The sequence below is a fragment of the Brachybacterium ginsengisoli genome (assembly GCF_002407065.1).
GTDB classification, from domain to species: Bacteria; Actinomycetota; Actinomycetes; order Actinomycetales; family Dermabacteraceae; genus Brachybacterium; species Brachybacterium ginsengisoli.
Genome location: NZ_CP023564.1, coordinates 2,790,803 through 2,846,314 on the forward strand (window position 1 = coordinate 2,790,803; position 55,512 = coordinate 2,846,314).

Below are 55,512 nucleotides of genomic sequence, written 5' to 3' on the forward strand. Positions count from 1 at the left end.
GGTGCCGCCGATGAGGTCGAGCTCGTCGGCGAGACCCTGGTTCCGCAGGAGCCGGATCGCCGTGGACTCCGGCTTGTTCGTCGCCACCGCGACCGTGCGGCCCTCGGCGCGCAGGGCGGCGATGAGCTCGCGCATCCCGGGGTACGGGGCGCTGGAGAGCACGCCGTGCTCGAGATAGTGGTCGTTGTACGCCTGTCGCAGCCGTTCCGCGCGCGCGGCGCTCAGTCCGAGCACTCCGCGGAACGAGTCCGAGAGCGGCGGGCCGATGAACCCCTGGAGGACCTCATCCCCGGGGTGCTGCTCCCCGCAGACCGCGAAGGCATGGTCGAGGGCGGCGAGGATCCCGGGACCGGACTCGACGATCGTGCCGTCGAGGTCCAGCAGCACCACGGGCACCTGGCGAAGGTCCGGTGAGGTGGGCAGCGGCGGGGCGGTGTGCGCGGGGACGGCCATTCCTCGAGCCTATCCGCGCCGGCGCGGGCCCTGCTGCCCAGGATCCGCCGGCGCTGGTCCCGACGTGCACCGCCGGGACGCTCCACGTACCCTGGGGCCATGACCTACACACTCGTGCTGCTCCGCCACGGCGAGAGCGACTGGAACGCCAAGAACCTCTTCACCGGCTGGGTCGACGTGGCCCTGACGGAGAAGGGCCGCACGGAGGCCGCCGAGGGCGGCGATCTGCTCAAGGAGGCCGGCATCCTGCCGGACGTCGTGCACACCTCCCTGCAGCGCCGCGCCATCATGACCGCGAACCTCGCGCTGGACGCGGCGGACCGCCACTGGATCCCCGTCAAGCGCGACTGGCGCCTCAACGAGCGCCACTACGGCGCCCTGCAGGGCATGGACAAGGCGGAGATCCGCGAGAAGTACGGCGAGGAGCAGTTCATGGCCTGGCGCCGCTCCTACGACACCCCGCCGCCCGAGATCGAGTTCGGCTCCGAGTTCTCCCAGGATCAGGACCCGCAGTATGCGGACCTCGGTGACCAGCTGCCGAAGTCCGAGTGCCTCAAGGACGTCGTCGAGCGCTTCCTGCCGTACTGGGAGGAGGGCATCAAGCCCGACCTCGCCGCCGGGAAGACCGTGCTGATCGCCGCGCACGGCAACTCGCTGCGCGCGCTGGTGAAGTACCTCGACGGCATCTCCGACGAGGAGATCTCCGGCCTGAACATCCCCACCGGCCAGCCGCTGGTGTACGAGCTGGGCGAGGACTTCCAGCCCGTGGAGAAGGGCGGCCGCTACCTCGACCCGGTCGCCGCGAAGGCCGCCGCCGAGGCTGTCGCGAACCAGGGCAGGAAGTGAGCTGACGCTCCGCCCGCTGACGGCGCCCCCACCGCTCGGTGGGGGCGCCGTCATGTTTCGGGGCGCACCGCTCCCGCGCGGGAGATCGCCCAGGTCAGAGACTCCACGACCCACCTCGGGCCGCGTCAGGGATGTCAAGGGGGAGGACTCCCCATCCACCTCGGCACCCTCTCGTGCATAGCGTCGTGACGCCGGTCACCCCGGCCACTGCCCCCGACGCCCAGGACGAGGTATCCATGACCACCATCGCTCCCGATCGCAGGACGTTCCTCCGCGCCGTGGGGGTGAGCGCGGCGGCCGGTCTCGGCACCCTCGCGATCACCCCGCGCGCCTCCGCCGCCGGCGAGAAGGTGCTGCCGACGACCTACCGCGAGCAGCCGAACTTCTTCTACTGCGGTCCCACCGCGGTCTCCATCGCGCTGAGCGCGAAGGTGACGCCGCCCGGCCTGGACACCCTGGCCGCCGAGCTCGGCACCACCGACAACGGCACGAACTTCGGTGCCGTCTCCCCCGTGCTCACGAACCGGCTGACCGGGGCGACCTACCGAGATCAGTGGATGGGCGGCACGAGCGCCTCCCCCGCCGATGCGGACCTGCTCTGGCAGCGCGCGGTCGCCAACGTCGACACCGGCTTCGCGACCGTCTGCAACTGGTGGGTGGTGGCCGGCGAGTACCCGAACTGGGGCGGCAACACGAGCGACATCTTCCACTTCGTCACGATCGACGGCTACAACGCCGACGAGCGCTCGCTGCGCATCGCCGATCCGGCCGGCTCCACGCTGAGCAGCACCCTGCCCAGCCATCACTGGCTGAGCGTCCAGCAGGTCGCGACGTACTGCGCGGGGCGCGGCTACTTCTGGTGAGGGGCCTCGAGAGCGGCTGAGCCATCCCAGCCGGTCGCCACGGTCTGGACGCCGTCGGCCCCCGAGGATCGCTCCCCGGGGGCCGACGGTCTGCGTCGCGGATCGCTCAGCGACGGCGACGGGTGCCGAACAGGCTGCGGGTGATCTCGCGGCCCAGCGCCGTGCCCGCCGAGCGGAGGAAGGACTTCACGGCGGGCTTCTCGAAGAAGCCCTCGTCCTCCTTCGCTGAACGCTCGGAGCCGCCCTTCGCGCCGTCCTTCGGCTCGGAGGAGGACGCCTTCTCGCCGCCGGAGGCGGCCTTGGCGTCGGCCGAGCCGATCGCCTCCTGATCCTTCGCGGCGCGGGCGGCGAGGATCTCGTAGGCGGACTCGTTGTCGACGGCGGTGCCGTACTCCTGCTGCAGCGGCGACTTCGCGACCGCGGCGGTGATCGCCTCGGTGCCGGCGGGCTCCATGGAGGACTCCGGCGCGCGCACGGCGGTGATCGCGACCGGTGTCGGGGTGCCGTCCTCGCTCATCACGGTCACGATCGCCTCACCGGTGCCGAGCGCCGGGATGACCTCGACGAGGTCGTGCTCCGAAGTGGGGAAGGTGGAGGCGGTGGCCTTGAGCGCCTTCGCGTCGTCGGGGGTGAAGGCGCGCAGCGCGTGCTGGACGCGGTTGCCGAGCTGGGCGAGGACGTCCCCGGGGATGTCCTTCGGGGTCTGGGTGATGAAGAAGATGCCCACGCCCTTGGAGCGGATCAGGCGGACCGTCTGGACCACCTGGTCCTGGAACGCCTTGGAGGCGTCCTTGAACAGCAGGTGCGCCTCGTCGAGGAAGAACACCAGCTTGGGGACCTCGCGGTCCCCCACCTCGGGCAGCTCCTGGTACAGCTCGGCGAGCATCCACATCATGAAGGTGGAGAACAGGGCCGGGCGGGAGGCGACGCCGGGCAGCTCGAGGCACGAGATCATGCCGGTGCCGTCCTCGGCGGTGCGCAGCAGCTTCGCGGTGTCGAAGGCGGGCTCGCCGAAGAACACGTCCGCCCCGGAGGACTCGAAGGCGGTGAGGCTGCGCAGGATCACGCCCGCGGTGGCGGAGGAGATCCCTCCGATGCCCTTGAGCTCGTCCTTGCCCTCGTCGGAGGTGAGGAACTGGATCAGGGCACGCAGGTCCTTGAGGTCCAGCAGGGCGAGGCCCTGGGCATCGGCGTAGTGGAAGATCAGCCCGAGCGAGGACTCCTGGGTCTCGTTCAGCTCGAGCACCTTGGACAGCAGCACCGGGCCGAAGTCGCTGACGGTGGTGCGGATCGGCACGCCCTCGCCCTGCCCGCCGAGGGCGAGGAACTCGGTCGGCGCGGCGCGGGAGACCCACTCCTGGCCGCGGGCGGCGGCCCGGGCGGTGAGCTTCTCGGAGGCGGTGCCGGGCACCGCGATGCCGGAGAGGTCGCCCTTCATGTCCGCGACGAACACCGAGGCGCCGGCGAAGGCGGCCTGCTCGGCGATGACCTGCAGGGTGCGGGTCTTGCCGGTGCCGGTCGCGCCGGCGATCAGGCCGTGCCGGTTCAGCATCCCCACCGAGAGGTTCACGGGGACCGCGGGGTTGGGCTCCTCCCCCTCGAGCATCGCGCCGAGGTGGATCCGGCTGCCCTCGAAGGCGTAGGCGTCGCGCACGGCGACGGCCGACGGGCTCAGCTCGCCGCCCGCGGGCGCGGCCGGTGCGGCGTCCTCGGCCGGTGCGGCAGGAGCGGCCTCGGCCGGTGCGTTCTCGGCAGGCGCCGCAGGAGCTGCGTCGGCCGGTGCGGCGTCAGCGGGTGCTGCGGACGCGGCGGCGGTCTCGTCGTTGTTCGTGGTCATGCTCTGGCTCCTCCTGCGTCGGCACGGGCCGACAGGTGCGGTGTCTCGACCCTGGAATCGTAGCGGCATGGATCACATCCCCGGACCGATCGGCAGTACGGTTCTCCCATGACCGTTCGCCGCAGCCCCCAGCACGAGGTCCTCGGCAATCCGCCGGTCGCCGTGCGCGCCACCTCCTCCCTCTCCCCCGCCGACGTGCGCGTCATGCTCACGGCGCCGTCGCGGCCCGCGCTGCTGGAGCGTCTCGGGATCATCGGCGAGGACGCCGCGGATCTCGGTCCGCTCGCCGATGCCGCCGCGGCCGACGAGGAGCTGCTCGCGGAGATCACCACGATCGCGAACGCCCTGCGCTCCGGGGCGGGCCTGGAGGAGACCGCGCTGGACCTCTCCGCCCAGAAGGAGCGGCACGACGCCCTCCAGCAGCGCCTCGCCCCGGGCGAGGGGCTGCTGCCGATCCTCGCCTTCCTGGTCTCCACCTCGACGGTGCGTGCCTGGCACGCCACCCGCGGCCTCGACGAGGAGCTCTCCTGGACGGTGCTCGCCGATCTGGGGCAGCAGATGCGCGTGCATCGCCGCGGCACGGACCTGCTCGGCCTCCATCAGCTCAACTGGGTCACCGGCAACTGGGCCGGGCGCCTGGTGCACCTGGGTCGCCTGCAGTTCGATCTCAGCCGCCGCCGCGTGGCCCGGCTGGAGCACGGCACGGAGCGGACGGGCCCCGACGAGCCCGTGCGCTGGGTGATCGGCACCCACATCCCCGCCATCGGCCCGCTGGATCCGGAGGCGGTCGAGGAGTCCTTCACCGCGGCCACCGCGTACTTCACCGAGCAGTACGCCGATCTGGGACAGGACCGTCCGGCCGATGCACCGGCCTTCGGCCACGAGTTCACCTGCGACTCCTGGCTGCTCAGCGGCGAGTTCGAGGAGATCACGGGCCCGGAGTCGAACCTCGCCCGCTTCGCCGCGCTCTGGGAGCGGATCGGCGGCGACCCGCAGGGCGGCGACGGCGCCCTGTTCTTCGTCTTCGGGAAGCGGCCGCCGGTGGATCCGACCACGCTCCCCCGCCGCACCCGGCTCGAGGCGGGAGTCGCCGAGCGGCTCGCCGACGGCCGCGGCTGGACCACGGGCAGCGGGCGGCTGCTGCGCTGATCCTGCGCTCCGTCACGCGCTCGGGCGCGAGGGCTGTCAGGGCTCAGAAGAGCGGATCGTCGGCGTCGTAGCGATCGAGCACCTCGTCGAAGGCGCTCGCGATGTCGATGCCGCGCGACATCGAGACGGAGAAGGCGGTGCGGGTCACCGCGAAGCCGATCTGCACGCCGAGGGTCGCACGCTCCTGCGCGTCGTCCCCGTCGTAGGCCTCGGTGAGCGCCTCGATCATCTCGGTCTGCACCGAGAGCAGGTTGCCGGAGGAGAGCGAGTGGAGCTTCGGCTCCTTGGCCATGACCTGCTTCTTGAGGTCCCGGAGGCCTGCATCGAAGGGCGCGGTGGCGACGGCCTCGCGCATCACCGCGCGGAGGGCCTGCTGGGGACCCACCTCCTCGAGCTGGTGGCGCAGCCGTTCGCCGATCTGCTCCCCGCCCGCGCTGAGCACGCCGATGATCGCGGACTCCTTCGTGGACCAGTGGTTGAAGAAGGTGCGGGTGGAGACCCCGGCACGCTGGGCGATCGCCTCCACCGTGACGCCCGAGAGCCCGTGCTCCAGGACGAGCTCGAGGGCGGCGCGGTGCATGGCGATGCGGGAGTCGCGCTTCTTCCGCTCGCGCAGGCCGAGGCTGGCCTCGGCCTCTCGGCTGTCCTCCCGCGCATCGATCGCGGGCATGTCCTCGGCGGTGGTGGTCTCGTCGCTCACGGGACCATCGTAGGTCCGACACATCACAAAATCTGCACTGAGTGAAATAGTGCATTCACTGCAGGTGTTCGTTAGTCTGTTCCGGTCGAAGCCCACTGCTGTGCTGCGGCCCGGGGAGCGCCACCGCGCACCCCCGTCCCCGTCCCGTCCGCACCCCTCCGTCTTCTGAGGAGCCCCGTGAGCTCAGCACCGCCATCCGCCTCGACCACCTCCGCACCCCCTGCCTTCACCGGCCTCGACCGCCAGGGCAAGCTCGTCTTCGTCGGCCTCATGCTCGGCATGTTCGTCGCCTCGCTCTCGCAGACGATCGTCGGCCCCGCGATGCCGCGCATCGTCGCCGAGCTCGGCGGCGTGGAGCACTACAGCTGGATCGCCACCGCCGCGATGCTGGTCTCCGCCGTCGCCGTGCCGATCGTCGGCAAGCTCTCCGACCTCTACGGACGCCGCTGGTTCTACCTCGGCGGTCTCGCCGTGTTCATGATCGGCTCGATCCTCGCCGGCCTCTCCCAGGGCTTCTGGTTCCTGGTCTTCGCCCGCGCCGTGCAGGGCCTCGGCATGGGCACGCTCATGCCGCTGTCGCAGACGATCATCGGCGACATCATCCCGCCCCGCCAGCGCGGCAAGTACCAGGGCATCATGGGCGCCGTCTTCGGCGTGACCTCCGTGGTGGGCCCGCTCATCGGCGGCACGATCACGGACAACTTCGGCTGGCGCTGGCTGTTCTACCTCACCCTGCCGCTCGGCGTGGTCGCCTTCGGCTTCATCCTGCGCTACCTGCACCTGCCGGTCTCCCGCCAGCACGGCAAGGTCGACTACCTGGGCATCGTCACCCTGACCCCCGGCCTGGTCATCGCGCTGCTCGCCACCACCTGGGGCGGCAACACCTACGACTGGGGCTCCGCGACGATCATCGGCATGTACGCCATCGCCGCGCTGTTCCTCGCCGCCTTCGTGGTCATCGAGACCCGCGTGGCCGAGCCGCTGCTGCCGATGCACCTGCTGGCCCGGCCCATCGTGGCCCTGTCCGTCGGCGCATCCTTCGCGATCGCCGTGGCCATGTTCGGCGCGATCATCTACATCCCGGTCTACGCGCAGGGCGTCATGGGCGTCTCCGCCACGAACTCCGGCGCGATCCTCATCCCGCTCTCCGTCGCCATGATCATCACGTCGATCGTGGTGGGCCTGCTCATCACCCGCACCGGGCGCTACAAGCCCTTCCTCGTGCTGGGCGGCCTCGTGCTCGTGGGCGGCTACCTGCTGCTCGCGAACCTCCAGTACGGCGACTCGCAGTGGCACCTGACCCTCGCGATGGTCGTGATCGGACTGGGCCTGGGCCTGTGCATGCAGGTCTACACGCTCGTGGTGCAGAACGCCGTGGCGCAGCGCGAGCTGGGCATCGCGACCGCCGCGATCCAGTTCTTCCGCAACATCGGCTCGACCATCGGCACCGCGGTGCTCGGCACCGTGATGACCGCGCAGATGTCCACCGCGATCCAGGGCGAGCTCGAGAAGCTGCCCGCGGAGCAGCTGGGCCAGCTGCAGCAGAACGGCGGGCTGGACGCCTCGCAGCTCGAGGGCGCCGTGCTCGACCCGGCGGCCCTGGAGAAGCTCCCCACCTTCCTGGTGGAGCCGATCCGGACCGGCATGGGCCTGGCCATGCACGACGTGTTCCTCACCGCCGTGCCCTTCGTGATCGCCGCGCTGCTGCTCTCGCTGTTCGTCAAGCAGATGCCGCTGCGCGACACCCTCCACGAGGCGGGCGAGGCGCCGACGGCGGCGGAGCAGCACGAGTTCCGCGACACCACCACGGGTGCGCTCGCCGCGGTCGGTGCGAGCGAATCGGTCACCGTGACCGGCGAGTTCCCGCACCTGGACCCGGAGACCGGGCGCTCGCATCGAGCGGACGGCTCCGTCGACCGCTGATCACCGGGACGCTCGGGACGAGCACCGCACAGGCCCGACGGCCCCTGCCGAGCGCAGGGGCCCGTCGGGCCTTCTCGATCTCGGGACGATCTCCTCGCCGGACGCCCGCACGGCGACGTGGAACGATGGGCAGGTGCTGCTCTCGGATCACTTCCCGCCCTCCCTGCCCGCCGCCCTCGCCTCCCGGCTCCCCGGGGAGGAGGACGTCGCGCCGCTCGCCGCGCTCCTCACCGCGGATCAGCGCACCCACACCCCGGGGGCGGAGGTCACCGAGGACGCCCTGCGCTCACGCCTGGTCGGCCTGCGCTCGTGGGCACGGCGACAGGTCGTCGTGGTCCCTGCCGCGACCGACGGCTCCGCGACCGACGCGCCGCCGGTCGCCTGGATCTCGATCGAGGACCGCGCCGCGGGCCGCTCCGACGTGCAGTGGGCGGTCGCCCGGGACCTGCCGGACCGGGACGCGGTCGCCGCCGCGCTGCTGGACTGGGCCGATGAGGCCGGAGGCTCCTTCGCCCGGCACCGCGGCGTTCCCACCACGCAGCTCGATGCGACCGCGAACTCCCTGGACACCGATCGTTCCCGCCTGCTCGCGGCCGCCGGCTACGAGCACGTGCGCACCTGGCTGCACATGCGCCGTCCCGTCCAGGCGGAGGAGGCGAGCTCCCTGCCCGCGCCGCGTGCGGGCACCCGGGTGCGACGCGTCCACCTCCATCCCTCGGGCCTCCCCGTCGCGCAGGACGTCACCACCGTGCACCGCATGCTCGAGGAGTCCTTCGCCGACCACTGGGGCTCCTACCGCGAGTCCTTCGCGGAGTTCGTCCAGCGCCTGGTCGAGGTCCCGCAGGAGGCCGACTGGGACCACTGGTGGATCGCGGAGGTGGAGCGCGAGGGCCGCTGGCTGCCCGCCGGTGGGCTCGTCGCGGCGCGCCAGGGCCCGCGCGACGGTCTGGGCGAGGGCACCTATCTGGAGTACCTCGGGGTGCATCGCAGCGCCCGTGGTCATGGCGTGGCGAAGTCGCTGCTGCGCGCCGCCTTCGCCGATGCCGCCCGCCGCGGTCGCACCCGGGTGGAGCTCGAGGTGGATGCCGACTCCCCCACCGGGGCCGACGGCCTCTACGAGGCGATGGGTTTCACGACCTTCGAGCAGACACAGACCTGGCATGCGCGCGCCGAGGCCCACCCCTCGCGCCTGCTCGAGCCGCCGGCCTGAGGCGCCGCGTCCCTCGGCCCTCCCGCCGCCCCGGCGCAACGTCCCGGATGTGACAGAGGTGGGGGAATCGACCCTCGATCACCCCACCTCTGTCGCTCTCGCCGGGGCCTGAGCATTCAGGCCGGGCGGGAGGTCACTCCCACTCGATGGTGCCCGGGGGCTTGCTGGTGATGTCGAGGGTGACGCGGTTGATCTCGCTGACCTCGTTGGTGATGCGGGTGGAGATCTTCGAGAGGACCTCGTAGGGCACCTTGGCCCAGTCGGCGGTCATGGCGTCGTCGCTCGTGACGGGGCGCAGCACGACCGGGTGGCCGTAGGTGCGGCCGTCGCCCTGCACGCCCACGGAGCGCACGTCGGCCAGCAGCACGACGGGGCACTGCCAGATGGTGCGGTCCAGGCCGGCGGCGGTCAGCTCGGCGCGGGCGATCGCGTCGGCCGCACGCAGGATGTCCAGGCGCTCCTTGGTGACCTCTCCGATGATGCGGATGCCGAGTCCGGGGCCGGGGAAGGGCTGGCGCCAGACGATCTCGTCGGGCAGGCCCAGCTCGGAGCCGACCGCGCGGACCTCGTCCTTGAACAGGGCGCGCAGCGGCTCGACCAGCTCGAAGGAGAGGTCCTCGGGCAGGCCGCCCACGTTGTGGTGGCTCTTGATGTTCGCCGCGCCCTCGCCGCCGCCGGACTCGACGACGTCGGGGTAGAGCGTGCCCTGGACCAGAAAAGCAGTGGCTTCCGCGTGGTCGCCCTCGACGACGCCCTGCTCGCGCAGGATGTCGGCCTGGGCCTGCTCGAAGGAGCGGATGAACTCGCGACCGATGATCTTGCGCTTCTGCTCGGGATCGGTGACCCCGGCGAGCGCGGCGAGGAACTGCTCCTCGGCGTCGACCATGACGAGCTTCGCGCCGCCGGTGGAGGCGCCGAAGGCCTGCTCGATCTGCGCCGACTCGTCCTGGCGCATGAGGCCGTGGTTCACGTACACGCAGGTGAGGCGGTCACCGATGGCGCGCTGCACGAGGGCTGCGGCCACGGCGGAGTCCACGCCGCCGGAGAGGCCGCAGATCGCGGAGCCCTCGCCCACCTGCGCGCGGATCCGCTCGAGCTGCTCCTCGATGACGTTGCCGGTGGTCCAGGTGGGCTCGATGCCCGCGCCGCGGTGCAGGAAGTTCTCGAGCACCTCCTGGCCGCGGTCGGAGTGGCCCACCTCGGGGTGCCACTGCACGCCGTAGAGGCGCTTCTCGGCGTTCTCGAAGGCGGCGACGGGGCTCGCGGCGGAGGTCGCGACGACCTCGAAGCCGGTGGGGGCGCCGGTCACGGAGTCGCCGTGGCTCATCCACACGTTCTGCTCGAGGTCCTGCGCGGCGAGCAGCTGGGAATCGCCGTCGATGCTCTCCAGGCGGGTCGCGCCGTACTCGCGCAGGCCCGTCGGCGCGACGGTGCCGTCGAGCGCCGCCGCCATGGACTGGAAGCCGTAGCAGAGCCCGAGCACGGGCACGCCGGCCTCGAGCATGGCCGGGTCCAGGCGCGGGGCGCCCTCGGCGTAGACGGAGCTGGGACCGCCGGAGAGGATGATCGCGCGAGGCTGCTTGGCGAGGATCTGCTCCACCGGCATCGAATGCGGGACGACCTCGGAGTAGACCCGGGCCTCCCGCACGCGGCGGGCGATGAGCTGTGCGTACTGGGCGCCGAAGTCGACGACGAGGACGGGGCGCTGGTCGGTGTCGTTCACCCGGCCGAGTCTACGTGGGAGGTCGCGCTCCGGGTGCTCCCGTCCGCCCCGTCGGGGGACGATCCTCGTCACCTCCGGGCCGGGCGCCCCTCCCAGGTGGATCTGCTCAGGCCCGGTCCTCGTCCTGCAGGGTGGGTCGACGGGCCAGGTCGGCCTCGACCTTCTGGTGGGTCCAGCGCTCGCCGAAGAAGGAGAGCACGGGGATGACGCCGAAGAACATCAGCAGCAGCATCCGTCCCAGGCCCCAGCGCATCTTCATCCACAGGTCGAAGCCGAGGACCACGTAGACCATGTAGATCAGGCCGTGGATCGGGGACCACACCGAGGAGACCTGCTCCCAGAACGGGGACACCGAGGTGAACGGGACGTCGCCGCCGAAGACCACATAGCGCATCAGCATGATCACGACCAGCACCAGCAGCGCGATGCCCTCCACGATGGAGGCCACGCGGAAGCGGGCGAAGGAGGTCCTGGCGGCGACTTCGTCGAGGGGGCGGGGAGCGGGCACGGGTCACACGTCCTTGTCGGAGGAGGGGGCGGTCGTCGCGGCGACGGCCGAGGAAGGGATGGTGCCGGCGGGGTCGCCGGCGTCGGGCTCGTCGTCGCCGAGCAGGTCCTGCATGGCTCGGCGGCGGTCGGCGACCTCGTCGAGGTGCGTCGCCCGCACGGAGCGCCACCACAGGTAGAGGAAGAAGCCGCCGAACAGGACCCACTGGAAGGAGTAGCCGATGTTCTGCCAGTTCAGCCCACGGGAGAAGTCGGACTCCGCCGCCGGCAGCGGTCGCAGCGGGCCGGAGGGGTCCGAGACGGAGACGTAGCCGGCGAACATGGGTGATCCCCATTCGTTGACCAGGAGCGGGGTCGCGATCTCGCTCGCCACTCCCCCTTCGACGCCGCCGGTGGCGGATTCGCTGGCCTCCAGCCGGCCGGAGATCTCGATCTCGCCCTGCGGGGCGGAGGGGGCGAGGTCCGGGTCGATCTGCCCGTCGGCGCCGGTGACGTCCGCTTCGGGCAGCCAGCCCCGGGCCACGGGCAGCCGGGCCCGGGAGCCGTCCTCCAGGTCGACCATGAGCGAGGAGACCACGAGCACCGCCGGGGTGCCGCCGATGTTCCGGCTGGGCACGAGGACCTGCTCACCCGGCGCATAGCTGCCCGTGGCGGTGACGTCCTGGCCGGAGAGCGCGTTGGTCACGGGATCGCCGACCTCCAGCACGCCGCGGATGTCGCCGAGCTGCTCGGGCCCGGCCGCATGGCTGGTGATCGCCTGATGCGCACGGTCCCACTGCCAGGTGGCGAGCAGGCCGCACACGACGGTCGCCGCCACCATCAGGGCGAGCATCCCCAGGAAGCGGGGACGGAGGGCGACGCGGAGCATGCGCCCATCGTACGAGCCGCCGCCGGGACGGATGCTGGGCGGCGAGGTCTCTCACATCACGCCCACGTCCCCGCAGCCCGGCCGCAGCTCCGAAGGTCCCGAGCCGTCGGCCCGGCACGGACCTATGCTGGGGACCGTGTCCAAGAGTGTCTACATCGCCAGCCCGGAGGGGATGACCGGCAAGTCGATGGTGGCCTTCGGCCTCCTCGAAGCCCTCGCCTCCCGATCCGACCGTGTCGGGGTGTTCCGCCCCGTGGTCCAGTCCGGCCGATCGCGCGACTACGCCGTCGACCTCCTCACCAGCCATCCGGCGGTGGAGCAGTCCTATGAGGACGCGATCGGGGTGGAGCACGAGCTGATGCTCTCCGACCCCGATGCCGCGCACGAGCGGATCCTCGCCCGCCACCGCGAGCTCGCCGAGCGCTATGGCGTGCTGGTGGTCCTCGGCTCGGACTACGACGACCTCGCCAACCCCGCCGAGCTGTCCTTCAACGCGGAGGTCGCGGCCAACATGGGCGCGCCCGTGGTGATCGTGCTCTCCGGCCTGGACCGCAGCCCGGACCAGATCGCCGCCCTCGCGGCGGTGTCGATGAGCGAGTTCGGCGGGCACCACGCCCTGCCGATCGCCGTGGTGGTCAACCGCGCCGACGCGGACTGCCTGGACGCCGTCCGCGACGCGGTCGCGGCGAGGGTCCCCGAGGCGCTCGTCGCCGCGATCCCCGAGAACCCGGTGATCCTCGCCCCCACGGTGCAGGAGCTCAAGGACGCCGTGGGAGGCACCCTCCTGCAGGGCAACCCCGAGTGGCTGGACCGCGTCGCCGTGGGCACCGTCATCGCGGCGATGAGCCTGCCCAACGTGCTCAGCCGGCTCACCGAGAACTGCACGGTGATCGCTCCCGGCGACCGCTACGACCTGCTGCCCGGGCTGGTCATGGCGCAGCAGTCCGGCACCTTCCCCGCCCTCTCCTCGATCCTGCTCACCGGCGGCTACGACGTCCCCGAGGAGGTGGGCCGCCTGATCTCCGGCGTCCGCCAGGACCTGCCGATCCTCACCACCGATCTGTCCACCTTCGACACCGCCGTGAGGGTCTCCACCTCCCGGGGGCGGCTGGACGTCGCGAGCCCGCAGAAGATGGACGCCGCCCGCCGCGCCGTCGCCGAGCACCTGCCGATCCCGGAGCTCCTGACCTCTCTCGAGGTGAGCCGCAGCGAGGTCGTCACGCCGATGATGTTCGAGTTCGAGCTGCTGGCCCGCGCACGCGGCGCGAAGAAGACGATCGTGCTCCCGGAGGGGGACGAGCCGCGGATCATCGCGGCTGCCGAGGCGATCCTCGCCCGCGGCGTCGCCGAGCTGATCCTGCTCGGTGACGAGAACGAGATCCGTGCTCTGGCCGCCCAGCTGGGCCACGACATCTCCGAGGCGCGCATCGTCTCCCCGCACCACGAGGAGCACGTCGAGCGCTACGCCGCCGAGTACGCGCGGCTGCGCGCGAAGAAGGGCGTCACCCTCGAGCAGGCCCGCGAGAAGGTCCAGGACGTCTCCTACTTCGGCACCATGATGGTGCAGATGGGCGAGGCCGACGGGATGGTCTCCGGCGCGACCCACTCCACCGCCCACACCATCCGTCCCTCCTTCGAGATCATCAAGACCAAGCCGGGGGCGAAGATCGTCTCCTCGGTGTTCCTGATGGCCCTCGAGGACCGGGTGCTGGTCTACGGCGACTGCGCCGTGAACCCGGATCCGACCGCCGAGCAGCTCGCGGACATCGCCGTGCAGTCCGCGGCCACGGCCGCACAGTTCGGGGTCGAGCCGCGCATCGCGATGCTCTCCTACTCCACCGGCACCTCCGGCAGCGGCGCAGACGTCGACAAGGTCCGCGAGGCGACGGCCCTGGTGCGCCAGGAGGATCCCGAGCTCGACGTCGAGGGACCGATCCAGTACGACGCCGCCGTGGACGCATCGGTGGCGAAGACCAAGCTGCCGGACTCCTCCGTGGCCGGCCGGGCGACGGTCTTCGTCTTCCCGGATCTGAACACCGGCAACAACACCTACAAGGCCGTCCAGCGCTCCGCCGGCGCGATCGCGATCGGTCCGGTCCTGCAGGGGCTGAACAAGCCGGTCAACGACCTCTCCCGGGGCGCCCTCGTGGACGACATCATCAACACCGTGGTGATCACGGCGATCCAGGCGCAGGCGCAGGCGCCCTCCCCCACCGTCGGCTGACCCTCGTCCGGCACCTCCAGGAGCTCTTCCATGGCTGATCCCACCGCCTCCCGCATCCTCGTCATCAACTCCGGCTCGTCCTCGTTGAAGTTCCAGCTGCTCTCCCCCGGGGACGGCGTCGTCCACGCCTCCGGGATCGTCGAGCGCGTGGGACAGGAGAACGGCACCGCCAAGATCGCGGCCGACGGGAAGGAGTCGACCTTCGAGGGTCCCGTCGCGGACCACAAGGCGGCGATGACCATCGTCGAGACGCTCTTCGGGGAGGTGGGCCTCTCGCTGACCGACGGCAGCATCCGCGCCGTCGGGCACCGGGTGGTCCAGGGCGGGGCGCGGTACTCCGAGCCGGTCCTCATCGACGAGCAGGTGCGCTGGGACATCCATGACCTGGGCAAGCTCGCCCCGCTGCACAACTATGCGGCGGTGGACGGGATCGACGGCGCGATGGCTCTGCTGCCGGACGTCCCCCACATCGCCGTCTTCGACACGGCGTTCTTCACCGGCCTGCCCGAGGCCGCGGCGACCTACGCGCTGAACCGCGAGATCGCGACCGAGTACCGGGTGCGCCGCTACGGCGCCCACGGCACCAGCCACCAGTACGTCTCCCGCACCGTCTCCGAGCTCCTGGCCGCCGAGGGCAGGGACGTGAGCGACCTGCGGCAGATCGTGATGCACCTGGGCAACGGCGCCTCCGCCTCCGCTGTGCTCGGGGACCGGGCGGTGGAGACCTCGATGGGGCTGACGCCGCTCGAGGGGCTCGTGATGGGCACCCGCACCGGGGACATCGACCCCACGATCTACCTCCACCTGCACCGACGCGCCGGTCTCGACGCCCCCGCGATCGACGACATCCTCAACAAGCGCTCGGGGATGCAGGGCATGTGCGGGATGAGCGACTTCCGCGACATCACCAAGGCCGTCGAGGCCGGCGACGAGGCCGCCATCCTCGCCACCGACGTGTACGTGCATCGGCTGCGCAAGTACCTGGGCTCCTACACCTTCGTGCTCGGCGGTCTGGACGTGCTCACCTTCACCGCCGGGATCGGCGAGAACGTTCCGATGGTCCGCGAGCGCCTGCTCACGGGCCTCGAGGATCTGGGCATCGAGATCGACCTCGCAGCGAACGCGGCCCGTGCGGAGGGACCCCGGGTCATCTCCACCCCGGCCTCGCGGACGCTCGTGATGATCGTGCCCACGAACGAGGAGCTGTCGATCGCGCAGCAGGCCGACGCCGTCGCCCGCGGCGAGGGCTGAGGCCCGCTCGACTCCGCCCTCCTGGTACGACGTCGGCGGGTGGGGACTGCTCACCACCGCGCCGAGCGCTCCCACGACGTACTCTTCGAGGGTCGAGAACGAACTCACCAGGGGGAACAGATGGCGTACCAGGCGTCCTACGGCACGTACCGGGCACCGGCGAAGAAGCGCGGCCTGAAGCGGATCATCTTCGGGATCCTGGGCATCATCGCGAACCTCATCGGCCTGATCGTGATGCCCGTCGTGGCCGGCATCGTGGTGACGGTCATCGCTCTGCTGTCCGCGAGCCCGGTCTCGATCGGCGGCCCGTCCGGCACGGTTCAGACCACGTCCTCCTCGCTCTACTTCGTCTACGTCCCGACCTCCGAGACCGGCTCGTCCTCCTGCACGGTCGAGGGCGCCTCCGACATGGTCTGGGATCCCTCCCAGGGGTCGTCACCGGCCACGATCGACGGCACCGAGTACACGGTCGTCGGCAGCATCCAGGTCACCGACGACCAGGAGGTCGCCGTGACCTGCGACGGTGCCAGCGACGTCGCGGTCGCGGACATCGGCTTCGTGGGCTCCCTGGTGGGCATGGCCGTGGGCCTCATCATCCCGATCGGACTCGGCCTGCTCGCGGTCATCCTGCTGATCTGGGGGATCGTCGCGCGCGTGCGGTCCTGAGGCGCCGGCGGCCGGTCGTCGGCGAGCCGTCGAGCCTCCTCGAGCGTGCGGGGCTCGGGGTCTGCGCGGGCTGCGGGCGGGCACGTGCGCCATCAGCCCCTGCGCCGTGCATCCGATACGTCAGCGGAGATCCGACGCGGCCCTCTCCTCCGCCGCCGCTCGGCAGGTCGAGGACCAAGCGCCCTGATCGAAGAACAGCTCGTCGCGCCACGGGATGCCGAGCGCCTCGGCCAGATCCCGACGGAACTCACCCTCGACGTCCTCCAGATTCTCGCGCGGGATCGAGAGGCGGCGTCTGCCCGCGGCGTCCCGGGTCTTCGACGGGGTCCGCCCAAGCCCGGTGCCCCCTGCTCGGGTGCGCCGACGGGCCAGCCTGCGCAGCACTCCCGGCACGGTGAAGAACAGCCAGAGCGCAGCCGTGAGCGCATAGAACCCCGAGGCGGGCTGCGCCAGGGAGAAGAGGAGGAACGGGCCGCCGAAGGAGAGCACCGTCTCCCACGGCGTCCCGAGCAGAAGGAGCACCGCGGAGAGGGCAGCCGCCGCGACGAGGCCGTTCTTCGCCCGTCCTCCCTGCGGGGAGGACTCCTCCGGCGCTGTGGTGGGGATCGGCTGGTAGTCGCTCATCGGGTCTCCCCTCCTGTCCGGTCTCCGCTGTCGGTGCTCGGCTCGTCCTCCGCGTCAGCAGTCCTCTCCAGGCGGTCCGAGGTGTAGAGATCGGTGGACGTGTACACCGATCCGGACCAGCTCGGGGTCCAGGAGGAGGGCGTGGCGCGGACATCGGAGGGGTCCTCGTCGGGCGCTCCTCCGCCGTCTGCGCCGAGGCCGGCGAGGGAGACAGTTCCCTGCGACTCCGCAGGCTCCGCGGGACCTCGACCTTCCGGTTCGGGAGGTCCGGACGGCTCCTGCTCCGTCGACGGCGTGGCTCGACCCGACCGGGACGGATCATGCCGGTCCCCCTCGAGGCGTTCCGGAGCAGGCTCCTCGGAGACGACGCGCAGGATCTCGAGGAACGCGCGAGCGCCGCCCGCGGTCTCGTACTCCGCACGCCAGGGGATCCCCGCGTCCCGGGCGATCGCCTGGAGCTCCTGGGTGCTGCGGAAGATGCGCCAGGACCCTGGATGGATCCTGTCCTCGACACCCCCGTCGTCGGTGAAGACGAGGGGCGAGCTGGACCCCTCCTGCCCGGAACGACGGGTCGGCTCCTCCGGGCCCGGCACGTCGGAGGAGGGATCGTGCTGCCGGATCATGGCCGCGCGCCACGGCAGCACCACGAGGACCAGCAGCCACAGCAGCACGAGGGTGGGGACGTATCCGTGGTGCAGCCAGAGATGCAGGAAGCCAGGACCACGCCCGTGCAGCCGCTGCACGATCTGCTCGCGCACCATCGAGGCCGCCGAGCTCGGGGCATCGAAGAAGGGGACGAACAGCAGCACCAGGCTCACCGCCGCGGCGAGCAGGCCCAGCCCCAGGATCGCCCACGCCGGGACGCCACCTCTCGACGCCGAGGATCTCCCGCGGGACGGCCTCACCACGTGCGCACCTCAGGGTCCGTCGCGGGCCCCTCCACGATCGATCGTTCCATGCTGCGCCCACTCCCCCGGCAGATGCTGCGCACCGACCCCCGGGCGCCCCGTCATTATGTCAGCCGCTCAGGGACGGACCGCAGCGGCACGATCGCGTGCGGCGGCACGGCACACGCGGGCCCATTCCTGCTGATCGACGAGCAGCTCGTCCTCCCAGGGGATCCCGAGGGCGCGAGCCATCTCCAGGCGATGCTCGAGGCCCAGCGCCTCCGGTGCGGCGGTCGGGACGGTGAGCAGCTCCTCACCCGGCTTTTCACCCGGCTCCTCGACGACGGGCGGCTCCTGCTCCGTCCGCGGCGGCGACGCCAGCGCGCGCAGCATGCCCGGTCCCTCGATCCAGATCCAGAACACCGCGACGAACGAGAGGAACCCGGTGGAGGGACGCAGCAGCCACGGCACGATGTACTCCACCAGATCGGGGCGCAGCTCCCAGTGCAGGAACGGCACCATCACCCACAACGCCAGCACGAGAGCCAGGAACAGCCGCAGCAGGGAGCGGAAGACGGTGCGCAGGGGTGATCGCCTGCCTGCCGCCCGGCCGCGCGGAGAGGACCGCCGGGTCATCGCTCGCCCTCCTCATCCGTCGCGTCCTGTCCCTCGAGCCGTTCCGAGGAGTACAGGGTGGTGGAGGTATAGACGGACCCGGAGTAGGTGGGGGTCCAGGCCGGTTCGGCCGGGGGCTGCGACGCGGGGCTCTCTGATGTCTCGAGCGCCGCGGCGGGCTCCGGCTCGGCGCCATACGGCTCGACCGCATCCGGCTCGGCGCCATCCGGTGCCACAGGGACCGGTATGACGGGTGCCGCTCCCGGCGCCAGCTCGTCCGCTCCGACGGGGCCTGCCGGCACGGCCGAGGACTCGCGCCCGGCACCCGCACCGTTGCTGTCGCTCGTCGCGTCCCCGCCCGGTTCCACCGGATCGCGGCGGAGCTCCCTGAGGATCTCGAGGAGCGCGCGCGCTCCCCCTGCGGTCTCGTACGCCGAGTCCCAGGGGATCCCGGCACGACTCGCCCGGCCGCGCAGCTCCTCGACACCGATCGTGAGCGTCGGCACGTCCGTAGTCGCGACGCTCTCGGCACCCGCCGTCCCCGCCGTGCCCCGCTCGGCACGGCGACCCGCGGCCCCGGCCTGCTCGCGACGGCGGACGGCATGCGCCCGCTTCGCGGACTGGTACGGGATCACGCCGAGCAGCAGGACGCAGAACAGCATGAGGACCATGAAGAAGTCCTCGTGGAGCAGGGACGTCGCGCCACGCGGCAGGTGATCCCCGAGCAGCATCTCCAGCCGCACCCTGAGCAGCCGGAAGGGCCTCTGGCCGTCGTCGTAGAAGGGCCCGATCAGCAGCACCAGGCACACCAGGATCACCGGCACCGCCAACGCCAGCACGGCGGTCGGCGGCACACCCCCGGACGGCTCAGACCGGCGGGACGTCTCGTTCATCGGGCATCGGTCACGGCTTCGCGACGACGTCGACCCGCTGGAACTCCTTGAGATCGAGGTAGCCCGTGGTGGCCATCGCGTGGCGCAGGGCCCCGACCAGGTTGGTGTTGCCATCGGCCGAGATCGACGGGCCGAAGAGGATCTGCTCGAGCGGTGCCACCGTGCCCACGCTGACCCGGTGCCCTCGGGTGAGCGTCGGGTGGTGGGCCTCGCTGCCCCAGTGATGGCCGTGGCCCGGGGCCTCCTCCGCGCGCGCGAGCGCCGCACCGACCATGAGCCCGTCGGCGCCGCAGGCGATGGCCTTGACCAGGTCGCCCGAGCGGCCCAGTCCGCCGTCGGCGATGACGTGCACGTAGCGGCCGCCGGACTCGTCCATGTAGTCGCGGCGGGCTGCGGCGACGTCGGCCACCGCACCGGCCAGCGGCACGGAGATGCCGAGGGTCTCCTCGGTGGTCTGCGAGGCCCCGCCGCCGAAGCCGACGAGCACGCCGGCGGCGCCGGTGCGCATCAGGTGCAGGGCCGCGGTGTAGGTCGCGCAGCCGCCCACGATCACCGGGACGTCGAGCTCGTAGATGAACCTCTTGAGGTTCAGCGGCTCACGGCTCGTCGAGACGTGCTCCGCCGAGACCGTGGTGCCGCGGATGAAGAAGAGGTCCACGCCCGCGTCGACGACGGTCTTCCAGTGCTCCTGGGTGCGCTGCGGCGAGAGCGATCCGGCGGCGGTGACGCCGGCGTCGCGCAGCTGCTGGAGGCGGTCGCGGATGAGCTCGGACTTGACCGGCTCCTCGTACGCGGTGCGCATCACCGAGACGACCTCGTCGTCGGAGGCCTGTGCGATCCGTTCGAACTGGGAGGTCGGGTCCTCGTAGCGGGTCCAGAGGCCCTCGAGGTCCAGCACGCCCAGACCGCCGAGACGGCCCAGCTCGATGGCGGTGTCCGGGGACATCAGGGAGTCCATCGGGGCCGCGAAGATCGGGATGTCGAAGTGGTAGGCGTCCACCTGCCACGAGGTGGAGACGTCCTCCGGGTCCCGGGTGCGCCGGGAGGGCACCACCGCCACGTCATCCAGGCTGTAGCTGCGGCGTCCCCGCTTGTTGCGGCCGATCTCGATCTCGCTCATCACACCGGGGAGTCTACCGTCGGCGCGACCGGTCCCGTCCCCGCGCCCGGTGCGGGCGCGTCGCGGGCTACCGTGGAGCGATGCGCTCCGACCGTGCCTCCGGCCCCGACCCCGAGCAGGGGCTCGAGCCCGTTCCGGCGGAGGGGCCGACGGAGGGGTCCGCGGACGGGCTCCCGGAGGAGCTCGCCGCCTTCCCGCGGCTGGATGCGGAGGGGATGATCGTCGGCGCCGAGCAGGACGGCCAGGCACCCGCCCCGCTGTCAGGCCCCTCTCCCCTGCTGCCGGGGCTGGTCGCCATCGCGGGCGTGGTCCTGACAGTGCTCGCCGTCCTCGCGACGGTGCGCACCGTCTCCGCCGCGGGCCAGGCGCGGCCGATGCTCGTGCCGGTACTGGTCGCGGGGCTCGCGCTCGGCGGATACTCGATGACCCGCCTGCTGCAGCTGCTGCTCCTGGCGACCTCGCGCGCTCGTCGTCGGGCGGCCGGCGCGGACCTGCCGCCGGTGCGATGGCAGCTGCTCGACGACCACTCCCTCCATGCCGTCTGGGTAAGCGGCGTCGGCGCCTCGATCGGCCTGATGGGGCTGCTCGGGGTGTGGTCCCTGCTGGACGGCCACCCCTCCGGGCTCGAACCGGGCTGGCCGTTGCTGCTCGTCGGCGGCGGGGCGGCCCTGATGGCCCATCTCGCCCGTCAGCGCGCCTCCCGCGCCTGGCAGGAGGCCGGCGAGGTGGAGTGAGCCGGGGCCGGACGGGTCAGAGCGGCCAGGTGGTGCTGACGTCCGGCGTCTTGCCCTTCTTCGTCAGCCACTCGTTCATCCCCTCGGCCCAGCGTCGGTGCCAGCCGGTCTGCTCGCGGTGGAGCTCCTCGAGGGTGGAGCCTGCGACCTTCGGGTACTTGGCCGCGATCGCCCGCACCACGTCGAGGGTCGCGGAGACGTCGACGTCCGCGGTGTGGAGACGGCCGTCCTGCTCGATGCCGAAGTGGGCGAGCACGTCGGTGAGGGTGCGCTTGCCCTTGCGGTAGCGATCCACCCCGCGATCGATCACGAGCCCGTCGATCACCGGGGCGATGTCGTGCCCGAGGCGCTGGGTGAGGGTGGGCAGGCCCAGCCGCGTCAGCTCGTTCTCGAGGATCGCGAGGTCGAAGCTGATGTTGAAGGCGACCAGCGGAATGTCCTTCGCGAGGGCGTCCGCGATCATCGAGGCGACCTCGTCGAGCGCCTCGGCGCCCTTCATGCCGTGGGCCCGCGCATGCTCGGTGCTGATGCCGTGCACGCGCTGCGCCGGCTCCGGGATGTCCATCTCCGGATCGATCAGCCAGGTCGCGACGGTCTCGTTCTCCCGGCCCGGACCCACTGAGTGCACCAGGGCGACCGTGACGATCCGGTCGCTCGCGACGTTCGTCCCGGTGGTCTCGGTGTCGAAACCGAGCAGCGGGGCATCGATCCAGGAAGAAGTGCTCATGGAACCAGCTTAGGGGCGGGTCCCGACCGACGGCGCCGGGCCGACGCCGATGTGGACGCGAGGGCCGCGGGCAGGAATGATCGCGGGACGGCCGTCCCTCCCGGCGCGTCACAGCACCACGATCCTCGAGGAGTCCGCATGACCGCTCCGTCCCTGTACCTGCACCTGCCCGGCACCGCCGCCGAGGCGCTCGACTTCTACCGAGGCGTGTTCGGCGGGGAGATCGAGCACCACACCTTCGCCCAGTTCGAGCGCACCGACGGCCCCAGCGCGGCCATCGCCCACGGAGTGCTCCGCGGCGCGGTGGAGCTGTACGTCTCCGATGCCGGCGAGCACGATGAGCCGTTCGCGGCCCGCGGTCTCATGGTCGCGCTGCTCGGCCGCGCCGAGCCGACCACCCTGCGCACCTGGTTCGTCAGCCTCTCCGAAGGGGGCGACGTGATCGACGAGCTGCAGCGTCGACCCTGGGGCGCCTCCGACGGACGGGTACGCGATCGGTACGGCGTCCAGTGGCTGATCGGCTACGAGCACGGCACCGACTCCGCGGGACAGGCGATGACCACCGCCGACGCCTGAGGGGCGCCGGTGGTCGGTTAGTGGCGCCCTGGCGATGACTGTGCCGATATCGCCGTACTCGTCGCCCAGGCGCCCGCAGCCGACCAGATCCGCGGCGCCACGGGGCTCAGCGGCACCGCGAGCGGTCTCGTCAGAGCTCGCCGCTCCCCAGTGTCATGGCACCGAGCAGCACCGGCACCGTGAGAACAGGGGCGATCGTCGCGACCCCGATCGCCACGGCGGCACGGACCGCGCCCCGACCGCGGACCAGAGCGACGATCCCCGACACGACCGCGGCGATCCCCGCCGACGTCCACAGCAGGAGCGATCCGAACGCCACGAGCACGGAGGCCTGATACCAGGCGGGGGTGTCCGTGAGGTAGTAACCGGAGGCGGACTCCATCGGAACGACCGTCAGACCCACGTACGCCATCGCCGCCGTGGCTCCGAGGAGTGCCAGGAGCGAGAGCCCCAGCGCCCACGAGGAAAGCCGTGCCCGTACAGGGCGCTCGTCTCCCTCGGCCGGGGCGGGGCCGAGTGCGGCGGCAGTCGGGGAACCGGTCACGGAAGCGCTCTGGATGCTCATGGGATCGATGCTGGAAGCGCAGCTCACCGTGTCCCACCGTGCAACCCTGACCGCGGCGCGGGGGCTATCCCCCGCCGCCGCGCCGATCAGCGCGAGCTGTAGTTCGGGGCCTCCATGATCGCGGCCATGTCGTGGGGGTGGGACTCCTTGAGCCCGGCCGGCGTGATGCGCACGAACTGCCCCTTCTCCTTGAGCTCGGGGACGGTGTTCGCGCCGACGTAGAACATCGACTGGTGCAGGCCGCCGGTCAGCTGATGCACGACGGAGCCGAGCTGGCCCTTGTAGGAGACGCGGCCCTCGATGCCCTCGGGCACGATCTTGTCGTCGCTGGGGACGTCGGCCTGGAAGTAGCGGTCCTTGGAGAAGGACTTCTTGCCGCGCGAGGACATCGCGCCGAGCGAGCCCATGCCGCGGTAGGCCTTGTACTGCTTGCCGCCCACGAGGACCACCTCGCCCGGGGACTCCTCGGTGCCCGCCAGCAGCGAGCCGACCATGACGGTGTCCGCGCCGGCGACCAGCGCCTTGGCGATGTCGCCGGAGTACTGCAGGCCGCCGTCGCCGATCAGCGGCACGCCGGCGGGGCCGCAGGCCTTGGAGGCCTCGTGGATCGCGGTGACCTGCGGGACGCCGACGCCGGCGACCACGCGGGTGGTGCAGATGGAGCCCGGACCCACGCCGACCTTGACCGCGTCGGCCCCTGCGTCCACGAGCGCCTGCGCTCCGGCGCGGGTGGCGACGTTACCGCCGATCACCTGCACGTCGCGGAACGCGGGGTCGCCCTTGATGGTGCGGATCATCTCGAGCGCCAGGCGGGCATGGCCGTTGGCGGTGTCGACGACGAGCACGTCCACGCCCGCATCGCGCAGCGCGCCCGCCCGCTCGAGGGAGTCGCCGAAGAAGCCCACGCCGGCGCCCACCAGGAGACGGCCCTGGCCGTCCTTGGAGGCGTCGGGGAACTGCTCGGACTTCACGAAGTCCTTCACGGTGATGAGCCCGGTCAGGCGGCCGTCGGCGTCGACCAGCGGGAGCCGCTCGCGCTTGTTCTTGCGCAGCATGGCGGTCGCCTCCTCGGGGGTGACGTCCTCCGGAGCGGTGAACAGCTCGGTGGTCATCACGTCGACGACCTTGGTGGTGGACCACTCGGCGACCGGGATGAAGCGCAGGTCGCGGTTGGTGCAGATGCCGATGAGGCGCTCGCCCTCATCGACGACCGGCAGGCCGGAGACGCGGAACTGGCCGCACAGCGCGTCGAAGTCCTCGAGGGTGGCGTCCGGGCCGATGGTGACCGGGTTGGTGATGCGGCCGGTCTGGGTGCGCTTGACGAGGTCCACCTGGTGGGCCTGGTCCTCGATGGAGAGGTTGCGGTGCAGGATGCCGATGCCGCCGTGGCGGGCCATCGCGATCGCCATCCGTGACTCGGTGACGGTGTCCATCGCCGCGCTCGCCAGCGGAATCTTCAAGGAGATCTCCCGGGTGAGGCGACTGCTGGTGTCCGCCTCCGAGGGGATCACATCCGTCTCCCCGGGAAGCAGGAGGACGTCGTCGTAGGTGAGTCCGATAAAACCGAAGGGATCCGCGCTCGTCATGGACCGATGGTAGCCGCGTCCGTCCCTCGCGTGCAGTCCTGCCCACCACACCGGACCTCGCAGCACCCCTCGGTGACCTGCGCTGATGGCGGGCGTGGGCGGGATCACGCAGGCAGGCGCCCCCGGATCCGCGCACGTCGGAGCACTGCGGGCCGCCGCGCAGCGGCCCCGGAAGTTCCCGCGATGTTCACCCCGGAGCGGTTGACGGCCTAGAGTGGCGGCGGCCCAGTCGGGATGGGAACGGCGCGGATGCGCTCGCCCCTCCCCCTCCTCCTCACCCCCGGGAACACGACGATGCCTGGCATGCCCCCGCAGAAGACCGCCGACGCCCCCGTGAGCTCGGGCCTCCTCGGCCCCGACCGCAACTGGCACCTCGGTGCCGGACTGATGACTCTGGCGACCGTCGTCGCCTTCACCATCTGGGCGTTCGCCCATACCGGATCGGGGGCCAACTCCTTCCTGCTGGTCCTCGGAGTCGCCTTCGGCCTCTTCATGGCCTTCAACATCGGCGGCAACGACGTCGCCAACTCCTTCGGCACGAGCGTCGGAGCAGGCACGCTGACCATGAAGCAGGCGCTCGTGGTCGCCGCGGTCTTCGAGGTCTCGGGCGCTGTCCTCGCCGGCGGCTCGGTGACCGAGACGGTGCGCAGCGGCATCGTCGACATCGACGCCATGCACGTGGATCCGCTGTCCTTCGCACTGATCATGATGGCCGCCCTGCTGGGCGCCGCGGTCTGGCTGCTGCTCGCCACCAAGATGGGATGGCCGGTCTCGACCACTCACGCGATCATCGGCGGCATCGTCGGCGCGGCGGTCACCACCGGCGCCGTCACCGGCACGGGTGGCCTCGGGATGGTCCAGTGGGGCGAGATCGGGCAGATCGCGATCTCCTGGGTCCTCTCCCCGCTCCTCGGCGGTCTCTCCGCCTACCTGCTCTTCGGGGCGATCAAGCGCCACATCCTGGCGCCGTCGGCCCGCGCCATCGCCCTCGGCTCGCGCGGGTTCGACGACGCGGAGGACGACGACGAGGACGAGGACGACGAGGACGACGACCCCCGCGGCCACGTGGCCGGCTACGAGCGCGTCACCGAGCTGCAGCAGGCGGCCTTCGCGGAGTCCGCGGCCCTGGACCTGACCCCCGGCGGACCGGGAGCGGAGCTCGCCGAGCAGGCGGCCCACCTGTCCAAGAAGGACCGCAAGGCGGCGCGCAAGATCGAGCGCAAGGCGGCGTACCACGCGCTGGAGAAGCGGGTCCCCCCGCTCGCGGCCGGTGCCGCCGTGCTGCTCGCGGCCATGCTGGTGTTCAAGGGCCTGAAGAACGTGGGCCTGGACATCTCCCTCGGCGGCGGCATCCTGATGCTGGTCATGATCGCCCTGGGCGTGTGGATGGCGACGACCGTGTTCGCGCGGGCTCTGAAGAAGCAGTCGATCTCGCGGGCCACCTTCATCATGTTCAGCTGGATGCAGGTGTTCACCGCCTGCGCCTTCGCGTTCAGCCACGGTGCGAACGACATCGCCAACGCGGTGGGTCCCTTCGCCGCGGTGCTCGATGTGCTCAGGACGGGCGCGATCTCCGAGGAGGCCGCCGTGCCCACGGCCGTGCTGGCCGCCTTCGGCATCGCCTTGGTCTCCGGTCTGTGGTTCGTGGGCCGCAAGGTGATCCACACCGTCGGCACCGGACTGACCGCGATGCACCCGTCCTCGGGCTTCGCCGCCGAGCTCGCCGCCGCCACCGTGGTCCTCCTGGCCTCGGTGCTCGGTCTCCCGGTCTCCTCCACCCACATCCTCATCGGCGCCGTGCTCGGCGTCGGCATCGTCAACCACGCCGCGAACTGGAAGCTGATGCGGCCGATCGCCCTCGCCTGGATCATCACCCTCCCGGCCGCGGCGGGCATCGGCGCCGTGGTGGTGCTGGTGCTGCGCGCGATCTTCTGAGCGGAGCGAGCACTCCCCTCGGCCCGGCGGCCCGTCCCTCAGCGGGGCGGGTCGTCCTCGCGTCCAGGCTCCTTGCCGCCCTGCACCCGTCGCACCCGGTCGAACTCGGCCTGGAAGGCCGCGTCGTCGTGCGCGTACTCCTCCCGCCACGGCATGCCGAGCCGGGCGGCGAGCTCGCGGTGGCTCCGCTCCCGGTGCGCCCGTCGGTTCTCGCGCACCAGCACGGTGCGGTGCGGGGCGGGGCGCAGGCCCACCGCGGCCTGCAGGGTGCGCAGGCCGTCGAAGCTGGCGTCGTCCCAGCCGCTCTCGGGCACCACCCACTGCCGACCTGAGTCGTCGTCCCCGTGCCCGGTCCGTGCCGGGTCCTCCAGGCCGATCACCGCCATGCCGCCGCGCTGCGCGTCGCCGGTCGCGTAGCGGACCTGCTCCAGCGGCGCCCGGTCCACGGTGCGCAGCCCGCGTCGCAGCGCCAGGGTCCCGGCCTGCTCGTCCAGCAGCACCACGCGGTGGGTGAGGATCATGGGGACCAGCGCCCACAGCGAGAACAGCACCCACAGGGCGAGCGCGCCGAGCAGCAGCTGCATCCAGGCGGGGGCGAGGAGCTGCTCGAGCGGGCCGTCGTGCCCGCCGAGCAGGCGCGAGGTCCGCCACTGCTGGATCCCGGCGGCGGCGAAGGTGCTCAGGAGCACGGCGACCATCGGCAGGCCGATCAGCGCGGCGGGCCGGTAGCGGGCGCGCAGGGAGGGGCCCACGATCACGGCCCCGGCGCGGGTGCGACGCGGCACGGGTGCCGGCGAGGCGGCGTCGGCGGGACGGGGAGCGGTCACCGGCCCAGCGTACGAGACCCCGGGACGCGTCACTCCGCCTCGAGCTCCCGCGTGCTGAGGAACTCACGGGGCTCCGCGGTGCAGGGGTCGCGGAAGGCGAGCCGCCGGGCGAGCAGCTGCAGCGGGCGCTCCGCCTCCGCCGGCACGTCAGCCGTGGTGCCGTACAGGTCCTCTCCGAGGATCGGTGCCCCGCGTGCGGCGAGCTGGGCACGCAGCTGATGGGTGCGTCCCGTGCGCGGCCGGAGCCTCACCCGCAGCGCGCCGGAGGGCTCCGCGGCGATCATCTCGAGCTCGGTCTCGGCGTTCACCGCCCCCGGCACGACCTGCGTTGCCAGCTCACCGCGCACCGTGACCAGGCGATCGAGCAGGGTGAGCCGCTCCCCCGGACTGCGCGGCAGGCTCGATCCGGGCTCGGGCATCGCGAGCGCCTCGTACTCCTTCTCCACCTCGCGGCGGGCGAAGAGCTGCTGGTAGGCGGAGCGCTCCTCGGAGCGGATGCCGAAGGCGAGCACCCCGGCGGTGCGGCGGTCCAGCCGGTGCAGCGGCACCAGCGACTCGATCCCCGTCTCCCGGCGCAGCCGCACCAGCGCGCTGGAGAGGATGTGCGCGCCGCGAGGCATGGTGGCGACGTCATGCGGCTTGTCGATCACCAGCAGGTGGTCATCGCGATGCAGCACGGGCAGCTCGATCTCGGGGACCGCCTCGGGGCGCAGCTCCCGGTGGAACCACATCTCCTCCCCCGGGGCGACCCGGTCGGCGGCCGCCCAGGGGCGCCCGTCGGCGTCGACGATCTCCCCGGTGGCGAAGCGCGTCCCCAGCTCGGTCGCAGTGGGGTCCGCGAGGGCCGGGAAGCGGGACAGGAGGAGATCCAGCGCGCGTGCACCCTCGGGCACATCCCGCGGCACCTGCCAGCGCACGGCATCGAGCCCGCCGCGCTGCGGCAGGGGCGGGGGCCGACGACGAGCGCGTCGACGGGCGGCGCGGCCGGGCCGCGCAGCGGGTGGTCCCTCGCCGCCGGCGGGCTCGCCGCTCACAGCCCCCACACGATGAAGGTGAGCAGGTTGTGGCCGATGTAGATCAGCAGCAGGGCCGCCAGCAGCAGGTTGGGGTGGCGGTCCACGAAGCTCAGCGCCTGAGGGGCCTGCCGGCTCAGCTCGAGCGGGGTGATCGCGTCGATGTGCTCGATGCGCACCCCGGCCTCCCGTGCACGGTGCAGGGTCATCTCCTGGGCGCGCGGCCCGAAGAAGCGGCTCGAGACGGCGAGGATCCGTCGGCCGTCGGCATCCATCACGTACACCCCGTCATAGGCGGTCTCGGGGGCGTCCAGCGCCTCGGCCGCCGCGGAGCCGCGGTCGATGTCCCGGGCCGCGATCACCTGGCCCACGTCCTCCCAGCGAGCGGTGCGGGTCCGACGGAACAGGCTGCGCAGCACGAAGCCCTGATCGTCGATCTGCAGCCAGGAGGTGATCACCCGCAGGCACGCCACCGTCACCGCCATCGCGATCAGCACCCAGATGATCAGCGGGAGGGTGAACAGAGCGTCGTGCATCAGCGCCGGATCGCGCCAGAGCTTCTGGCCCACGAAGGAGATGATCACGAGGAACTCGAGCACCACGAGGAAGACGGCGGCCACCACGAGGCTGCCGATCACCACGGCGGCGGGTGGCCCGAAGGTCCGGGTGGGGAGGGCCCCGTCCTCTATCGAGGAGGTCGTCTCGGGCGTGCTGATCACCACTGCTCCTCCTGTCCTCGTGCTGCGGTCGGGTGCTGGTCCCGGCCTCGGGCTCTGGTCCGTTGTGACTCAGCCCATCTTAGGCGGAGCGGCGACATGCCAGGAACGGCACGCCGCGCTGCGGTGTCGACGCCGCACCCGCCCCGACCAGCGGTGTTGGGCGGGGACGACGACGGGGCGGGCGGCACGGGTCACCCCCTGCCGCCCGCCCCGGGCGGTGCGAACCTGCTCAGCGGTGTGCCGAGCGGTTCACGACCTCATCGATCAGTTCTCGTCCTTGTCCTGCTTCTCGATGACGAGGGTCTCGGTGGTCAGCACCAGGCCCGCGATCGAGGCCGCGTTCCGCAGAGCGGAGCGCGTGACCTTGACCGGGTCGATGATGCCGGCGGCCACGAGGTCGACGTACTCGCCGGTCGCAGCGTTCAGGCCGGTGCCGACGGGAGCCTCCTTGACCTTCTCGACCACGACGTAGCCCTCGAGGCCCGCGTTCTCGGAGATCCAGCGAAGCGGCTCGACGACCGCACGGGCCACGGCGCGCACGCCCACGGCCTCGTCACCGGTGAGGCCGAGATCGTCGGCCAGCACGGAGGACGCCTGGACGATGGCGCTGCCGCCACCGGCCACGATGCCCTCCTCGATGGCAGCGCGGGTCGCGGAGACCGCGTCCTCGATGCGCATCTTCTTCTCCTTGAGCTCCACCTCGGTGTGAGCCCCGACCTTGATCACGGAGACGCCGCCGGCCAGCTTCGCGAGGCGCTCCTGGAGCTTCTCGCGATCCCAGTCGGAATCGGTGTTCTCGATCTCGGCGCGGATCTGCGCGACGCGATCGGCCACAGCCTGCTCGTCACCGGCACCGCCCACGATCGTGGTGGAGTCCTTGGTGACGACGACGCGACCGGCCTTGCCGAGCACCTCGGTGCCGACGGTCTTGAGGTCGAGACCGAGGTCCGACGTCACGACCTGGGCGCCGGTGAGCACCGCGATGTCCTGGAGCATCGCCTTGCGACGATCGCCGAAGGCGGGCGCCTTGACGGCCGCGCCCTTGAAGTTCCCGCGGATCTTGTTGACGACCAGCGTGGACAGAGCCTCGCCGTCGACGTCCTCCGCGATGATGAACAGCGGCTTGCCGCCCTCCACGACCTTCTCCAGCAGCGGCAGGATGTCGGCCACGGCCGAGATCTTGCCCTGGTGCAGCAGCACGTGGGCGTCCTCGAGGACGGTCTCCTGGCGATCCGCGTCGGTGACGAAGTGCGGGGAGATGTAGCCCTTGTCGAACTGCATGCCCTCGGTGAAGTCGAGCTCCATCGCCGTGGTGGAGGACTCCTCCACGGTGATGACGCCGTCCTTGCCGACCTTGTCGAAGGCCTCGGCGAGCAGGTCGCCGATCTCGCGGTCCTGGCTGGACACCGAGGCGACCGAGGCGATCTGCGCCTTGCCGTCGACCGGGATGGCGATCTCGCCGAGCTTCTCGGAGAGCGCGTCCACGGCCTTCTCGATGCCGCGCTTCAGGGCCGACGGAGCGGCGCCGGAGGCGACGTTGCGCAGGCCCTCGTGCACGATGGCCTGGGCGAGGACGGTGGCGGTGGTGGTTCCGTCGCCGGCCACGTCGTTGGTCTTGGTCGCGACCTCCTTCGTGAGCTGAGCGCCGAGGTTCTCGTAGGGATCCTCGAGCTCGATCTCACGGGCGATGGTCACGCCGTCGTTGGTGATCGTGGGGGCGCCCCACTTCTTGTCGAGGACGACGTTGCGGCCGCGGGGGCCGAGCGTCACCTTGACGGTGTTGGCGAGCTTGTCCACGCCGCGCTCGAGGGCGCGTCGCGCGTCCTCGTTGTACAGGATCTCCTTGGCCATGGATCAGGCCTCGATGATCGCGAGGATGTCGCGTGCGCCGAGGACGAGGAACTCCTCGTTGCCGTACTTCAGCTCGGTGCCGCCGTACTTGGAGAAGACGACCTTGTCGCCGACCTTGACGTCCATGGGCACACGGGCGCCCTTGTCGTCAAAACGACCGGCGCCGACGGCGACGACCTCGCCCTCCTGGGGCTTCTCCTTCGCGGTGTCAGGGATGACCAGGCCGGAGGCCGTGGTCTGCTCTGCCTCGAGCGGCTTGACGACGACGCGATCCTCGAGGGGCTTGATGGAGACCGACATGCGGCTCACTCCTTCATGAAGAGATGTGACTCTGCGTGAGTTCTTGGGTGGCGGGACCCGTTCCCGATCGTCGTCGCGGTGCCGACCGGGGTGGAATCCTCTGCGGCAGCCTCTGGCACTCTCGGCCGTCGACTGCCAACGGCGCAACTCTAGGACCTTCGCTGGCACTCATGCAAGGTGAGTGCTAAACCGATGGGTCGCCGGCATCCTCTTCCTGAGCTGACCAGCGTGCACGTTTCCAGCGGTCTGCCCACAGACTGCCGACGAAGGCGCCTGCGAGGGTCGATGCCCAGGGGATCCCCAGCCCGATCGCGAGGAATGCGCCGAAAGCGGTGTCGGCACCCGACCCCTGGGACACGACGACGTCGGGAAGCACCGTGTGCGCGAGGAGCAGCGCGGCCACGGGCAGCAGGATCATCAGGACCGACACGACCGAACCGGCCCTCGCCGCCCGCCGACGTGACCGACGAGGGGCCGTCGGCCCGATCGACCGGAGCGGGCCGCGCGTCGGCCGGGTGCGCGGATCGCCGATCTCGGCGTCATCCACCGCCGCGATGCCCACCCCGAGCACCGACAGCGCGAACGCCGCGGGGCCGACGAGTGCGAGCACGGGCAGGAGGGTGCGCAGCAGCGCGCCCGCCGCGGCCAGGTCCTGGGAGGAGGGCCGGTCCGGGAGACCGAGTCCGACGCCGAAGAGACCGGCGCCCAGCGCGGCGGCCTGCCATCCCACCACCATGGCGATCAGGAGCCACAGGAGGGCGCTCTGCGCGAGCAGCGAGGCGCGCACCTCGGGCCGCGCCTCCCGGGCCTCGACCTCCCGTCGGCTCTCCTCGAGGCGATGCGTACGCCGGAGATGTTCGAGCTGCCCGAGCTGGGCCTGCACTTCGACGGCCGCTCGCTCCTGCGGGGAGACCCAGCCCTCCCTGAGCTGCTTGAGCAGCGTGGCGATCGCCGTGCCGAGCACGGGCCGGGAGGAGAGGAGCCGCAGCGGGAGCAGCCGGTCCAGGGTCTCTCGCGGGATGGCGCGCACCACGGTGACCACACGCTGGATCTCTCCCGGCCGCGGCGCGACCGGGGTGACCTCGAGGTCGGCTCCGATGTCCCCCTGGCCCTCGTCGAGGACCTCGAGATGGCGGACGAGCTCGGCATGGCCCGCCGCGGCCGCCCGGTCGAGAGTCGGGTCCGCCAGGAGCCTGCGGAGATCGCCGATCATGCGGTGCGCCGCGAGATGGTCGATCCCCACCAGCTCGGTGCGGAGGCGCCGGGACCGCAGGGCCATGAGGACCTCGTCGAAGAGGTCCAGGACCACTCCTCCGGCGTCGCGCATCCAGCCCAGGGCGGTGGGGGCGGGCACGAGGCGTTCGAGCTCCTCGGGGGTGAGGTCGTCGTCGGCGAGCGCGTCCATCTGCTCCCCCAGGCGGTCGAGGTCGCCATGGGTGCGCACGCCCTCGAGGCGGGGGATCTTGATCCCGGACGCCCGCGCCTCCTCGAGCACGCGCTGGACCTCGGAGAGCCGGCGCACGCTCGTCGCGGGGAGTCCGAGGGCGAGCAGCAGCTGTCCGATCCCGACCCAGAGGAAGGTCTCGTCCAGCAGGGCGCCGAGCCATCGCGGAAGAGGGCGGTCGGGGCCCGTTCTCCGCTCGAGGAATCGGTCGATGAACCACTCGTGCACGAGCCCATCATCCCGCGCCGCGGCCTCCTCCGGGCCCAGGACGCCCCGGTTCCCCCAGTGGTCTCGAACTCCGTCCCGAGAGCCCGACGAGCACCAGGTCACACCCTTTTTGTGAAGCTGGCAACTTGGACATGTCCACTCCGTGACACCGCTGAGCACGCGGAGTACCAATAGGGATATCGACTCCGCCGGCGCCCCTGCGATCCAGAGCGTCGGCGGATCACCTCGCACACCACCGAAAGGGCATCGATCATGACCTTCCTCCGTTCCCTCAGCTCCACCCTGGGCCGCCTCTCCGACCGCATGCAGGGTCAGGACATCGAGCGCGCCGACGCCGCGTCGGACCGCCGCTTCGGCAGCAACTACGCCGCGCTCGTGCGCAGCCACTCGACCCAGGGGATCAGCCCCCTCAGCATGGGTCGCTGACCGAGGCCGATACCGGCGAACAACGACGGAGCCCGTGCAGACATCGTCCGCACGGGCCCTCGCATGTCCGGGGGCGGTCAGCGCCCGGCGGCCGCGACGATCTGCGCGACCTGCTCCGGGCTGAAACGGTAGACCGGCACCTCCGCGTCCCCGAGGGTGTCGCCGGCGCTCGGGTGCACAGCGGTGATGATCCGGGGCGCCCCCTCCCCCAGCTCGACGACGCTCGCCCCGGACAGCGCCAGGGACTGCTCGAACGCCCCGGGGGCGAGAGGGTCGACCACGTTGGTGATGCCCGGCGCGACGTGCACGGGGATGCCGCCGATCGCGCCGTGCATCTCGTGGTGGTAGTGGCCCGCGAGGACGATCCGCACGTCCGATCCCGCGAGGACGGCGGCGAGCTCGTCGAGCCCGTCGAGGTCGAGCCCGCGCAGCAGCTCGGTGGCGCCGACGAGCGGCGGGTGGTGGATCGCGAGCACGGTGCCCTCGGCCGCGGGCCGGGAGAGGACCTCGCGCAGCCAGTCGAGCTGCTCCGCCTCGAGATGACCGTAGCCTGCGCCGGGCACGCTGGAGTCCAGCACCACCACGCGGCCGCCGCCGGCCAGGTCCACCACACGGTCCTGGCGTTCTGCGAGGCGCTGGCCGGGAACGATGCTCTGCCCGTAGACGGCGGAGACGTCGTGGTTGCCCATCACCACGACCAGCGGCGCCCCGAGCGAGGCGGCGAAGGGATCCAGGATCTCGTGGAGCAGGCGGTAGCTGGCGTCGGAGCCGTCCTCGGAGGCGTCGCCGGTGTGGACCACGACGTCGATGTCGGCCAGTCCCTCGAGGCGCGCCAGCAGACCCCGCAGGGCGGCGGCGGTGTCGATGCGGTCGTAGTGGCGGGCGTCCGGGTCGCCGTACAGGTGGGTGTCGGTCAGGTGGAGGATGCGCATGGGTTCACCGTAGTCAGCGCAGATGGCCGGGAGGTGTCCTCACCGGTCCGACCTCAGCCGAGCGCGCCCACCCATTCGCTCCCGCCGTCCTCGAACACCTGGTGCTTCCAGATCGGCACGCGCTGCTTGACGGTGTCCACGAGGTCGTCGCAGGCGGCGAAGGCCAGCTTGCGGTGCGGTGCGGAGACCGCGCACACCAGCGCCGAGTCCCCGATGGTCAGCGCCCCGTGGCGGTGGGCGACCGCGATCAGCGCATCCGGGTAGCGCTCGGCGATCTCGCGCGCCACCTCGGCGATGGCCTCGGGGGCGGAGGGGTGAGCGGAGTACTCCAGGTGCTGCACGCCGCGGCCGCCGTCGTGGTCGCGCACCACGCCGTCGAAGGTGACCACCGCACCGCAGCGGGGGTCGGTCACCGCGGCGATCGCCCGCTCCAGGGACAGCGGCTGCTCGCTGATCTCGGCGAGGCGGGTGCGTTCAGCCGCCGCGCCCATCGCGGGATCGTCGGCCACGCGCAGCGCCTCGCCGTCGGCTCCGAAGGGGGTGGCGCCGCGGGTCGGGTCCCCGGCCGGGGCTCCGATGCCGCTCATGCGTGGTCGCCGCCGTCGCGCTGCTCCAGGAGGTGGTCCAGGATCGGGTCGAGCACGGAGATGCCGTCCGCCACGCCGCCGCGGGATCCGGGCAGGTTGACCACGAAGGAGCGCCCGGCCATCCCGGCGAGGCCGCGGCTGAGCAGCGCCGTCGCCGTCTTCTCCGCGCCGCGGCGGCGCACCTCCTCGAGGATCCCGGGCATCTCCTGATCGATGAGGGGAGCGGTCTGCTCGGGGGTCACGTCGGTGGGGCTGATCCCGGTGCCGCCGGAGGTGATGATGATGTCGGTGCCCTCGGCGATCGCGGCGGCGAGCGCCCGGCCCACCTCGGGGCCGTCGCTGACCACCTGTCGCTCCACGGCGTCGAGGCCGCGCCCGCGCAGCCACTGCACGAGCGTGGGCCCGGTGCGGTCCTCGTAGGTGCCGTCGGCCGCGCGGGTGGAGGCGATGACCACCCTCGCGGTGCCGTGCAGGGCGGGGGCCGCGGCGGCGTCCTCGCGGGCGGAGCAGTCCGCATCGGTGCGCCGGGACGGGACCTGCTTCATGACTGCTCCTCCTCGGCGGGTTCCGACGCCCGGTCGCGGCTCCAGTCGCCGCTGCGGCCGCCGGACTTCGTCAGCACCTGCACCTGCTCGATGGTGGCCAGGTGGTCGACGGCCTTGATCATGTCGTAGAGGGTCAGCGCCGCGACGGTGGCGGCGGTCAGCGCCTCCATCTCGACGCCGGTGACGCCCTTGGTGCGCACCCGTGCGGTGATCTCCACGCGGTCCTCGCCCGGCTCGAGGTCGATCTCCACCCCGGACAGCGGCAGCGGGTGGCACAGCGGGACCAGGTCCGGGGTGCGCTTGGCCCCCATGATCCCCGCGATCCGGGCGGTGGCCAGGGCCTCGCCCTTGGGCAGGTCGCCGCTGGCGATGCGGGCGACGACGTCGGGCCGGGTGCGCAGCACGGCACGGGCGCTCGCCTCCCGGGAGGTGACGGCCTTGTCCGTCACGTCGACCATGTGGGCGGAGCCGTCGGCCCGCACGTGCGAGAGGTCGTTCATGACTCTCCTCCGGGGATCAGCAGGGTCTCGAGGGTGTCGCCGTCGTGCACCGCGGAGGTCCCGCGGGGCACGAGCACCAGGGCGTCGGCGGCGGCGTATCCGCCGAGCAGGTGCGAGGACGCCCCGCCCACCAGCCGCACCCGGCCCGAGGGGAGCACGCGGGCCCGACGGTACTGGTCCAGCGCCGGTGGCGAGGACTCCTCCGCCTCGAGCTGGATCGGCAGGTGCAGCCGCCTGCGCGCCGGGGCGCCGAGGGCTGGCCGGGCGATCAGCTCGCAGCTGAGCAGGGCGGAGACAGGGTTGCCGGGGAAGGCGAGCCAGGGGACGCGGCGTCCGTCGACCTCGAGGGTGCCGATGCCCTGCGGTCCGCCGGGCTGCATCGCGATCGTGGGGAAGGCGAGGAGAACACCGTCGCGCTCGGCCGCGTGGCGGACCACCTCGACGGCCCCCATGCTCACGCCGCCGCTGGTGACGACGAGGTCCGCGTCGTGGGCGCGTATCTGCTCGCGCAGGTGGTCGAGCAGGGCGGCGGCGTCGTCCGGGACCGCGCCGGTGCGGACCACCTCGGCGCCGGCCTCGGTGAGCGCGGCGGCGAGGCCGGGCCCGTTGGCGTCGAACAGCGCCCCCGGGTCGGGGAGGTCCGCGTCGGCGCGGCGCACCTCGGACCCGGTGGACAGCACGATGGCGCGCACCGGTGCCTGCACCTCCACGTCGAGGATCCCGCAGGCGGCGAGGTGCGCGATCCGCGCCGGGGTGAGGAGACGGCCCTCGCGCAGCACGGCGTCCCCGCGGTGCGTGTCCGATCCGCGGGTCCGCACGAAACGGCCGCGCGCGACGGAGGTCGGGGCGAGCGTCACCCGGCTTCCGAGGTCGGGGGTGAACCTGCCCGGTCCGCTCTCCTCGACGGGGACCACCAGGTCCGCACCGGCCGGGATCGGGGCGCCGGTCATGATGGGGCGGGCGGTGCCGGGCTCGAGGGTGCCCGGGGCATCGCCGGCGGCGATCATCGGCCCGAGCGGCAGGCTGACCTCCTGGTCGGCGCCCGCCAGATCGGCGGCGGCGAGCGCATAGCCGTCCATCTGCGAGTTGTCGTGGCCGGGGACGTCCACGCGCGATCGCTGCTCGGCGATCGCCACCCGGCCCGCCGCCCTCCCGTCGAGCGGCAGCACCTCGGTGCCGCGCACGGCCGCCAGCAGGGCGACCGCATCGGCCACGTGATCGGCAAGGGGGATCCGTGGGGCTCCGGACATCGCGCGCTGGTTCCTGTCGACGGGGAGGTCTGTGCAATGCGCCGGACATCGAGCCGCCGGCACCCTCCCAGTATGGCGCTCCCGCTCGTGACCGACCACGTCCGACGGTCCCGGTGACCGGCCGCCCCGCACCACCGGACCGTCGGCCCCTATCCTGGAGTCATCTCCCGGCCCGGCCGGGCCGCAGCGGAAGGAGGGAAGCAGATGACGTCCCGCCGCATCTCCCTGGGGATGCCCACGCCCCGCAGGACGGACGACACCGCCGCGGCGCTCCCCGACGTCTCCGACCGCCCCGCGACGCCCGCGCTCGCCGACCGCTTCGGACGGGAGGCGACGGATCTGCGCCTCTCCCTCACCGACTTCTGCAACCTGCGCTGCACCTACTGCATGCCCGCCTCGGGGATGGTCTTCCTGCCCAAGGACCAGCTACTGAGCGCGGAGGAGGTGGTGCGACTGGTGCGCATCGGCGTCGAGCACCTGGGCATCGAACAGGTGCGCTTCACCGGCGGGGAGCCGCTGACCCGCCCCGACCTCGAGCAGATCATCGCCGGGGTCGCCGCGCTCGAGCAGCGGCCGGACATCTCGCTGACGACGAATGCGATCGGCCTCGACCATCGGGCCGCCCGGCTGCGGGAGGCGGGCCTGGACCGGATCAACGTCTCGCTGGACTCGGTGGTCTCGGAGACCTTCGAGCGTCTCACCCGGCGTCCCCTGCTGCATCGGGTGCTGGCCGGGATCGACGGCGCCCGCGCGGCGGGGCTGTCGCCGATCAAGATCAACGCCGTGCTGCTGCCCGGGGTCAACGACCACGAGCTGCCGGACCTCCTGGACTGGTGCCTGGACCGGGACCTGCAGCTGCGGGTCATCGAGCAGATGCCGTTGGATGCGGACCATATCTGGGAGCGCGACACGATGGTCACTGCCGGGGACGTCCAGGGGATGCTCGCGGAGCGCTTCCTCCTCGCCCCGGTCTCCGAGGCCCGCGACGGCGCCCCCGCCGAGCTCTTCGAGGTCGCCGACCGTGCCACCGGGCGTCCCCGGGGCCGGGTGGGGATCATCGCCTCGGTGACCCGTCCCTTCTGCGCCGACTGCCGCCGCACCCGGCTGACGGCCGAGGGCCGGGTGCGCACCTGCCTGTTCTCGCGCGAGGAGACCGATCTGCGGGCGGCGCTGCGCTCCGGGGCCGACGACGAGCACATCGCGCAGATCTGGCGGGCCGCCCAGTGGGGCAAGAAGGCCGGCCACGGCATGGACCGCGCGGACTTCGTGCAGCCGGAGCGCCCGATGAGCGCCATCGGCGGATGAGGGAGGACGAGATGACCAGCACCGACAGCGCGCCGCTGATCGCGGTGCGCCTGTTCGCGGCGGCCGCCGCCGAGCTCGGCGCCGACTCCGCCGAGGTCCGCGCCCGGAGCCTCGGTGAGCTGACCGCCCAGCTGCGGCAGGGAGCGTCAGAGCGGGCGGAGCAGGTCATCGGCCGCTCGAGCTTCCTGGTCAACGCGGTGGCCTGCACGGACCCGCAGCAGCTCCTCGCCGAGGGCGACCGGGTGGACGTCCTGCCGCCCTTCGCCGGCGGCTGAGCCCGGCCCGCCCGCTCAACCCGGGCGCACCACCGTGATCCCCGGGCCACCGGCGCGGACGGCGTCGAAGCCGCCGCGCAGCGAGAGCACCCGGATCCCCCGCGCCGCGAGGGCGCTCTGCGCGATCGCCGAGCGCGATCCGGCGGCGCAGTAGAGCACCGCGCCCTCCAGCTCGTCCCGCACGGCCGACGGAACGCGCCCGTCGGCCGGTTCACCCTCCCCCACCTGAGCGAGCAGCTCCGCCATCGGCACGTGCTCGGCGCCACGGATCATGCCTCCGCTCAGCTCATGCGACTCGCGGAGATCGATCAGCCGCGCTCCGGCTGCGAGCAGCTCGGGCAGCTCGACGGGGGCCACCTCATCGAGAGCAGGGCCGGTCGGGCCCGGCAGACCGCAGGTGGCCGCGACGTCCTCGATCATCGTCACGGGCAGCCGCCGCGGATCGCGGGCCAGCGGCAGCTCGTCCCAGCGCGCGCGCAGCGCGTCATACAGGGCCAGGCGTCCGAACAGCGCGTCCCCCATCCCGGCGAGCACCTTCACCGCCTCCATCGCCATGGCCGAGCCGATCACCCCGCACAGCATCCCGAGCACCCCGGCCTCGGAGCAGCTGGGCACCTCGCCGGGCCGGGGTGGCACCGGGTGCAGATCGCGATAGGTCACGCCACGGCCGCTCGCGCCCCAGAACACGCTGAGCTGACCGGAGAAGGCGAGGATCGAGCCCCAGACCAGAGGAAGGTCGAGCAGCTCGCACGCGTCGGAGACCAGGTAACGGGTGGGGAAGTTGTCGCTGCCGTCCAGCACGAGGTCGTGGCCGGCCAGCAGCTCGCGCGCGGAGTCGGCGGTGGCGGCGGCGACCACGGCGCGCACCTCGACCTCCGGGTTCAGGGATCGGAGCCTCTCGGCCGCCGCCTCCGACTTCGGGCGACCCACGTCCTCCGCAGTGAACAGCAGCTGGCGGTGGAGGTTGGTGGGATCGACCGTGTCGGGGTCGATCACGGTGATCACCCCGACGCCGGCGGCCGCGAGGTAGCTGAGCACCGGGGCGCCGAGACCGCCCGCCCCGATCACCGCGACCCGGGACGCCGCGAGCCGCCGCTGCCCCTCCTCCCCCAGCTCGGGCAGGCGCACCTGTCGCGTGTAGCGCTCACCGCCTCCCTCGCCGGGTCCCGCGGGACGGACCGCACGGTCGCCGATGTCGGGCAGGGGCGCGGGCTCCGCCCGCGCCCCGTCGGCCGCCCCGTCGGACGGTCGATGCGACACCTGTCCGGCACCAGCGCCTGCGCCGGCATGCACAGGCGCTCCGAAAACTCCATCCGCTTCCACCATGTGATGTAGTCTCCCTCACGTTTCTGCGTGGCACCGGTGCATAACGATTAGGACATGGAGGTCCTTCGGGCGCACGACCTCGCTGTGACCTGATCTACAGTGCAGAAACCTACTCAGCGGTCGCGCAGTGCTGCGGACCGAGCATCGATGAAGTGAGGACCATCCGTGACGCAGTTCTGTCGCTCCGGCGTGCGCCGAGATCGAGGAGTGATCCACTCCCGGCGCACCATGACACGGTCCGCTGCCCCCTGCGCGCAGAGCGCCGGGGCGGGGGACGGCCGATGATCCTCTATGTCCTGCGGCGCTTCGTCAACTATCTGATCCTCACCTGTGTCGCCACCACGTTCTCCTACGTCGCGGCGAGCATGTTCCTGAACCCCGCCAAGAAGTACCAGGGGCAGAACCCGCCGATCCCCGAGGAGTCGATCGCGAACCTGATGCGCGGGTACGGCGTGTACCGGGGCGACCCGGTCGCGCTGCGCACCTGGCACTGGATCCAGAACATCATCACGGCCCCCTTCCAGGAGAAGCTCGGCATGAGCCTCTCGAACAAGTGGGTCATCACCGAGATGCTCGGCAACCCGGATTTCCTGCTGAAGTTCTGGCGGATCGAGTGGCTGGGCCGTGCGGGCATCAGCCTCCGGCTGCTGCTGATCGGCGCCCTCCTCGGAGCGGTCCTCGGCGTGGCCCTCGGCGTCTGGGGCGCCGTGCGCCAGTACAAGGCCTCGGACCAGATCATCTCCTACGCCTCGTTCATCCTCATCTCGACCCCCACCTTCGTGGGCGGCCTGCTGCTGATGATCGTGGCGACCCACATCAACCGGCTGCTGGGCGTCCAGGTGATCCGCTTCTCCGGGGCGTACACACCGGGCTACGAGGGAGCCGCGGCGATCTGGGATCTGGGCATCCACCTGCTGCTGCCCACGATCGCGCTCATGCTCTTCGGCGCCGCGGGCTACTCGCGCTACCAGCGCGCGGTGATGCTGGACGTGCTCGGCTCGGACTTCATCCGCACCGCCCGCGCCAAGGGCGCCACCCGCAACCACGCGCTGATCAAGCACGGCGTGCGCGTCGCCCTGATCCCGATGTCCACCTACTTCGCCTACCAGTTCGGCACGCTGATCGCGGGCTCGACGTTCCTCGAGATCATCTTCTCCTGGTCCGGCATGGGGCAGTTCGGCATCCAGGCGATCCAGCAGTCCGACATCAATTCCATGGCGGGCGTCGTGTGCTTCACCTCCGTGCTGGTCCTGTTCAGCTCGACCCTCTCGGAGATCCTCTACGCCGCCCTCGACCCGCGCGTGAGGATGTGACCTGATGACCATGCAGCCAGCGGACACCGCCGAGGACCTCCCCCAGGACCTCGAGCCCACCCAGGCCATCGCCGCGGAGAAGCCCCACAAGGCCATCTCCCGCAACCGCCTCGTCTGGAAGCGTCTGAAGAGCAAGCCGAACTTCTGGATCGGCGCGACGATCATCGCGCTCATCGTCCTGTTCGCCCTCCTCGGCAACCTCCCGAACATCTACCAGTACACCGACACCGATTCGTTCAGCCAGAACTCGCCGCCCTCGGCGCAGCATTGGTTCGGCACCGACTCGGTGGGCCGCGACCTCTACGCGGGCATCACCAGCGGCCTGAAGATGTCGCTCGTGATCGGCTTCGTCGCCGCTCCGCTCGCCACCCTGCTCGCGGCCTTCCTGGGCTCGCTGGCCGGATACCTGGGCGGCTGGGTCGAGACCATCATCAGCTGGTTCATCAACCTGTTCCTGGTGCTCCCGGTCTTCTACATCCTGCTGATCCTGTCGCCCGCCATCCAGGCTCCCGAGTCCCTCCCCGGCGGCCTCAAGCAGCTCGCGCTGATGCCCAGCTGGCTGCTGATCGTGCTGGCGATCGCCTGCTTCGGCTGGATGATCATGGCTCAGATCGTGAAGAACCAGACCAAGTCCCTCAAGGAACGGGAGTTCGTCAAGGCCGCCCGCTACATGGGGGTCGGCACCTTCACGATCCTGCGGCGCCACATCATCCCCAACGTCGCCTCCCTGCTGATCATCGACGCGACCCTCGGCGTCTCCGGCGCGATCATCGCCGAGACCTCGCTGTCCTTCTTCGGTCTCGGCATCCAGTACCCGCAGGTCTCCCTCGGATCCCTGCTCCAGAACGGACAGTCCGGCATCATCGCGCGCCCCTGGTCCTTCTACATCCCGTCCTTCTTCCTGGTGGCGCTGCTGACCGCCGTCGCCCTCCTCGGCGACGCGCTGCGCGACGCCATCGACCCCACGAGCGAGGTGAACCGTGGCTGAGCCGATCCTGCAGGTCAAGGATCTGACCGTGACCTTCCCCAATGCCACCGGCGGGGTCCGCGCCGTGCGCGGGGTGAACTACGAGGTCAACGAGGGCGAGTTCCTCGGCATCGTGGGCGAGTCCGGGTCCGGCAAGTCCGTCTCCTCCCTCGCCGTGATGGGGCTGCTGCCCTCCTCGGCGCAGATCGATGGCGAGATCCTCTATCGGGGCGAGCCGCTCCTGGGTCGCAGCGACAAGCATCTCTCGCGACTGCGGGGCAAGGACATCGCGATGATCTTCCAGGATCCGCTGTCCGCGCTGACCCCGGTGTACACCATCGGCAAGCAGATCGAGGAGGCGCTGACCCTCCATAACCGCGGGATCAGCCAGCAGGCCGCCGAGAAGCGTGCGATCGAGCTGCTGAAGATCGTGGGCATCCCCGGCGCGGAGCGTCGTGTCAAGGCGTTCCCCCACGAGTTCTCCGGCGGCATGCGCCAGCGCGCCATGATCGCGATCGCGATCGCGAACGACCCCACCCTCATCATCGCGGACGAGCCGACCACTGCCCTGGACGTCACCATCCAGGCGCAGATCCTCGAGGTCCTCCAGAAGGCCAAGGAGGTCACCGGCGCCGCCGTCGTGCTCATCACGCACGACCTCGGCGTGGTGGCCGGCAACGTGGACCGCGTGGCCGTCATGTACGCGGGCAAGCTCGTGGAGACCGGCCCGGTCGACGAGCTCTTCGAGACCCCGCGCATGCCCTACACGATGGGCCTGCTGCGCTCGGTGCCGAACATGCTGCGCGCCGGGAAGGACCGCCTCGTCCCGCTCGAGGGCCGCCCGCCGGTGCTCTCGGAGCTGCCCCAGGGCTGCCCTTTCGCTCCCCGCTGCCCCGCGGCACAGGACATCTGCCGGGAGCAGGAGCCGACGCTCGAGGTCGTGGTGGACACCGACCGCCACGTGGCCTGCCACCGTGCGGACGAGATCGCCGCCGGCACGCTGAAGTCGGCGGACATCTTCCCGAGGCCCCCGCACCAGCCGCGCGCGGTCACGGACCGCACCGGCCAGGAGCCCGTCGTCTCCGCGCAGGGCCTCGTGCGGCACTTCCCGCTCACCAAGGGCTCGGTGTTCCGTCGTCAGGTCGGCACGGTGCGGGCCGTCGACGGCGTCGACTTCGAGATCCGTCCCGGCGAGACCCTCGGCCTGGTGGGCGAGTCCGGCTCGGGCAAGTCCACCACCGCGCTCGAGATCATGGAGCTCATCAAGCCCCAGGCAGGGTCCCTCACCGTCACCGGGAAGGACGTCGGCTCGCTGTCGAAGAAGCAGCGGCTGGCGCTGCGCGAGGACGTACAGATCGTGTTCCAGGACCCGATGGCGGCGGTCGACCCGCGCCTGCCCGTCGGCGACATCATCGGCGAGCCCCTCACCCTCAAGCGGGTGCCGAAGGCGGAGCGTGACCGTCGGGTCGCGGAGAAGCTCGAGCTGGTGGGTCTGGACCCGCGGATGACCGACCGCTATCCGCACGAGTTCTCCGGCGGTCAGCGCCAGCGCATCGGCGTGGCCCGTGCGCTGATGACCGACCCGAAGCTGCTCGTGCTCGACGAGCCCGTCTCCGCGCTGGACGTCTCGGTGCAGGCCGGTGTCATCAACCTGCTCGAGGACCTCCGTGACCAGCTGGGGCTGTCCTATCTGTTCGTCGCCCATGACCTCGCCATCGTCCGGGAGATCTCGGATCTGATCGCGGTCATGTACCTCGGCCGCATCGTGGAGTACGGGCCGGTGGACGAGGTCTTCACCTCGCCGCGCCACCCGTACACCCGGGCGCTGATGTCCGCCGTGCCGGTCCCCGACCCGAAGGTCGAGCGCGAACGGAACCAGATCATCCTCAAGGGGGACCTCCCGAGCCCCACCGAGGACATCCAGGGATGCTCCTTCGCCTCCCGCTGCCCCCTGCTCCCGCTTCTCGACGAGGACAGGCAGTCCCGCTGCCGCGCCGAGGACCCGACCCCCGGTGCCCATGGCGCCTCCCGCGTGGCCTGCCACCACGTCGACCAGATCGCTCGGCTCGACACCGTCGACGCCTCCTCCACCTCGTCCGTCACCCGTGCGTGACGGCGCCCCATGAAGAAGAGGGAATACCCCATGAAGATCACCAGCACCCGTCGTCTCTTCCTCGGCGGCACCGCCGTCATCGGCTCGGCCGCCGCGCTCGCCGCCTGCGGCGGTCAGCAGTCCGCCGACGAGCAGAAGAAGCAGGCCGAGGAGGACAACGCCAAGAAGGCCGAGGAGCAGTCCGAGCTGCCCAGCACCGCCTGGGAGCGCGCCGAGTACGACGACGTCCCCGAGGGCGGCTCCCTCACCCTCTCCGTGTCCCAGCTGCCCAACAACTGGAACTCGAACCAGACCGACGGCAACCTCGCCGACCTCACGAAGATCCGTGGCTCGATGGGCGCCGGCGCCGAGATCACCTACTCGGAGACCGGTGAGAAGGCTTTCAACCCGGACTACGTCGAGAGCGCGGAGCTCAGCAGCGAGGACCCGCAGATCGTCACCTTCAAGTACAACAAGAAGGCCGTCTGGGAGACCGGCGACCCGATCGTGGTCGAGGATCTCATCGCGCAGTGGAAGGCCGTCAGCGGCAAGGACGAGAAGTTCCTCATCGTCACGTCGGTGGGCTGGGACCAGATCAAGGAGATCCGCCAGACGGACGACGAGTTCTCCGGAGAGATCGAGTTCTCCGAGCCCTTCGCCGACTGGATCACCCTCGTCCACCCCGACATCCCCGCCTCCGTCTCCAAGGACCCGAAGGAGTTCAACGAGGGCTACACCTCCGAGCCCACTCCCTCCAAGGGCCCGTTCAAGGTCGACAGCATCGACGGCAGCGGCGGCGTGGTCACCCTGAAGCCGAACGACAAGTGGTGGGGCCGGGCTCCCAAGCTCGAGACCATCGTCTTCAAGGTCACCGACCAGTCCCAGGCCCCCGCAGCCTTCGCCAACGGTGAGCTCGATGTCTATGAGATCGCCAACGGTGATGAGCTCGCCCAGGCGAAGGGCCGTTCGGACGCCACCATCCAGGTCACCAACGGCCTGACCTGGACCCACCTCACCCTGAACACCGAGGGTGCCGACGGAGTGCTCAAGGACGTCAAGGTGCGCGAGGCCATCGCCCGCGGGATCGACCGCGACGCGATCGGCAACGCGGTCGTGGGCCCGCTGGAGGCACCGATCGTCCTGGTCGACAACTTCGTGTACATGCCCGGTCAGGAAGGCTACGAGGACTCCTTCGGGGGCCTGGAGTTCGACGGCGAGGCGGCGAAGAAGCTGCTCGACGAGGCCGGCTGGACCGCCGAGGCAGAGGGCGACGTGCGCACGAAGGACGGCAAGGAGCTCGCCTTCGAGATCATCGTCCCGGCGGACACCAAGTCCAACGAGGACCGTGCGGCGCAGGTGCTCACCAACCTCAATGCCATCGGCTTCAAGGTGGCCGTGAAGACCGTCCCCTCGGACGCGTACTTCGACGAGTACGTGACCCCGAAGAACTTCGGTGCCGTGACCTTCTCGTGGGTGGGCAGCCAGTACCCGGAGTCCAGCTCCGTGAACCTGGTCTACCCCAAGGACTCGCCGCAGAACTTCACCAACTTCGAGGACGAGCGTCTCGGTGACCTCAACAATCAGCTCAAGGCCGCGTTCGACGACGCGGAGAAGAAGAAGCTGGCCAATGAGGTCTCGAAGGTCATCGCCGAGTCCTTCGCAGTCATCCCGTTCTACGCGACCCCGGAGATCTGGGGCGTCAAGAACGGCGTCGTGAACTACGGCGCCTCGCAGTTCGAGGTCTCCGACTGGACCCAGGTCGGCATCAAGGCCTGATCTCCAGCACCACGACCTGAAGGGCCCGATCACCGCGAGGTGGTCGGGCCCTCTGTCGTCCGCAGGAGCGGCGCTGTGCTCGTCGACGCCCTCAGAACGCGAGCATCAGCGCGTTGAGCGCCACCACCACCGCCAGCACGGACAGGACCACGACGTTCAGGGACCGACGGGCCGGTGCAGGGTCCGCGGCGGGGTGCTTCCCCTGCCACTCCTCCCAGCGCTCGCGCACGATCGCCGAGCGGCTCGAGTCCTGGTCGTTCCGCAACCGCTCGGCGCGCGAGAGCCGGCGCCGGGCCTGCGTGCCCGCACCGGGTCCACCGGAGCGCGCACCGGTCTCGGGCCTCCCCACCCGCGCGAGGGGGTTGTCCCGGCCCACCCCGGGTGCGTTCCATGCCGTGACACGGCGTGACCGCCCCTGCAGCTCATCGACCTCGAAGTGCACCATCGCCCCGAGCCGCACGTCCTGGATCCGCGCGAAGGGCAGGTCGTAGGTGTGCAGCAGGTTGCGCACCTCCACCCCGGCGGGTCGGAGCACCAGCCGAGGCGCCCAGAGCAGGGCCCAGACCAGGGCGGCGATCAGGGCGAGCCCGGGGTAGACCAGGAGCCCGCCGACGCCCGCGGAGAACAGTGCCTCGAGCGCCATCGCCACCGCCACGGCCCACACCACGATACTCAGGACGGTCGCTCCGTGAGGGCGCAGGACGTGCTCGGTGTCGGTGCTGCTCATGGGTCCACGATATCGGCGGTGACGACCTCAGAGCGCGATGACGAGCACCGTCGGCTCCGGGCCGTCGGCAGCATCTCCCACGGGGAGCGACCCGGCGCCCAGCAGGGCGATCGCCTCGGCCCGCCCGTACGGAGCCAGGCGACGGCCGGGAACCGGCTCGGCGATCTCACGGCCGTCCGGTGCGAGGCGGATCCGGGCGGCGAGCGCATGCGCGGTCCCCGGGGCGGCGCTCCGGCCATGCCGTGCTCCGGCGGCCTCGGCCGGCTCGCGCCACAGCACCCGGCGGAGCCCCTCCCCTGCTCCGGGGATCAGCGGGCGCACGAAGAGGTGATAGCCCACCAGGGCCCCGGCCGGAGTGCCGGGGAGATGGATCACCGGCGTCCCGTCCGCCAGTGCTCCTGCACCCTGCGGCCCTCCGGGTCGCAGCGCGAGGTGCACGAACTCCGAGGTGCGCGCCCCGCGCTCCCCGAGCAGGAGCTTGACCACGTCGTACGCGCCGTGGCCGATGCCGCCCGTGGTGATCACCAGGTCAGCCCCGGCCGAGGCGTCCTCGAGCACCGCTCGCAGCTCAGCGGGATCGTCGCCGGAGCGGAGCACGCGGGCCTGGGCACCGTCCGCCCGCAGCGCGGCGGCCAGCATGGTCCCGTTCGACTCCCGCACCACACCGGCGCTCGGATCTGCGCCGGGGAGCGCCTCCTCCAGCTCGTCCCCGGTCACCACCACGGAGACCTGCAGGGCGCGGTGGACGGGCAGGGTGCTCAGGCCGAGGGCGGAGGCCAGGCCGATCAGCCCCGCTCCGACCCGATCTCCCGCCTCGGCGAGCAGCGCGCCGCGCGCGACCTCCTCCCCCGCAGCGCGGACGTGACGTCCCGCGGCTGGGGGGTGCGACAGTCGCAGGGTCACCTCGTCGGGCGCCTCGCCGAAGGGGTCGGCGTCCGTGGATTCGACCTCCACGACGACGTCGGCGCCGTCCGGCATCGGGGCACCGGTCATGATGCGGGCCGCAGTGCCGGGGCGAAGAGCGGCCACCTCGCCCGGCCGGGCGGGGAGATCGGCCGCGACCGGCAGGACGGTGGTCCCCTCGGCGAGGTCGGCGCGGCGCACCGCGAAGCCGTCCATCGCCGCGACCGGCTGGGCCGGGACGTCCTCGGGGCTGTGCACGGAGTCCGCGAGGAGCCCGTCGCGGGCCTCGGCGAGCGGAGCCGTCCGGACCTCGGGCCGCAGCACGATCTCGCGCCGCAGCCGCGCGCGCCAGAGCAGCGGGTCCAGGGGTGGGACGGTCATGCTCCTCCTCGGGGCGGCGGCGGGCGTCCCCCATGGTCCCACCCCGACTCGATGTCCGTGCATGACGACGCAGATCGCGCCCCTGGCCACGCCCTCGCCGCACGGTGCATCATGGAGGAATGCGCGAGATCCGATACGACCGCTTCGGCGGCCCCGAGGTCCTGACCCTGCACACCGACGCCCCGACCCCCGACCCCGAGGCCGAGGAGGTCCTCGTGGAGGTCTCCTTCGTGGGCCTGAATCCGCTGGACTACAAGATCCGCGACGGCTCCTCCGGGCGGTCGAAGGGTCTCGAGCTGCCGGCCGGCACGGGCCGGGAGATGGCAGGCGTGGTGATCGGTGCGGGCTCCGGCCTCGATGCGGCCGAGCTCGGCTCCCGCGGTCTCACCCCCGGCACCCGCGTGTTCGGGATGCGCGGCCCGGAGGATGCTCGCGGAGTGGCCGCCGAGGTCATCGCGATCTCCGCGGACGATCTCGCGCCGATCCCCGGGGAGATCCCCGACGAGGACCTCGCCCGCTGGGCCGGCCTCTCCCTCGTGGGACTCACCGCGATCGCCACCGTGCAGGACACCGCCCGGATCTCCGAGGGCGAGAGCGTGCTGGTCCACGGCGGCACCGGCGGGGTGGGCCAGCTGCTGATCCCGATGGCCCTGGAGGACGGGGCCTCGAGCGTCCTGGCCACCGGGCGGGCGGCGAACGCCGAGCGGATCCGAGAGCTGGGCGCCACCCCCATCGCCTACGACACCACCGATTGGGCCGAGGAGGTCCAGCGCCTCACGGACGGCCACGGAGTCGACGTCGTGCTGGACACCCACTACCACTCGACCTTCCTGCCCAGCCTCGACCAGCTCGCCCCGGGCGGGCGGATCGTCGCCCTCCCCTCCCTCGCCGACCTCTCCCCCGCCCTCGAGCGCGGCGTCGAGGCGCGGATCCCGGCGATCGTCCCGGGGCGCGACCGACTGGACCAGCTCGCCCAGGGCATCCGGGCGGGCCGGTACCCGCTGGAGGTCTCCGAGGTGCTGCCGCTGGCCGAGATCGCCCAGGCGCACCGACGCCTCGAGGAGGGCCACACGCGCGGCAAGCTCGTGCTGGACGTGCGGGGCTGACCGGGACCGGATCGCACTCCGGCCTCCGGGCCGGGCCCCGGGCCGATAGGCTCCCCTCATGCCCTCCCCCTCCGTCGACGACGCCGAGACGGCGCTGCGCGCCCTCGAGCCGGTGCTGCAGCCCGACGGCTGGGCGCTGCTGAACTCCCTGCCCCCGTACCGCGAGCAGGACGCCCTGCGCCAGGCCGCGCATCTGCGGGAGGCGGGGCACGCGCCGGAGCTGGTCTCCGCGGTGCTCACCCAGTCCCGGCTGCGCACGCGGGGCGAGGAGAAGTTCGGCGAGTTCGCGCAGTCGATGCTGTTCACCCCGCACGGGCTCGAGCAGGCCACCCGCCTCCCCGTCGCGGCGATGCACGCCGAGCGCTTCCAGCGCGCCCGGGTGGCCAGCGTCGCGGACCTCGGCTGCGGCATCGGCGGGGACTCGATGGCGCTGGCCGGTCTCGGGATGGACGTGAAGGCCGTGGATCGCGATCCGGTGACCGTCGCCGTGGCCACCGTGAACCTGCGCCCGTTCCCGAACGCCCAGGCGCATCTCGGCCGGGCCGAGGGCCACGACCCCCGGGACACCGAGGGCATCTGGTTGGATCCCGCCCGCCGGGCCCCTGCCCGCGGAGGCAGCCGACGGCTGCACGATCCCGAGGAGTACGAGCCGCCGCTGTCGACCGTCGTCGAGCTCGCCGGCCGCCTCGGCCGGAACGGCGAGCTGGGCCCGCTCGGCGCGAAGCTCGGCCCGGGCATCGCCCGCGACGCCCTGCCCGACGAGGTCGAGATGCAGTGGCTGTCCTTCCACGGCCAGGTGCTCGAGGCCACCGCCTGGTTCGGGCCCCTGGCCCGCGAGGGGGTCCTCTCCTCCGCCGTGCTCGTGGACCGCACCGGTGCGCACCGCCTGGACCGCCGGGCGGATGCCGAGGCGGATCCGGAGCCCGGCCCGCTCGGCGACCACCTGTATGAGCCCGACGGCGCCGTGATCCGGGCCGGGCTGATCGGCGACCTCGCCGCCCGGCTCGAGGCCCGCACCCTGGACCCCACCATCGCCTACCTCAGCGGCGACCGACGCGCGAGCACCCCTTTCGCCAAGGGCTACGCGGTGCGGGACGTCATGCCGTTCGGCCTCAAGCGCCTCACCGCCTACCTGCGCGAGCACCGCCTGGGCGTGCTCGAGATCAAGAAGCGCGGCACCGCGGTGGAGCCCGACGAGCTGCGGCGCAAGCTGCGGCCGCGCCGCTTCGGCGACGAGTCCGCGACGCTGATCCTCACCCGTCTGGACGGCGAGCAGGTCGTCATCGTCGCCTCCCCGCACGCCGGGCCCGACCCGCAGGGATCGGGGACGTCCGCCGCATGAGCCAGCCCGATCCCGGCACCGACGCCGCGACCCGCACCGCGCCGCCCCGCGACGCCGTGACGGGCTCGGCCGCGCGTCGACGTCTGGTGGCCGTGCTGCTGCTGGTGGTCTCCCTCGCAGCGATCGGGCTGGTGGGCCTCGGGTCCTCCGCCGACCGCGGCCCCGGGACCCAGTTCGTCGGCGGGGGCGAGGTGGAGCGGCGGGACCCGCCGGAGCGCAACGACTACAGCGAGCCGGACTGGGCCACCGGCGAGGCCCCGTCCACACCGCCGCGGGCGGAGGGCTCGAGGTCCTCGCTCCTCGTAGCGCTGATCGTGCTGAGCGTGCTGCTGCTCGCCGTGGCCGTCTGGGTGGTGCTGCGGATGCGGTCGCTCGCCCGCCCCGCCCCGGCGCTGGCCGGGATCGCGGACGAGGACGAGCTCACCGCCGCCCAGGCCCGGGCCGCGCTCGAGGACGCCCGTGCCCGGCTCTCCACCGAGGTCGACGCCCACGACGCGGTGATCGCGGCGTGGCTCGCCCTGGAACGGGCGATCGCCGAGGCCGGGGTGCGCCGCGATCCCTCGCAGACCACGCTCGAGTTCGTCGTCGCCGTGCTCGGCTCCCTGAACCTGGACCGCGCGGCGCTGGACCGGCTCGCCCATCTGTACCGTCGGGCGCTGTTCGATCCCCAGCCGCTTTTCGAGGCCGATCGCGAGGAGGCCGTGGAGCTGCTGGACGACCTGACGGCCGGTCTCGAGCAGTCGGCCGACGGGGGGCGGTCACGATGATCCGTCCCTGGTTGGGCCTGCCGGTGAAGCTGGCGCTCGGCGCACTGGTCGCCGTGGGGCTGCAGCTGGCCTGCCTCCTCGTCGGCCTGATCCTCCCCCTGCCGATGATGATCGCGCTCGGGCTGCTCGGCGGCGCCGTGTGGTGGGTGCTCGGATCCGGCGCGGAGCGCGCCGACCAGCTGCACGCCCCCGCCCTCGACCTCGACGTCGACTACGCGCTGCCCCACGCCCAGGACACCCGGGTGCGCCGCCTCGAGGACCTCGCCCACGGCGCCCAGCCCAGCCGCCGCATGACCAGTCGCGGGCTCGTGCGCACCCTCGGCGAGATCGCCGACGAGCGCGCCCGCGACCCCGACGCCCCGCCGCTGAGCGCGGGACTGACCCAGCTGATCGAGACCGCCCGCCACCCCGATGCCGAAGGGCATCCCGTCGGCCCGCTGGACCGACGCGCCCTGCACCGCTGTCTGCACGAGCTCGCCCCGCGCGAGGAGAGGGACCGATGACGACCCCTGAGAACCACACCCCCCAGGACCCCGCCCCGGCCACGCCGAGGCCGATGACCGCCGAAGAGGCCACCCGTGCCGCCGCGGCCGTGCTCGACGCCGTCGAGACCGCCGTGGTCGGCAAGCGCGAGGCGCTCGAGCTGGTGCTCACCGGCATCCTCGCCGGCGGCCACGTGCTGCTCGAGGACCTGCCGGGCCTCGGCAAGACCCTCGCCGCACGCTCCTTCGCCCAGGCGCTCGGCCTGCCCTTCACCCGCGCCCAGTTCACCCCGGACCTGCTCCCGGCGGATCTGACCGGCGCCGAGGTGTTCGACCAGCGCACCGGCGAGTTCGAGTTCCGTCCCGGCCCCGTGTTCACCGGGCTGCTGCTGGCCGACGAGATCAACCGCACCCCTCCGAAGACCCAGTCCGCGCTGCTCGAGGCGATGCAGGAGCGGCAGGTCTCCGTCGAGGGCACCACCCGTCGCCTGCCCGAGCCCTTCCACGTGCTCGCCACCGCGAACCCGATCGAGCACGAGGGCACCTACCCTCTGCCCGAGGCCCAGCTCGACCGCTTCCTGCTGCGGCTCTCCTTCGGCTACCCCACCGCCGAGCAGGAGTGGGACGTGGTCTCCCGCCGGATCGACCGACGCCGGGAGGAGCAGGTGGTCCCCGAGGTGCTCGACGCGGCCGGGCTGCTCGGCGTGCAGCAGGCCGTCGAGGATGTCCACGTGGAGGACGCCGTGGGCCACTACGCCGTCGAGCTGGTCGCCGCGACCCGCTCCCATCAGCACGCGCTGGTGGGCGCCTCGCCGCGAGGCACCCTCGCGCTGATCACCTGCGCCCGCGCGCTCGCGGTGATCCGCGGTCGCTCCTACGTGGTCCCCGAGGACGTCAAGGCTCTCGCCCATCCGGCGCTGGACCACCGCGTCACCGTCAAGCCCGAGCTGTGGCTGCAGAATGCGACCGGTGCCGGCGTGGTCGAGGCGGTCCTCGGGCAGGTGCCCGTGCCCGCGGCGGCCCAGCCCTACCAGCCCGCCGGTTCCGATCAGACCACCGCCGCGGCGGCAGGCTCGCGGACCTCGGCGTGACCTCGGAGTCCCCGCAGCGGGCGGAGCTGCGGACCCGGCCGACGGCGGCGCTGCTGCGCGCCGCCGTGGTGGGCGGTGCCGCGCTCGTGATGGCCCTGCTGACGGGGCGGCCCGAGATCATCCTGGCCGGGGCGCCGCTGCTGCTGTGGGCGATGGTGGCGATCGCCCGTCGGCAGCTGCGCGGCGAGGCGCAGGCGCCGGTGAACCCGACGCTGCACGTGAACCGCCGCAGCATCGAGGAGGGCGGCACCGCGGCGGTCACGGTGCGCACCTCCCCCGGCGTGCTCACCACCGCGACCCTGCCGATGCCCCCGCACGCCGACGTCGCGCCCCGCCACGGCTCCGTCGCGGGAGACGGGGCGGTGGGGATGAGGATCAGCGCCCAGCGCTGGGGCCGGGTCCGCGTGGGGCCGATGCACGTGCTGGTCGCGGACGCCCTGGGCGCCTACCGCGCCCAGCGGACCCTGCCGCTGGCCGAGGTGCAGGTGGTCCCGGCCTCCACCGTGCTCGACGCCCCGGTGGAGGTGCCCACCCCGATCGGCGTGAGCGGCGTGCACCTCTCGCGCCGCCGCGGCGACGGCACCGCGCTCTCGGAGGTGCGCGCCTTCCGACCCGGCGACCGTCTGCACCGCATCAACTGGCGCGTCACCAGTCGCACCCGCGAGCTGCACACCAACGCGACGTTCACCGAGCAGGACACCGAGGTCCTCATCGTCACCGACACCACGGCGGACATCGCTCCGGCGCCCTGGCCCGACGGCGACGCCCCCACCAGCCTGGACATGACGATCCGCGCCACCTCGGCGATCGCCCGCCACTACCTGACCGCCGGGGACCGCGTCTCGCTGTTCGACATCGGCCATCTCATCGGCCCGGTGCCCGCCGGCTCCGGCCCCCGCCAGCTGCGGGTGCTCACCACGGCGCTGTCCCGCGCCACCCGCGACGAGGGCGTGATGCGGCCGGTGCGGCGGCTGCGCACGGTGCGCCAGGGCACCCTCACGGTGGTGTGCACTCCGCTGCTGAACCGCGACACCATCGACCAGATCGGCGTGCTGGTCGCCCACGGCGCCGACGTCATCGTGGTGGACACCCTGCCGCCGAGCATCGGGGACGTCGCCCCGCTGCGCGGGAAGGCGCTGCGGGTGGACGGCAGGGTCTCGGATCGCTTTTGGCCCGAGGCCTGGGCGCTGCGCCGGCTGCTGCGGGGCCGGACCGTGCGGGAGCTGCGGGAGGCCGGGATCCCGGTGACGGCCTGGGAGGGCCCGAGCTCCCTCGCCCCCGTGCTGCTCTCGCTCTCCGCAGCCCGGACCGCGCCCCGACGGAGGAGGTCCTGATGCGCCTGGGACAGCTGGTCGATCCGATCGCGCAACAGCTGCTCGAGCTGCAGAAGGTCAGCGCCTCCCAGTGGGTGCTGCGCGGCCTGGGTGTGGCGGCGACGCTGCTCGCCCTCATGGCCGCCCTCGGCAGCATGGCGCTGTTCGGGCACATCGGCGCGGTGCTCATCACGCTGCTGGTCGCGGTGGGGCTGCTCGCCTCGTTCCGCAACCCCGACAGCGATGTGGGGCTCCTGGCGCCCGCGGCGATCGTCGTGTCCTTCCTGGGCGACGGCGAGATCTCGATGCTGCGCGCAGCGGCCGTCGGCGGGGCGCTGCTGATCGGACACAGCGCCTTCGCACTCGCGGCGACCATGCCGGTGCACGGCGAGCTCGACCGCACCGGCTGGCGCCTGGCCGGCTCGGCGCTGCTGCCTGTTCTGGGGATGAGCATCGTGGCCGGGGCGCTGGTGGCCGGGCTGTCGCTCGTGCATCTCGGGCCCTGGATGCTGGTCCTCGGCGTGATCGCGGCGATCGGTCTGTTCCTCACGGTGCTCCCCCGCGAGCGCTGAGGCCCGAGACCTCCGGGGCGGTACTCGTCCGGGCGGTGCTCTCACGCCCTGGGCGGAAGCGGGGTGAGGCACGTCGCTCCCACGCGCCGACGGTCACCGGACAGGACTACCGTGATCCGCATGTGGCAGATGATGGATCTCCTGTACGCGCACAAGAAGGAGATGGTCGCCCCGGAGGACGCCCTCCCCGGCCGCGACCAGTACCCCTACGCCCTCGCCCGGGAGCATCTGGTGCTCGGCACCGACATGCTGGGCCCGGACTCCCCGACCGATCCCCGACCCTGGCCGGAGGGCAGCGAGGAGATCATCCTCGCCGGCGGCTGCTTCTGGGGCATCGAGCGGGTCGCCTGGCAGATCCCGGGCGTGCACACCACCTCCTCGGGCTACGCCGGCGGGTACACGCCGCATCCCACCTATGAAGAGGTCTTCTCCGCCCGCACCGGGCACACGGAGGCCGTGCGGGTGATCTACACCGGCGGCGAGTCGACACTTCGCGCCCTGCTCACGCAGTTCTGGGAGCAGCACGATCCCACCACCGCGAACCGCCAGGGCAACGACGTGGGCACCGAGTACCGCAGCGCCGTCTACTGGACCTCCCCCGAGCAGGGCGAGGTGGTGCGCAGCTCGGCGCAGCGCTACCAGCAGGCGCTGGACGAGGCCGGTCGCGGCA

At 72.0% G+C, this 55,512-nt stretch carries 54 protein-coding genes (2 of these 54 only partly in view); 26 read left to right on the plus strand and 28 right to left on the minus strand.

What is annotated here, in order from left to right:
• On the minus strand, window positions 1-453 hold the 5' portion of the coding sequence (locus CFK41_RS12475; RefSeq protein WP_096799955.1) for an HAD hydrolase-like protein. Its footprint begins 243 nt before the window's first position; only the first 453 of its 696 coding nucleotides appear in the window; its start codon is at window positions 451-453; the stop codon falls past the left edge of the window.
• A gap of 99 nt (window positions 454-552) precedes the next feature.
• Here CFK41_RS12475 and CFK41_RS12480 point away from each other — a divergent pair, with 99 nt between their 5' ends.
• Window positions 553-1,299 carry a phosphoglyceromutase gene (locus CFK41_RS12480; protein WP_096799956.1) on the plus strand — a complete coding sequence of 249 codons (747 nt, stop codon included), beginning with the start codon at window positions 553-555 and terminating at the stop codon, window positions 1,297-1,299.
• Window positions 1,300-1,535: 236 nt separating this feature from the next.
• On the plus strand, window positions 1,536-2,162 hold the full coding sequence (locus CFK41_RS12485) for a C39 family peptidase (RefSeq protein WP_169928814.1): 627 nt from the start codon (window positions 1,536-1,538) through the stop codon (window positions 2,160-2,162).
• Between the two features lie 106 nt (window positions 2,163-2,268).
• On the opposite strand, the gene CFK41_RS12490 is transcribed toward CFK41_RS12485, so the two are convergent.
• Window positions 2,269-3,999 carry a helicase HerA-like domain-containing protein gene (locus CFK41_RS12490; RefSeq protein WP_096799958.1) on the minus strand — a complete coding sequence of 577 codons (1,731 nt, stop codon included), beginning with the start codon at window positions 3,997-3,999 and terminating at the stop codon, window positions 2,269-2,271.
• A 108-nt stretch (window positions 4,000-4,107) separates the two neighbouring features.
• Here CFK41_RS12490 and CFK41_RS12495 point away from each other — a divergent pair, with 108 nt between their 5' ends.
• Window positions 4,108-5,148, plus strand: a complete 1,041-nt coding sequence (locus CFK41_RS12495; protein ID WP_096799959.1) for an acyltransferase domain-containing protein — start codon at window positions 4,108-4,110, stop codon at window positions 5,146-5,148.
• Window positions 5,149-5,191: 43 nt separating this feature from the next.
• On the opposite strand, the gene CFK41_RS12500 is transcribed toward CFK41_RS12495, so the two are convergent.
• On the minus strand, window positions 5,192-5,848 hold the full coding sequence (locus tag CFK41_RS12500; RefSeq protein ID WP_227873067.1) for a TetR/AcrR family transcriptional regulator: 657 nt from the start codon (window positions 5,846-5,848) through the stop codon (window positions 5,192-5,194).
• Window positions 5,849-6,025: 177 nt separating this feature from the next.
• Between CFK41_RS12500 and CFK41_RS12505 the strand changes: the two genes are divergently transcribed.
• A complete protein-coding gene (locus CFK41_RS12505; protein WP_096799961.1) occupies window positions 6,026-7,771 on the plus strand; it encodes an MDR family MFS transporter in 1,746 nt (581 codons plus the stop codon).
• Window positions 7,772-7,904: 133 nt separating this feature from the next.
• Window positions 7,905-8,981 (plus strand): GNAT family N-acetyltransferase, encoded by a 1,077-nt coding sequence (locus tag CFK41_RS12510; RefSeq protein ID WP_096799962.1) that lies wholly within the window; start codon window positions 7,905-7,907, stop codon window positions 8,979-8,981.
• A gap of 133 nt (window positions 8,982-9,114) precedes the next feature.
• On the opposite strand, the gene guaA is transcribed toward CFK41_RS12510, so the two are convergent.
• The 3 genes from guaA to CFK41_RS12525 all read right to left on the minus strand — a co-directional run bounded on the left by guaA (window position 9,115) and on the right by CFK41_RS12525 (window position 12,079).
• The gene (guaA, locus tag CFK41_RS12515) at window positions 9,115-10,704 is read right to left on the minus strand and encodes a glutamine-hydrolyzing GMP synthase (protein WP_096799963.1); all 1,590 of its coding nucleotides are present in this window, start codon (window positions 10,702-10,704) and stop codon (window positions 9,115-9,117) included.
• Window positions 10,705-10,810: 106 nt separating this feature from the next.
• On the minus strand, window positions 10,811-11,212 hold the full coding sequence (locus CFK41_RS12520; RefSeq protein ID WP_096799964.1) for a DUF3817 domain-containing protein: 402 nt from the start codon (window positions 11,210-11,212) through the stop codon (window positions 10,811-10,813).
• A 3-nt stretch (window positions 11,213-11,215) separates the two neighbouring features.
• Window positions 11,216-12,079 (minus strand): SURF1 family protein, encoded by an 864-nt coding sequence (locus tag CFK41_RS12525; RefSeq protein WP_096799965.1) that lies wholly within the window; start codon window positions 12,077-12,079, stop codon window positions 11,216-11,218.
• A gap of 124 nt (window positions 12,080-12,203) precedes the next feature.
• Here CFK41_RS12525 and pta point away from each other — a divergent pair, with 124 nt between their 5' ends.
• The 3 genes from pta (at window position 12,204) to CFK41_RS17955 (ending at window position 16,220) form a co-directional block, all read left to right on the plus strand.
• Entirely contained in the window at window positions 12,204-14,303 is a 2,100-nt protein-coding gene (pta, locus tag CFK41_RS12530; RefSeq protein WP_096799966.1) for a phosphate acetyltransferase, read from the plus strand.
• A gap of 30 nt (window positions 14,304-14,333) precedes the next feature.
• A complete protein-coding gene (locus tag CFK41_RS12535) occupies window positions 14,334-15,554 on the plus strand; it encodes an acetate kinase (protein WP_096799967.1) in 1,221 nt (406 codons plus the stop codon).
• Window positions 15,555-15,674: 120 nt separating this feature from the next.
• Window positions 15,675-16,220, plus strand: a complete 546-nt coding sequence (locus tag CFK41_RS17955; protein ID WP_096799968.1) for a hypothetical protein — start codon at window positions 15,675-15,677, stop codon at window positions 16,218-16,220.
• A gap of 120 nt (window positions 16,221-16,340) precedes the next feature.
• On the opposite strand, the gene CFK41_RS12545 is transcribed toward CFK41_RS17955, so the two are convergent.
• The 5 genes from CFK41_RS12545 to CFK41_RS12565 all read right to left on the minus strand — a co-directional run bounded on the left by CFK41_RS12545 (window position 16,341) and on the right by CFK41_RS12565 (window position 20,359).
• The gene (locus CFK41_RS12545) at window positions 16,341-16,844 is read right to left on the minus strand and encodes a hypothetical protein (protein ID WP_096799969.1); all 504 of its coding nucleotides are present in this window, start codon (window positions 16,842-16,844) and stop codon (window positions 16,341-16,343) included.
• Window positions 16,841-17,749, minus strand: a complete 909-nt coding sequence (locus tag CFK41_RS12550) for a hypothetical protein (RefSeq protein ID WP_151904744.1) — start codon at window positions 17,747-17,749, stop codon at window positions 16,841-16,843. Before CFK41_RS12550 ends, CFK41_RS12545 begins: the two co-directional genes overlap by 4 nt.
• A gap of 120 nt (window positions 17,750-17,869) precedes the next feature.
• Window positions 17,870-18,367 carry a hypothetical protein gene (locus CFK41_RS12555; RefSeq protein WP_096799971.1) on the minus strand — a complete coding sequence of 166 codons (498 nt, stop codon included), beginning with the start codon at window positions 18,365-18,367 and terminating at the stop codon, window positions 17,870-17,872.
• Window positions 18,364-19,239, minus strand: coding sequence for a hypothetical protein (locus CFK41_RS12560; RefSeq protein WP_151904745.1), 876 nt, complete (start codon window positions 19,237-19,239; stop codon window positions 18,364-18,366). Before CFK41_RS12560 ends, CFK41_RS12555 begins: the two co-directional genes overlap by 4 nt.
• Before the next feature lie 10 nt (window positions 19,240-19,249).
• The gene (locus CFK41_RS12565; RefSeq protein ID WP_096799973.1) at window positions 19,250-20,359 is read right to left on the minus strand and encodes a GuaB3 family IMP dehydrogenase-related protein; all 1,110 of its coding nucleotides are present in this window, start codon (window positions 20,357-20,359) and stop codon (window positions 19,250-19,252) included.
• An 80-nt stretch (window positions 20,360-20,439) separates the two neighbouring features.
• Here CFK41_RS12565 and CFK41_RS12570 point away from each other — a divergent pair, with 80 nt between their 5' ends.
• A complete protein-coding gene (locus CFK41_RS12570) occupies window positions 20,440-21,093 on the plus strand; it encodes a hypothetical protein (RefSeq protein WP_151904746.1) in 654 nt (217 codons plus the stop codon).
• A 16-nt stretch (window positions 21,094-21,109) separates the two neighbouring features.
• Here CFK41_RS12570 and CFK41_RS12575 read toward each other — a convergent pair whose 3' ends face one another.
• The gene (locus tag CFK41_RS12575; protein WP_096799974.1) at window positions 21,110-21,820 is read right to left on the minus strand and encodes an exonuclease domain-containing protein; all 711 of its coding nucleotides are present in this window, start codon (window positions 21,818-21,820) and stop codon (window positions 21,110-21,112) included.
• 138 nt (window positions 21,821-21,958) lie between these two features.
• Here CFK41_RS12575 and CFK41_RS12580 point away from each other — a divergent pair, with 138 nt between their 5' ends.
• Entirely contained in the window at window positions 21,959-22,396 is a 438-nt protein-coding gene (locus CFK41_RS12580) for a VOC family protein (protein WP_096799975.1), read from the plus strand.
• Window positions 22,397-22,526: 130 nt separating this feature from the next.
• On the opposite strand, the gene CFK41_RS17775 is transcribed toward CFK41_RS12580, so the two are convergent.
• Window positions 22,527-22,961 (minus strand): hypothetical protein, encoded by a 435-nt coding sequence (locus tag CFK41_RS17775; RefSeq protein WP_151904747.1) that lies wholly within the window; start codon window positions 22,959-22,961, stop codon window positions 22,527-22,529.
• Window positions 22,962-23,047: 86 nt separating this feature from the next.
• The gene (gene guaB / locus CFK41_RS12590) at window positions 23,048-24,547 is read right to left on the minus strand and encodes an IMP dehydrogenase (RefSeq protein ID WP_096799977.1); all 1,500 of its coding nucleotides are present in this window, start codon (window positions 24,545-24,547) and stop codon (window positions 23,048-23,050) included.
• A 303-nt stretch (window positions 24,548-24,850) separates the two neighbouring features.
• Here guaB and CFK41_RS12595 point away from each other — a divergent pair, with 303 nt between their 5' ends.
• Complete coding sequence (locus tag CFK41_RS12595) at window positions 24,851-26,482, plus strand: inorganic phosphate transporter (RefSeq protein WP_169928815.1); 1,632 nt, start codon at window positions 24,851-24,853, stop codon at window positions 26,480-26,482.
• Between the two features lie 38 nt (window positions 26,483-26,520).
• Here CFK41_RS12595 and CFK41_RS12600 read toward each other — a convergent pair whose 3' ends face one another.
• The 6 genes from CFK41_RS12600 to CFK41_RS12625 form a co-directional block, all read right to left on the minus strand.
• Window positions 26,521-27,309, minus strand: a complete 789-nt coding sequence (locus CFK41_RS12600) for a hypothetical protein (protein WP_096799979.1) — start codon at window positions 27,307-27,309, stop codon at window positions 26,521-26,523.
• 29 nt (window positions 27,310-27,338) lie between these two features.
• Complete coding sequence (locus CFK41_RS12605) at window positions 27,339-28,352, minus strand: pseudouridine synthase (protein ID WP_227873068.1); 1,014 nt, start codon at window positions 28,350-28,352, stop codon at window positions 27,339-27,341.
• A complete protein-coding gene (locus CFK41_RS12610) occupies window positions 28,340-29,041 on the minus strand; it encodes a hypothetical protein (RefSeq protein ID WP_227873069.1) in 702 nt (233 codons plus the stop codon). Before CFK41_RS12610 ends, CFK41_RS12605 begins: the two co-directional genes overlap by 13 nt.
• Before the next feature lie 264 nt (window positions 29,042-29,305).
• Entirely contained in the window at window positions 29,306-30,892 is a 1,587-nt protein-coding gene (gene groL, locus CFK41_RS12615) for a chaperonin GroEL (RefSeq protein ID WP_096799982.1), read from the minus strand.
• Window positions 30,893-30,895: 3 nt separating this feature from the next.
• Complete coding sequence (groES, locus tag CFK41_RS12620) at window positions 30,896-31,192, minus strand: co-chaperone GroES (RefSeq protein ID WP_096799983.1); 297 nt, start codon at window positions 31,190-31,192, stop codon at window positions 30,896-30,898.
• A gap of 184 nt (window positions 31,193-31,376) precedes the next feature.
• The gene (locus CFK41_RS12625; protein ID WP_096799984.1) at window positions 31,377-32,864 is read right to left on the minus strand and encodes a hypothetical protein; all 1,488 of its coding nucleotides are present in this window, start codon (window positions 32,862-32,864) and stop codon (window positions 31,377-31,379) included.
• A gap of 252 nt (window positions 32,865-33,116) precedes the next feature.
• Between CFK41_RS12625 and CFK41_RS17960 the strand changes: the two genes are divergently transcribed.
• A complete protein-coding gene (locus tag CFK41_RS17960; protein ID WP_169928816.1) occupies window positions 33,117-33,290 on the plus strand; it encodes a hypothetical protein in 174 nt (57 codons plus the stop codon).
• A gap of 77 nt (window positions 33,291-33,367) precedes the next feature.
• Here the strand turns inward: CFK41_RS17960 and CFK41_RS12630 are convergent, their stop codons facing one another.
• From CFK41_RS12630 to CFK41_RS12650, 5 genes are all read right to left on the minus strand, one after another.
• Window positions 33,368-34,222 carry a metallophosphoesterase family protein gene (locus tag CFK41_RS12630; RefSeq protein ID WP_096799985.1) on the minus strand — a complete coding sequence of 285 codons (855 nt, stop codon included), beginning with the start codon at window positions 34,220-34,222 and terminating at the stop codon, window positions 33,368-33,370.
• A 53-nt stretch (window positions 34,223-34,275) separates the two neighbouring features.
• Complete coding sequence (locus CFK41_RS12635; protein WP_096801071.1) at window positions 34,276-34,713, minus strand: molybdenum cofactor biosynthesis protein MoaE; 438 nt, start codon at window positions 34,711-34,713, stop codon at window positions 34,276-34,278.
• A gap of 92 nt (window positions 34,714-34,805) precedes the next feature.
• On the minus strand, window positions 34,806-35,354 hold the full coding sequence (locus CFK41_RS12640) for a MogA/MoaB family molybdenum cofactor biosynthesis protein (protein WP_096799986.1): 549 nt from the start codon (window positions 35,352-35,354) through the stop codon (window positions 34,806-34,808).
• Window positions 35,351-35,854, minus strand: a complete 504-nt coding sequence (moaC, locus tag CFK41_RS12645) for a cyclic pyranopterin monophosphate synthase MoaC (RefSeq protein WP_096799987.1) — start codon at window positions 35,852-35,854, stop codon at window positions 35,351-35,353. Before moaC ends, CFK41_RS12640 begins: the two co-directional genes overlap by 4 nt.
• Complete coding sequence (locus CFK41_RS12650; protein WP_096799988.1) at window positions 35,851-37,104, minus strand: molybdopterin molybdotransferase MoeA; 1,254 nt, start codon at window positions 37,102-37,104, stop codon at window positions 35,851-35,853. The genes moaC and CFK41_RS12650 overlap by 4 nt, the downstream gene beginning before the upstream one ends.
• Window positions 37,105-37,308: 204 nt before the next feature.
• Between CFK41_RS12650 and moaA the strand changes: the two genes are divergently transcribed.
• Window positions 37,309-38,409 (plus strand): GTP 3',8-cyclase MoaA, encoded by a 1,101-nt coding sequence (moaA, locus tag CFK41_RS12655; RefSeq protein WP_096799989.1) that lies wholly within the window; start codon window positions 37,309-37,311, stop codon window positions 38,407-38,409.
• 11 nt (window positions 38,410-38,420) lie between these two features.
• Window positions 38,421-38,684: a MoaD/ThiS family protein gene (locus CFK41_RS12660; RefSeq protein WP_096801072.1), complete on the plus strand. Its 264-nt coding sequence runs from the start codon at window positions 38,421-38,423 to the stop codon at window positions 38,682-38,684.
• Between the two features lie 15 nt (window positions 38,685-38,699).
• Here CFK41_RS12660 and CFK41_RS12665 read toward each other — a convergent pair whose 3' ends face one another.
• Window positions 38,700-39,944 (minus strand): ThiF family adenylyltransferase, encoded by a 1,245-nt coding sequence (locus tag CFK41_RS12665; RefSeq protein ID WP_227873070.1) that lies wholly within the window; start codon window positions 39,942-39,944, stop codon window positions 38,700-38,702.
• Between the two features lie 347 nt (window positions 39,945-40,291).
• Here CFK41_RS12665 and CFK41_RS12670 point away from each other — a divergent pair, with 347 nt between their 5' ends.
• The 4 genes from CFK41_RS12670 to CFK41_RS12685 are packed head-to-tail and all read left to right on the plus strand — an operon-like array spanning window position 40,292 to window position 46,158.
• Entirely contained in the window at window positions 40,292-41,323 is a 1,032-nt protein-coding gene (locus CFK41_RS12670; RefSeq protein ID WP_096799991.1) for an ABC transporter permease, read from the plus strand.
• 4 nt (window positions 41,324-41,327) lie between these two features.
• Window positions 41,328-42,311 carry an ABC transporter permease gene (locus tag CFK41_RS12675; protein ID WP_151904749.1) on the plus strand — a complete coding sequence of 328 codons (984 nt, stop codon included), beginning with the start codon at window positions 41,328-41,330 and terminating at the stop codon, window positions 42,309-42,311.
• Entirely contained in the window at window positions 42,304-44,403 is a 2,100-nt protein-coding gene (locus CFK41_RS12680; protein ID WP_096799992.1) for an ABC transporter ATP-binding protein, read from the plus strand. The genes CFK41_RS12675 and CFK41_RS12680 overlap by 8 nt, the downstream gene beginning before the upstream one ends.
• A 30-nt stretch (window positions 44,404-44,433) precedes the next feature.
• Window positions 44,434-46,158, plus strand: coding sequence for an ABC transporter family substrate-binding protein (locus tag CFK41_RS12685; protein ID WP_096799993.1), 1,725 nt, complete (start codon window positions 44,434-44,436; stop codon window positions 46,156-46,158).
• 91 nt (window positions 46,159-46,249) lie between these two features.
• Here the strand turns inward: CFK41_RS12685 and CFK41_RS12690 are convergent, their stop codons facing one another.
• Both CFK41_RS12690 and CFK41_RS12695 read right to left on the minus strand, forming a co-directional pair.
• On the minus strand, window positions 46,250-46,885 hold the full coding sequence (locus CFK41_RS12690) for a PH domain-containing protein (protein ID WP_096799994.1): 636 nt from the start codon (window positions 46,883-46,885) through the stop codon (window positions 46,250-46,252).
• A gap of 27 nt (window positions 46,886-46,912) precedes the next feature.
• Complete coding sequence (locus CFK41_RS12695) at window positions 46,913-48,169, minus strand: molybdopterin molybdotransferase MoeA (RefSeq protein ID WP_096799995.1); 1,257 nt, start codon at window positions 48,167-48,169, stop codon at window positions 46,913-46,915.
• A 119-nt stretch (window positions 48,170-48,288) separates the two neighbouring features.
• On the opposite strand from CFK41_RS12695, the gene CFK41_RS12700 reads away from it, so the two are divergent.
• The 8 genes from CFK41_RS12700 to msrA form a co-directional block, all read left to right on the plus strand.
• Window positions 48,289-49,275, plus strand: coding sequence for a quinone oxidoreductase family protein (locus CFK41_RS12700; RefSeq protein WP_096799996.1), 987 nt, complete (start codon window positions 48,289-48,291; stop codon window positions 49,273-49,275).
• Window positions 49,276-49,333: 58 nt separating this feature from the next.
• Window positions 49,334-50,617: a class I SAM-dependent methyltransferase gene (locus tag CFK41_RS12705; protein ID WP_096799997.1), complete on the plus strand. Its 1,284-nt coding sequence runs from the start codon at window positions 49,334-49,336 to the stop codon at window positions 50,615-50,617.
• On the plus strand, window positions 50,614-51,384 hold the full coding sequence (locus CFK41_RS12710) for a DUF4129 domain-containing protein (RefSeq protein WP_096799998.1): 771 nt from the start codon (window positions 50,614-50,616) through the stop codon (window positions 51,382-51,384). Before CFK41_RS12705 ends, CFK41_RS12710 begins: the two co-directional genes overlap by 4 nt.
• Window positions 51,381-51,887: a hypothetical protein gene (locus CFK41_RS12715; protein WP_096799999.1), complete on the plus strand. Its 507-nt coding sequence runs from the start codon at window positions 51,381-51,383 to the stop codon at window positions 51,885-51,887. Before CFK41_RS12710 ends, CFK41_RS12715 begins: the two co-directional genes overlap by 4 nt.
• A 53-nt stretch (window positions 51,888-51,940) precedes the next feature.
• On the plus strand, window positions 51,941-52,957 hold the full coding sequence (locus CFK41_RS12720) for an AAA family ATPase (RefSeq protein WP_096801074.1): 1,017 nt from the start codon (window positions 51,941-51,943) through the stop codon (window positions 52,955-52,957).
• Window positions 52,954-54,291: a DUF58 domain-containing protein gene (locus tag CFK41_RS12725; protein ID WP_227873071.1), complete on the plus strand. Its 1,338-nt coding sequence runs from the start codon at window positions 52,954-52,956 to the stop codon at window positions 54,289-54,291. The genes CFK41_RS12720 and CFK41_RS12725 overlap by 4 nt, the downstream gene beginning before the upstream one ends.
• On the plus strand, window positions 54,291-54,842 hold the full coding sequence (locus CFK41_RS12730; protein WP_096800000.1) for a hypothetical protein: 552 nt from the start codon (window positions 54,291-54,293) through the stop codon (window positions 54,840-54,842). The genes CFK41_RS12725 and CFK41_RS12730 overlap by 1 nt, the downstream gene beginning before the upstream one ends.
• Window positions 54,843-54,962: 120 nt before the next feature.
• On the plus strand, window positions 54,963-55,512 hold the 5' portion of the coding sequence (msrA, locus tag CFK41_RS12735; protein WP_096800001.1) for a peptide-methionine (S)-S-oxide reductase MsrA. Its footprint extends 143 nt past the window's final position; the window shows 550 of its 693 coding nt (coding positions 1-550); the start codon lies at window positions 54,963-54,965; its stop codon lies beyond the right edge, outside the window.

What these genes read in the sequence shown, in the direction of transcription:
- CFK41_RS12480 (WP_096799956.1), top strand. Translation starts at nt 553, where the DNA reads ATGACCTACACACTCGTGCTGCTCCGCCACGGCGAGAGCGACTGGAAC.
- CFK41_RS12485 (WP_169928814.1), top strand. Translation starts at nt 1,536, where the DNA reads ATGACCACCATCGCTCCCGATCGCAGGACGTTCCTCCGCGCCGTGGGG.
- CFK41_RS12490 (WP_096799958.1), bottom strand. Translation starts at nt 3,999, where the DNA reads ATGACCACGAACAACGACGAGACCGCCGCCGCGTCCGCAGCACCCGCT.
- CFK41_RS12495 (WP_096799959.1), top strand. Translation starts at nt 4,108, where the DNA reads ATGACCGTTCGCCGCAGCCCCCAGCACGAGGTCCTCGGCAATCCGCCG.
- CFK41_RS12525 (WP_096799965.1), bottom strand. Translation starts at nt 12,079, where the DNA reads ATGCTCCGCGTCGCCCTCCGTCCCCGCTTCCTGGGGATGCTCGCCCTG.
- pta (WP_096799966.1), top strand. Translation starts at nt 12,204, where the DNA reads ATGCTGGGGACCGTGTCCAAGAGTGTCTACATCGCCAGCCCGGAGGGG.
- CFK41_RS12535 (WP_096799967.1), top strand. Translation starts at nt 14,334, where the DNA reads ATGGCTGATCCCACCGCCTCCCGCATCCTCGTCATCAACTCCGGCTCG.
- CFK41_RS17955 (WP_096799968.1), top strand. Translation starts at nt 15,675, where the DNA reads ATGGCGTACCAGGCGTCCTACGGCACGTACCGGGCACCGGCGAAGAAG.
- CFK41_RS12545 (WP_096799969.1), bottom strand. Translation starts at nt 16,844, where the DNA reads ATGAGCGACTACCAGCCGATCCCCACCACAGCGCCGGAGGAGTCCTCC.
- CFK41_RS12555 (WP_096799971.1), bottom strand. Translation starts at nt 18,367, where the DNA reads ATGACCCGGCGGTCCTCTCCGCGCGGCCGGGCGGCAGGCAGGCGATCA.
- CFK41_RS12560 (WP_151904745.1), bottom strand. Translation starts at nt 19,239, where the DNA reads ATGAACGAGACGTCCCGCCGGTCTGAGCCGTCCGGGGGTGTGCCGCCG.
- CFK41_RS12565 (WP_096799973.1), bottom strand. Translation starts at nt 20,359, where the DNA reads ATGAGCGAGATCGAGATCGGCCGCAACAAGCGGGGACGCCGCAGCTAC.
- CFK41_RS12570 (WP_151904746.1), top strand. Translation starts at nt 20,440, where the DNA reads ATGCGCTCCGACCGTGCCTCCGGCCCCGACCCCGAGCAGGGGCTCGAG.
- CFK41_RS12575 (WP_096799974.1), bottom strand. Translation starts at nt 21,820, where the DNA reads ATGAGCACTTCTTCCTGGATCGATGCCCCGCTGCTCGGTTTCGACACC.
- CFK41_RS12580 (WP_096799975.1), top strand. Translation starts at nt 21,959, where the DNA reads ATGACCGCTCCGTCCCTGTACCTGCACCTGCCCGGCACCGCCGCCGAG.
- CFK41_RS17775 (WP_151904747.1), bottom strand. Translation starts at nt 22,961, where the DNA reads ATGAGCATCCAGAGCGCTTCCGTGACCGGTTCCCCGACTGCCGCCGCA.
- guaB (WP_096799977.1), bottom strand. Translation starts at nt 24,547, where the DNA reads ATGACGAGCGCGGATCCCTTCGGTTTTATCGGACTCACCTACGACGAC.
- CFK41_RS12595 (WP_169928815.1), top strand. Translation starts at nt 24,851, where the DNA reads ATGCCCCCGCAGAAGACCGCCGACGCCCCCGTGAGCTCGGGCCTCCTC.
- groL (WP_096799982.1), bottom strand. Translation starts at nt 30,892, where the DNA reads ATGGCCAAGGAGATCCTGTACAACGAGGACGCGCGACGCGCCCTCGAG.
- groES (WP_096799983.1), bottom strand. Translation starts at nt 31,192, where the DNA reads ATGTCGGTCTCCATCAAGCCCCTCGAGGATCGCGTCGTCGTCAAGCCG.
- CFK41_RS17960 (WP_169928816.1), top strand. Translation starts at nt 33,117, where the DNA reads ATGACCTTCCTCCGTTCCCTCAGCTCCACCCTGGGCCGCCTCTCCGAC.
- CFK41_RS12630 (WP_096799985.1), bottom strand. Translation starts at nt 34,222, where the DNA reads ATGCGCATCCTCCACCTGACCGACACCCACCTGTACGGCGACCCGGAC.
- CFK41_RS12635 (WP_096801071.1), bottom strand. Translation starts at nt 34,713, where the DNA reads ATGGGCGCGGCGGCTGAACGCACCCGCCTCGCCGAGATCAGCGAGCAG.
- CFK41_RS12640 (WP_096799986.1), bottom strand. Translation starts at nt 35,354, where the DNA reads ATGAAGCAGGTCCCGTCCCGGCGCACCGATGCGGACTGCTCCGCCCGC.
- moaC (WP_096799987.1), bottom strand. Translation starts at nt 35,854, where the DNA reads ATGAACGACCTCTCGCACGTGCGGGCCGACGGCTCCGCCCACATGGTC.
- CFK41_RS12650 (WP_096799988.1), bottom strand. Translation starts at nt 37,104, where the DNA reads ATGTCCGGAGCCCCACGGATCCCCCTTGCCGATCACGTGGCCGATGCG.
- moaA (WP_096799989.1), top strand. Translation starts at nt 37,309, where the DNA reads ATGACGTCCCGCCGCATCTCCCTGGGGATGCCCACGCCCCGCAGGACG.
- CFK41_RS12660 (WP_096801072.1), top strand. Translation starts at nt 38,421, where the DNA reads ATGACCAGCACCGACAGCGCGCCGCTGATCGCGGTGCGCCTGTTCGCG.
- CFK41_RS12670 (WP_096799991.1), top strand. Translation starts at nt 40,292, where the DNA reads ATGATCCTCTATGTCCTGCGGCGCTTCGTCAACTATCTGATCCTCACC.
- CFK41_RS12675 (WP_151904749.1), top strand. Translation starts at nt 41,328, where the DNA reads ATGACCATGCAGCCAGCGGACACCGCCGAGGACCTCCCCCAGGACCTC.
- CFK41_RS12685 (WP_096799993.1), top strand. Translation starts at nt 44,434, where the DNA reads ATGAAGATCACCAGCACCCGTCGTCTCTTCCTCGGCGGCACCGCCGTC.
- CFK41_RS12690 (WP_096799994.1), bottom strand. Translation starts at nt 46,885, where the DNA reads ATGAGCAGCACCGACACCGAGCACGTCCTGCGCCCTCACGGAGCGACC.
- CFK41_RS12695 (WP_096799995.1), bottom strand. Translation starts at nt 48,169, where the DNA reads ATGACCGTCCCACCCCTGGACCCGCTGCTCTGGCGCGCGCGGCTGCGG.
- CFK41_RS12700 (WP_096799996.1), top strand. Translation starts at nt 48,289, where the DNA reads ATGCGCGAGATCCGATACGACCGCTTCGGCGGCCCCGAGGTCCTGACC.
- CFK41_RS12705 (WP_096799997.1), top strand. Translation starts at nt 49,334, where the DNA reads ATGCCCTCCCCCTCCGTCGACGACGCCGAGACGGCGCTGCGCGCCCTC.
- CFK41_RS12710 (WP_096799998.1), top strand. Translation starts at nt 50,614, where the DNA reads ATGAGCCAGCCCGATCCCGGCACCGACGCCGCGACCCGCACCGCGCCG.
- CFK41_RS12715 (WP_096799999.1), top strand. Translation starts at nt 51,381, where the DNA reads ATGATCCGTCCCTGGTTGGGCCTGCCGGTGAAGCTGGCGCTCGGCGCA.
- CFK41_RS12720 (WP_096801074.1), top strand. Translation starts at nt 51,941, where the DNA reads ATGACCGCCGAAGAGGCCACCCGTGCCGCCGCGGCCGTGCTCGACGCC.
- CFK41_RS12730 (WP_096800000.1), top strand. Translation starts at nt 54,291, where the DNA reads ATGCGCCTGGGACAGCTGGTCGATCCGATCGCGCAACAGCTGCTCGAG.